The organism is Parapedobacter sp. ISTM3 (assembly GCF_016533505.1).
In the GTDB taxonomy this organism is placed as follows: Bacteria; Bacteroidota; Bacteroidia; order Sphingobacteriales; family Sphingobacteriaceae; genus Parapedobacter; species Parapedobacter luteus.
In genome coordinates, this window is sequence record NZ_JAENGN010000015.1 from 57,672 (window position 1) to 115,342 (window position 57,671).

The window sequence follows — 57,671 nt, forward strand, 5'->3', positions numbered from 1 at the left end:
GCGCTTGCCTGCTTACTTTGAGGCAAGCAACGAAGACAAGCCCTAACTCCGTGTTACAGACTCGATGATAGCATTGAGCGTAGCGCTCGGCCGCATCGCTTTGCCGGCCAATGCATCATCCGGGAAATAATACCCACCGACATCCTGTGGCTTTCCCTGGGCAGCGATCAATTCTTCATTGATGACACGTTCGTCCGCGGCCAGTCTTTCTGCTACCGGCGCAAACACCGATCGGAGGTCTGCATCCTTATCCTGGGCAGCCAATGCCTGCGCCCAATACAACGCTAAATAAAAGTGCGAACCGCGATTATCTATTTGACCGACCTTACGGGCCGGTGACTTATCATTTTCCAGGAACTTTTCGGTAGCTGTATCCAGCGCCTCTGCCAATACCAGTGCCTTGGCATTTCCTTGGGTCTGCCCGACATGCTCCAGGGAAACCGCCAATGCGAGGAATTCGCCCAAGGAATCCCAGCGCAAGTAGCCCTCCTGGAGAAACTGCTCCACATGCTTTGGCGCCGAACCGCCAGCACCCGTTTCAAACAGCCCCCCGCCGTTCATCAACGGGACGATAGACAGCATCTTGGCAGACGTGCCCAGCTCAAGAATAGGAAACAGATCGGTCAGGTAATCCCGCAGTACATTGCCCGTGACGGAGATGGTGTCCTCGCCCCTACGGATACGTTCCAAAGAGAATTTCGTTGCTTCCACCGGACTTAATATACGGATATCCAACCCGGTCAAGTCATGGTCCTGCAAATACGCATTTACCTTTTCAATAATCTGCCTGTCATGAGCACGGTTTTCGTCAAGCCAGAATACAGCCGGCGTATTGGATAGGCGAGCGCGGTTTACGGCCAGTTTAACCCAATCGCGGATTGGCGCGTCCTTAGTCTGGCACATCCGGAAGATATCACCGGCTTCCACGTCTTGCTTCATCAAGACATTGCCCTCACCATCGGATACCTGAATAACACCTTTAGCAGCAGCTTGGAACGTTTTGTCATGCGATCCATATTCTTCGGCTTTCTGAGCCATTAGTCCCACATTTGACACCGAACCCATTGTCGATGGATCAAACGCACCGTGCTGCTTACAGTTGTCGATCGTAGCGACATATACACCTGCATAAGAGCGGTCCGGGATAAGGGCTATCGTATCCTGCAATTCACCGTTTTTATTCCACATTTTACCGGAGCTGCGGATCATAGCCGGCATGGAAGCGTCTACAATCACATCAGAAGGCACATGTAAGTTGGTGATGCCCTTATCGGAGTTGACCATCGCCAGATCCGGCCCATTTTCCATGGCCTGCGCCAGGGCAGTCTTTATTTCGGCCTCCTGGGGGTGCCCAGCGATTTTTGCATAAACATCACCCAAGCCGTTGCGCGTATCCACTCCCAGTTCGGCAAACAACGCGGCATATTTGGTGAATACATCAGCAAAATACACTTCGACAATTGCTCCGAAGATAATCGGATCGGACACCTTCATCATGGTGGCTTTTAAATGTGCCGACAGCAGTACCCCCGCTTCGCGGGCAGTCTTGATTTCCCTGGCGACAAAATCCTTCAACGCCCGGACACTGAGCCGTGAACAGTCGATGACCTCGCCAGCCAACAGTTTTGTTGGTGCTTTCAGTTGCGTTTTTGTTCCGTCCTCAGCAATGAATTCAATGACAAAAGTCGTATCATTCGGTATGGTGACTGACTGTTCGCTACCATAAAAGTCGCCATCAGCCATGGAAGCTACGCGGGTTTTGGAATCAGCTGTCCAAGCACCCATGGAATGCGGATGTTGCTTGGCATAATTCTTTACGGCCCGTGGTGCCCGGCGGTCCGAGTTCCCTTCACGCAAGACCGGGTTGACGGCCGATCCAAGCACTTTGGCGTATTGGGCCTTGATCGCCTTCTCCTCTTCGGTCTTGGGATCTTCCGGATAATTGGGCACCGCATATCCTTTAGACTGCAATTCAGCGATCGCTGCCTTCAATTGGGGAATTGAGGCGGAAATATTCGGCAGTTTGATAATATTCGCTTCCGGCGTGGTCGCCAACTGGCCGAGTTCAGCCAAGGCGTCACCCGTTTTTTGTTCGTCCTGAAGGTAGTCCGGAAAATTCGCTATGATCCGTCCAGCCAACGAAATATCTTTCTCGACGACCGATATGCCAGCCGTGGCGGTAAAAGCTTTAACAATGGGCAACAATGAATACGTGGCCAACAATGGGGCCTCATCTGTTTTGGTGTAGTGAATTTTGGCGTTTTCAGACATATTATGTACGATCAAAAGTTATTGACGCGAAAGGTTATTTGTTCATGAATGGCAACAAACTTAACTAAAATGCTTTGCATTCGCGAACACCTTGTTCAAAAAAACAACCGACGCCCCACTCAACCCAAATAATACTTATCACCGTTGACTTTCAGCGTCCCCTCATCCAACCGTTTACGAATAAACGCCAACCGGGTAGCCTCGCTGCCCGTCTGCATGCTCGTCACAAGTTGATCGATGGTCATGGCGCCATCAGCCAGTACATCAACGAGTTCGGCCATCAGCCGCTGTTCCGCGTCGACTTCCCGTCTGTCGTTCACGCAGCGGTCGCAGCTGCCGCAAGGTGCCGAATTTTGCTCACCAAAATAAGCCAATAACTGCATACTGCGGCAGTTTTTCTCATCCAGGTAGCGAAAAACGGCGTCCAGTTGTTCCTGTTTCGTTGCCTTGCGATCACGCAGATACTGGCTATCAACATACAAACGATTATTATCCATCCGGGGCCGCAAAAATTGCAACTGGGGCCCGTCGGTTTGCTGGAGGTAAGTGAGGATCCCAACCTTTTGAAGGTATTCCAGCATTTCGGTGATAGCCTTGACACTTTTACCCATCCTGCGTGCCAGCTCATGTTCACGGATGGGGACAAAATAATCAAATGCGCCTCCGTAACTCCGCAAGATAGTTTTGATGAATCCGTCGTATGCCGCGTTTTCCACCTGGAATCTGTACAAGTCCTGCTGACTGGTCTCTAATTTAACCCGGGAGGGCAGGTATACGTTTTCGCTTACGCTAATCCAGCCATCGCGCTCAAGAAATTTCAAGGCATTGAGCGTCATGATGACATCCAATTTATACCGGCGGCAAAAATCAGCCACATCGAAGTCCAGCATAATTCCTTCTCCCGCTCCATAGGCTAATTGGTAATAATTGCCCAGCTGCTGGTAGACTTGCTTGATAAAATCAATAGCCGGGAAGCTCAGTTCGAAATGCTTACGGAGGCGGTCGCGATCACTTTCATGATGCAGCAACACCGCATACGCCTTCTTCCCATCGCGGCCAGCACGGCCAGCCTCCTGAAAATAAGCCTCCAGTGAATCCGGTATATCCAGGTGGATGACAAAACGCACGTCGGGCTTGTCAATGCCCATACCGAAGGCGTTGGTAGCGACGATGACCCGCGTGGTGTTATTTTTCCATGCTTCCTGCTTGCGCGCACGTTCTTGCGTTTCCAGGCCGGCATGGTAAAAGTCGGCAGACACGCCCTCATGCAGCAAAATACGCGTCACTTCTTGCGTCTCCCGCCGGTTGCGTACGTACACGATACCACTCCCCCCGAGCTTACGGATCACCCGCAACATCCGTCCGATTTTGTCTTCCGCCTCCAGGACCATGTAGGCAAGGTTGTCCCGCAAAAAACTTTTCTTCAGCACATTGCGGGCAGTAAACCCCAGTTTCTCCTGGATGTCATCCACGACCCTGGCGGTAGCGGTGGCCGTCAGCGCAAGAAAGGGTACACCCGGATGCAATGACCGCAGCACGGCGATGTTGAGGTAAGCCGGTCTGAAGTCGTAGCCCCACTGCGAGATGCAATGCGCCTCATCTACCGCAAAAAGAACGACGTTCATGTACCGGATTCGCTCCTGCACCAGTTCGCTCGCAAGCCGCTCGGGAGACAGGTAAAGAAATTTGATACGGCCATAGATACAATTATCAAGCGCGATGTCCACCTCCCGTTTCGTCATGCCGGAAAAGATCGCTATGGCTTCAATCCCCTTGGCTTTCAGGTTTTCCACCTGATCTTTCATCAATGCGATAAGTGGCGTAACGACAATACATATGCCCGGTTTGACCATTGCAGGCACCTGGAAACAAATCGATTTGCCACCACCGGTAGGCATTAACGCCAAGGTGTCACGGCCATCCAGTACAGAACGGATAATCTCTTCCTGTAACGGCCGAAAAGATTCATGTTTCCAGTATCTGCGCAGGATTTCTACACTGTTCATGGCCAATGGGCTTCAACCTCCCAAACATACAAAAATATCCCCAGCTACACATACATGGCAGACACAACACCTGGCGATCACGCGTACTCCGGCAGTCAAATCCAGCGCTCAGCGTTAAGAAAGTGTATTTTTAAAGCGAATTTTTAAGCAAAAGGTGATACCTTCGCCGAGATAAAAGCGTATTCTACATCCCTTGTATATGCCATCACACTCATCGGCTCTATATCGAATCCATCGTCATTGTCCTTTCTCCCGGTTGCCAAGCATGCTGGCAATAGCCTTCGCTTGTGTCCTTTGGCTAGCGCCGAAGTTTGTGCTATCACAGGCTGTCCCCAGGTATGGCCAAACCAACGGATCGTCTTCCGCCGGGGCCACCGAGGCCCGACTATCGAATATCCTAATCCAATTGGAAGTGGAAAACGGCGGGATGTTGTATAAAAATGATCGCATCCGAGAAGAACTCGGCGACATCTATTACAACGGGGTCAATCTTAAAATCGGCTGGCAAACCGAGCGGGGCTCGGACGCATATCATCAATTGTATAACTATCCGGTGTACGGTATCGGATTATATTCCAGCACGTTCCGGAAGTCCGAAATCGGCACGCCGAATGCACTGTATGGCTTTGTTGCGATCCCCATAAAACCCGACCGGTTCAGCCGGTGGGATTTCAACTACCGGATATCCTTGGGCTTGGCCAGTAATTTCGAACCTTATGATGAAGATAACAATCCATTCAACGAACTCCTGGGCACACATAGGAATGTATTTATCGATCTCGGCGTCCAGGCTAACTACAAATTAAGCAGCCGTTTTCAAATCGGGGCGGGATTTGCCTTCCATCATTTTTCAAACGGTTCCATAAAAAAACCAAACTCCGGAATAAACTTAGTCCCGCTTACGGTAGCGCTGACTTACCTGCCAGCGCAGACACAGTTTGATTTCAGCAAAGATTCCGTGCTCGCGCTTGAAACATCAGACGGATTTGACTTTTATTACGCCGCCGGAATCAAGCAACTCGACCAGGGCAGCCGGCGATACTTCAAATCGACGTTGGGATTATTCTGGACCCACCCATTACATTATAAATGGCGGTTGGGCCTGGGTGCCAATATCTTTTACTCGGATTCCGGACGAGACCTTGAAAAAGCAGGAGCCGATGCTTCCACGTTCGGTGCATTGTTTTCGGGTGGTCCGGCCGTTAGTATTGACCACCTGCTTACCAGCAGGCTCTATCTCAACGGCAATGTTGGTTGGTACGTGCACCGCAATCGATTTAACGGCGAAACGGACCCGTTTTTTTTACGGATCGGCGTACGTTATAAGGTACTTGGCAATTCCTACATGGGTGTCGCCATCAAGGCACACAAAGGTGTGGCCGACTTCGTGGAATGGACCATTGGCTACACATTGCCACGCAAAAAATAACGAAGCCTGGTTGTCATCCCTCGCCATCGCGTTGGGTATACGCAAAATTATTTTTCAATACGTACACGGGGATACCTACTTTTTCGGCGGCTCCCTTCAGGCGCCTAATGGTCGAGTCGCTATTGGATCCGTCCAACAGCAATCGCTTACAGCTGACAATTTCCGTTAGTTTTTCCCATGCGATTCGCGGATTGTTTCGCAAAAGCAGTATATCAACGTGTACATGGCCCGTATACCGTTCGCTACCATCGTATACCATGAGCCTTAAATTGCCAAATTGAATAATCGATTCCTTTATGTATAGTTGTTGACCACGATAGCTACTGCCCTGCGGTACAAAGCCGATGGCCGGCATAGGCACATGTGCTTCCAGTTTTGGCAGCGCCGAATAACGGATCTTCCGATCATCCATCGCCGGTCGATCGCTGTATATCCACGCTTCTCCCTTGCTGACCAAGCCGATGACCATATCCCGCCCGACGTTGAAAATGGTCACTTCCCTCCCATGCGACCCTTGGATGATCGCCGAAAATGCGGAAAACGCCAGAAGCAGACAGCAAGCCAACATCCCATAGACCAGGCGCTTACTCCGCATCACGAAGGCAAGGACTGCGGTAAGCAGGGAGAAATAAATCAAGAGGCTTTGCCACCACGTCATCCAGATCCCACGTATACTGGCCATCGGCAACGACTCGATATCGCTGAGCAAACGATTGACCATTAAGATTAGCGTTTCCAACACTGCGCCGGTCCATGCGGCCAACGGCCCCGCCGGCAACAACAGGAGAGCGAACCCTAAATACATAATCCCGCTTGCCGGCAATACAACGAGCAGATTTGCAGGCAGAAAATAAAGCGGAAACTGATGAAAGTAATAGGTAGCCAGGGGCCCGGCACCTGTTTGGGCAGCGATCGATAGCCACGTATAACTCAGCACCGGCCTTGCAAAACGATTGGCCACGGGGAACGCCGCTTGCAGAACGGGGTACAGGAAAACAATACCCAGCACCGCCAGATACGAAAGTTGGAAGCCAACGTCCGCAATAAACTTAGGATGGTATAGCAATAGAAAAAACGCCGAAGCGGCGATGCTGTTATACACACGGTTTCGCTGCCCCAAGGCCATGGCAGCCATGACAAAACTTGTCATCATGGCGGCCCGTAATACAGACGGCGAAAACCCGGTAAGCAATGCATATCCCCATATTGCCGTCAACAACAGCATAAACTTAGCGATTCGAAGGCCTTTGTTGCGATTCATCCACCAAAACAGCTTAGAAAACAGCCAGAACACAATGACCACATGCATGCCCGATACGCTCAGGACATGGATAGTGCCCGTGTTGGAGAACGCCTGGAGCAACGTTTCGCTCAAATCCGCGCGGTATCCCAAAATCAACGTAGACGCTACAGACAACGCATCTTCATGGGCGATATGCCGGGAAAACTTGCCGACCATGCGCTGCCGTACAGCGAGCGCTTGAGCCACGAGGGGATTCCCCTTGTCTGTCCCGATTTTTTTTGTCTCATCCGCTTGCAGGTAAGCCTGATGCCATATGTCCTTATTTGCCAAATATCGCTGATAATTCAATTCGCCGGGATTGTAAGGCGGTGGCACTTCGCGGTACACCGCGGGGATGACCAGTTCATCACCATATCGAAGCATCGGTACGGATAAGGTATCCTGTATACGTATCGTCAGCATCAGTTTTCCGGAAACATCCACCAGCCCATCCCCGCCATATACCTGGGTAACTGCAAGCGGAACGCGCAAATGCTCACCCCGCATGAGCGGCTCATCCGCTATATAGCCGACCAGTGCCTTCGATTCATAACGACTAAAATGCGACCGATCGATTTCAGGGTCGGAATGCCAAGATTGAATCAAACCAATCACCGCCAAGGCCGACAACGCCAAACAGCCCATTGTGGCATAATGACCGTATTGCCGCAGCTTGGTAAAGCACATGAAGCAGACGAAACTTGCCGCCAGGATCACTAACATCATCCATGCGGCGATATACAGCGGTTGTTGTGGTGTAATCGCGTATCCGACTGCGATGCCTGCCAGCAATGCCAGCAAAAAACGCACAAAAGGGATATGGCCCCGATATATCCGGCTTAGTTGTTTCATGGCGTCGGCTGTTTCCGTCGGCGCTAATTTAAAAATTATCCCGGTATACTGTCATTTAGCGTTGAGCGCTGACAGGAGGTTCCCGATTTGCAAGGCTACCCGTTCAAGGTTTTCGGCGGTCGCCTGCAATGCATTTTCCAATGGCATCGGTCCGTTTCCGATGGCCAATATCAAGTCAAAATAATCCTCTAGCCCCGTCAGCCGATCCATAGGAACCTTTCCGGCAAGGCCGATAACCGGCTTTTTCATTTCCTTTGCCTGCAATGCAACCCCGTACGGACCTTTTCCGTATAATGTTTGCCCATCAAGGCTCCCTTCGCCCGTAATCACTAAATCACTCTCCTCCAAAGACTTTAAGAAATCTGTGAGTTGAAGAAAATAATCGATACCATTCACCAGACGAGCATCCAATAAACCAAACAGCCCCGCACTTGCACCACCCGCTACCCCCCCGGAGGTAATGGAGGTGATATCGCGCCCGGATTGGTCCAGTACCACCTGCGCATAATGCGCTAAAATCTCCTCCAATTGTGCTACGTCGGCGGGTGAAGCACCTTTCTGCGGCCCGAAAACATGCGCAGCGCCATCTCGCCCAAGCAATGGATTTGCGACATCGCAAAGAATATCAATCGTACACGAAGCCAGCCGTTTGTCCAATCCCGAAGCGTCTATGGCATGTAGATGCGCCAAGCCCGACGGGAGCGCCGTGATTTCTTTTCCCTGCCGGTCCAAAAACCGGACGCCAAGGGCAGACAGGATGCCGCTGCCTCCATCAACCGTCGCAGACCCGCCCATGCCAAGGATGATTTTTTTTACCCCTTTCGCCAACGCGGCAGTCATGAGTTGGCCCGTGCCATAGGAACTTGCCCGGAGCGGCGCCAACTCTTCCGGCTTGAGCAGATGTAATCCCGAAGAATCCGCCATTTCTATTACTGCCGTTTGCCTGTCATGTATCAGGCCATAGCTTGCTTCGACTGGTCGGCCCAATGGATCAGCAACCCGGGTTTTGACCACCTCACCATGTAGTTTATCGATAATCAACCGGCAAGTCCCATTCCCCCCATCACCAATCGGAAAACACTCACATGTACAGGAGAGCCTGCTCGCCAACAGGCCGCTCCGAATGCATGCCGCGGCTTTAGGAGCGTCGAGGGCATGTTTAAACGCATTTGGTGCGATCAGAATATGCATTTCTATCAATCTGTTATTCCAGCGAGCCGCTCCGTCAACAGCGCAAGCGCACTGTGGTCTAAATCACCTCCGCCCGCAGCAATTGCTGCATCCATATAAGCTGCTACTTGGGAAGCTCCATATAACGGCGTAGCCAGCTCCTTTCCCGTTTGTAAAACAATATCCATGTCCTTCCGGTGTAACCGAAGCCTGAATCCAGCTTCAAAAGTACGATTTTACGAATTAAAATTGCCACCGCACCTGTATACGCACGTCCGAACGCTGGTTGCCTTCGATCAGGTCCAGTCCGCTGCCTATTTCTTCAATGCCGCGATAGATGAATGTGGCATACCGCAGCCATACGTCGGTTTTCCGTCCGAAGCGATATCGGAGGTTGACATAGGTCCGCAAGCCGTTGTTGTGGTAAAGTGGAAACGAATAGGCATACAAGACGTCATTTTCAAACGCATAAATGCGCGAATTATAACCGGGAGTGCCAAACAGGGCAATGCGTGCGTTGCCGCTCAACCTGCCACTCATCGGCTTAAAAATGAGATCGTGGTAAACCATCCAGCCCAACTCCGAAGCTTCTCCTTCCTTCGCGTAATGCGCCAGCTCCACGCGGGCACGCGTCGTCCAGGAATCGTTTAGTTTATATTGACCACCTATGCGCACTTGCTGCCGCAGCACGTCTACAATAGCATTGTGGGGCAGCTCCAACGAAGCGTTTTCCGCTCGTTGCCGATAACGGTAGCGAACTGCTATGTTCGCTTTTTTATACCATGTGTAGGTGAGCTGAGAGAGTACATCGACCCCCTGGGACGGCGCGTCTACCCGATACCGCAACCAGGGAAAACGAAAAAAGTCGGCGTACAACACCCATTCAACCGCCCGGCTCGGATGATACACCAACCCTGAATAAAACCCCTGTTCATTGGTTGCGCTGCTTCCTTCAGCAACACCTTGATTAAAGAACGAATGGTAATCGCGTTGGTAATTGCGATAATGCAACGCCAATGACACATGGGGGTGCAGCGAGGCGATGAGCCCATTAACGAATGCGAAGCCGCTCCCCAAGCTATGGGCTGCCTCGCCAAACAGATATACCCCCCGCCACGAGTAATTATAATAGACGCTGGTGTTCGAAAGGCTTCGCCCACGAAACGCATATTGGTTGCGCAGCACGTCCTGCGGCTGAATCGGCTTGTCAACATGGGTGCGATAGGCCATCGCCCCCAGCCGAAAGCGCCGGTATTCATACTGCATATTCATACCATACACCCGTTGCAATACCGCGCCGCGGTTGGCCACTTCCGTAGGGGTGCGATGAAGCCCGGTTTGACCGATAGCACTTACCGCGGGTTCACCGTCCGCGGTATAAGTCCTGGAGCCGTCCAGACTGCGCTGGGAGAAAAAAGGCGTAATCAATAAGCGCCCAAACGCAACTGTGGCGGCACCGCCCCGCAAAAAAAGCACCTCATTGGACGAAGTATAGGGGCGCAAACCGGTGGCCTGTTTGATCATACCTTGTACCATAGCGCCCTTGCCAAACCCTAAGCCATTCCACATCGCTAACCCCTGCCCAAATTGCAATGCATAATCCCCTATGACGGCATCTTTCAGCCGGCCTTGATTGCGCACATAAATGCTACCGGAGTAAAAGTCAAAACCGTACCGTTGCGCCCCGCTGAAAAACCCTTCACCCGCGTCTTTCTTCATATTGAGCGCAAGCTGCAAATCAGGTCCAAAATGATACCGGTAGCGCGCGAATAGTTGATTGGGGCTGCCGAGGTAGCGCGACCGGGTGGTATCCGTAATCCGATATCCCTGCCGTTGCTGCACCGTACGCCCATACCTGACCATCAAATCATGGGTTCCTTCATTCAATAGCCGACGCGCGTTTACCCCGGATAGGGAGCGGGAAACATCTACCGTGACATAGGGCAACAGCATCCGAAGCACGTCAATATCCAGTCCCTCAATGGCCTGTAGCTCCAATGTGGCGATAAATTTTCCTGAACGTTCACGGTGTTCCAACACATTATCGATAAATAATTGCGGGACGAATTGAAGCTCCCGTAATTCCCTGCCATCGGTATGGTTGAGGTCAATGGGATGCCGTTCGTAAAATTCAAGCCGCTCAGCCAGTTCCGAAAAATCAAAATCTTCGGCCAATTCCTCAGCGATAAGTTCTGTCAGCCGTTCGATAAGCAAATCCGTTCCGGACTGGGCATTGAGGCCGCGAGCGGCCAATAATGCAAACACAAACAGGATATACCGGCTAAAACACATAACTCAAGCCTATCTGGGGTGATGTACCTAAACGAGGGTGGAACGTGGCTGCCGCATCAAGCGTAAACTGCTGCCAATCCACGCCAAAGCCTGCATGCTGTTGCAACGGATTGGTTGATAATCCGCCACGTAAGCATACAATGTCACCGATGTGGTATTCGACACCGAAACTCCCTCCCAGCGTACCTTCCAGGGGGTATACAGCATCCACAGAAACCAGTACCCCGGCCAATGGGTGGCTGGCACCCAGCCGTATGAAAGCGGGGATAGTGCCATAGACATCCTGCCCATACCGGGCGTTATTGGGGTTACTGAAATGCAGCCCAATGATTGTCCCCTGGCCGCAATGGTATTGTCCGCCTACGTCTACCGACAGGGAAAATGTACTGAGGTAATTGGGTATAAAGAGCTGGTGGTAATTGGTGGATAACCCAATGGAAAATTGCGTCCCAAACTGTTTGGCAAAAGAAAAGCTCACCTTCGTAGCGTCATATGCCTCCTTTAGTCCATAACGATTCGCAGCGAGGCCGAACGCGCCCAAACGGGTAGGTATAGCCAATAACGCCGCCTGCGTGGTGATGTCCGCCGTAAAAAAATGATGCTGGTAGCTCACGCTGGCTGTGAGGCGTTCCACTCCCACCAGACCGGCCGGATTAGCCGTCAAACTGTAAATCCCCTGGAGGGCGGTGCCCGTAAAACCCATGGCTTGGTAGTTTGGGCCGACGTAGGTTTGGGCGAGGCTTTCATAGGAGATTAGGAGGAGTATGAGACACCTTCCAATCATGGAGGTGAAGATAGCAAAAAAATGCCATCAAACAAAAAACACGGATAATACCTTTCACGCAAATGCAGGCATTATCCGTGCTAATACGGCTGGTTACACTTGGTAATACTGCTCCCAGCCCTTACGTGGCGGAGGCCCTACCAAGAGTTGATTGGCCAGTTCGTTATTGGTAATGACCTTTTTCTTCCGGTCAAACTCCAATTTGGTATTCAGTTTCTGCGCCAATACACCAAGCGAGAAGACCTGGCTCAGGGGTCCCGCCACCGAAAACGGCGAGCGCGTCTCTTCTTCGCCTTTGCAGGCTTTTAAGAAATTAGCGAAGTGATTGGAAGGGCTTTGCGGCACCTCAGGCAGTTGTGACGCCATTTCTTTCGCTTTCTCTTCCGGGATAATGGAAAGTGTACTGCCATGTGACCCACCTTTAAAGGTCAATTCCTTACCATAAATGATTTTGCCCGGATTTAGTTTTACCGGTTCGAGTTCGCCGGTGCTTGGCGGGGGGATATTGGGGTCCAGCCCCGAGACGCCGTAGCCTTCCGGGATAGGTGGCAGGTTGTCAAGGCCATCGTACCATGTGATGTCAAGTGCAGGCATCCGTTTGCGCTTCGGAAACTTGAATACAATCGTCGACGACATCGGGAAGAAAAAGTCGTTATGGCCCGTGGCCTTCGTGCACTCGACTTCGTAAGGCAATCCCAAATCCAGAAACTGATGAGCCGTATCGATAATGTGTGCACCCCAATCGCCCAATGCCCCCATGCCGAAGTCGTACCAACAACGCCATTGGCCATTTATGAAATCTTTGTTGTAATCGTGCTGGTCGGCTATGGCGGAATGCCACAAATCCCAATCCAATGTATCAGGAATGGGCTCTGCCGGTGGGAATGACTTGATATTGGGATCCCATCCATGCCAACGCCGCGGAGAGTTCATGTGTGCCGTAATGGTCGTGACATCTTTGATAATACCCGCATCTACCCAAGCTTTGAACTGAAAATAATTCGCTTCCGAATGCCCTTGGTTGCCCATTTGCGTGACAACCTTATTGTACTTTTCGGCGGCCTTCATCATCAGTTCTACCTCGTTAAATGTGCGCGCCATCGGTTTTTCCACATATACGTGTTTACCAAGGGCCATGGCATGCATGGTGATGGGGAAATGAGAATGATCCGGCACACCGATGGAAACCGCATCAATTTCATTCCCCATTTTGTCAAATAGTTGCCTGAAGTCCTGGAACCGCGGCACATTAGGAAACTGCTTCAGCACATTTTGCGTATGCGGCGCACCCATATCGACATCACACAGTGCTACAATGTTAGCGAGTCCGGTTGCGTAGAGATCGCGGATGATTTCGCCACCCCGATTGCCAATACCGATACAAGCCAGGTTAACCCGTTCATTGGCGGCAGCAAATCTGGGCCTCGCCATCAATAAATTAGGGGCCACGGCAGCGGCAGCGGACGCCAACATGGCCTGCTTGAGAAATCGCCTTCTTGAATTATTCATTTATAATTGATTTTAATGGATATAACGTTATTGAAACAAAAATAAACAACATTTTTTATGCAGAGGCATCCAATACACCTCTGAAGTATCCCGCACTTTCCGCCAATCCGGCCAAGGGGTCTTTCATGTCTTTTTCAAACTCTAAGCTGCATTTTCCATCATATCCCACTTTGCGTAGCATCTTGACAAATTCGGGGATATTAATGACTCCTCTTCCCAGTTCGCAGGTCTTCCCGTCTTTGGTCGCAGCGGTAACATTTTTGAGATGGATATCAAAGATCCGACGGTGATACCGTTTGAGATCCCCGATAGGGTCTTGCCCGTCCCGCATATTGTGGCCCATATCGAAGCAAAGGCCCATTCGTTCATCCAGATTTTTCACCAAATCGAAAATACTGGTTGCATTGGGATATAGTTTGTCTTCCGGCCCATGGTTATGGATCGCATAACGAATATCGTATGCTTTGGCCTTGTCAGCGATGTATGCCAGATCTTCTTTGTTGGGTATGCCCACGATGAGTTTGACGCCTACCCGCTTTGCGTATTCAAACGCATTATCAATTTCGGTCTTAGACTTCGTCATGTAGATTGGGCCTACCGCATAGCCGGTCACCCCCGATGCCGCCAGCTTTTCATGAAACGCTTTTATTTCGGCGTCGGTACTGGTCAGCGGCAAATGAAAATCCTTAATGCATAAGTAACGTACATCCATGCGTTTCATCATGGCCAACGACTCGTCTAAACCGAAATGCACAAAGCTGTAACCTGCAATGCCAAGCGCAAACCGATCGTCGCCGCGCATGCTATCAAGCGAATTACCCGGACGCGCCCAAGCTTCGGAGAACCCCATCATTGCTGCTGAAACTCCAAGCAGCCCTTTCTGAATGAACGTTTTTCTTGTTTCCATCAATATGAATTATCTGTTAAATGTAATTGGTTATCGTTTATAAATGCCCCTCACTGGGTGTACCATAATTTACGTTTGCTTGAGCGGTATACTACATGCGGCTTTTTCCCTATATTAGCCCAATGGATCACAAACGGGCTACCATCAAGGATATTGCTGCAACATTAAATATCTCGCCTTCCACGGTTTCCAAAGCATTACGCGATCACCCCAACATCGGTGTGGTCACGAAAGAACGCGTCAAAAAACTTGCCGAACAACTTCATTTTGTTCCCAATCAAACTGCGATCCGGTTCAAGCAACAAAAGTCATTTACGCTTGGCATTGTCATCCCCAACATGCTGGACCATTTTTATGTTGCCGCCGTGGAAGGTTTCGAAAAGTTTGCCTATGACAACGGCTACAACGTGCTCATCAGCCAAAGCCATGAAAGCCTCCAGCGCGAGAAAGAACTCTTGAACACCATGCAAGCAAACCGCGTAGACGGGTTAGTCATTGCCATATCCCGCGAAACGGCAGACACCACACACATCAATGAGTTTGTCTATTCAGGCATACCTATTGTTTATTTTATCCGCAAGCCCATCAATGAAGAATACCATTGCGTATGCAGTGATGTATACAAAGGAGCCATCGATGCCATCGCCTATTTGGTTTCCCGGGGCCATCAGCGAATCGGGTTCATCAACGCCTCGTCATTCTGGACCACCAGTCGCGACCGTTTCCTGGGATACCGCGACGGCCTCATACAGCACCATATTCCGTTTGACAAGTCATTGGTCCAGGAAAGTGACTTTACCCACGAGCACAATTTCCAGGCCATCCGGCGTCTGATGCAGCTCGATAATCCACCGACCGCCATCCTGGCATTTAAAGACCAGGTGATGCTCGATGCGCTGAACTGCCTGCGCAGGGAATTTCCACAAAAAGCGGATGCCATCGAGCTCATAGGCTATGGCGCAAATCCAATGATCCAGTACCTGGAGCGGCCTCCACTTGCTTCCCTCAAAGAACAACCCTATGAAATCGGGCAAAAATCAGGTTTATTGTTGTTGGACTTAATCCGCCACCCAAAAACAGGATACGCCCCCCAACTCATTAAAGTGCCCTGCGAATTGCAGGTGTTCACTATGCAATAGCAAAGGTAAAGAAAGCGTGCTGTCAAACTATTCTTTAACGTAAAACTCCCATGCATCATATGTGTTATGCCAAAAAAAATCGATTTTTTGCGCTTTTCAATCGGTGTACTAGATTTTACCGGCACTTGAAACCAGGAAACATCACCTTTTGCCTACGCCGCTTTCAAAAATCGATTCGTTTTTGCTACCTTTCGCAGGGTAAATAGTTAACAAAGCACTTATTAAATAAAACGACAACGACAGACTGACATGGAAAAAACAAAAATCGTCCACCCCCACCGAGCACAAGGCTTTACTACTGGCGCCTATTCCGATGGCGTGCTTATCGATGGCCTGTTATTTGTAAGCGGCCAAGCCGCTATTGATTTCAAGAAGTCAACGTTTGTTTTAGGCACCATTGAAGAAGAGACGCACCTCACCCTGCAAAACATCAAGGCTATCCTGGAACAGGCGGGAATGACCATGGAAGATGTCGTGAAATGCACGGTCCATTTGAGCGACATTGCCGATTTCCAACGGTTCAACAAGGTATATGCCGAATACTTCACCGGCATCAGGCCTGCGCGAACCACTGTTCAATCCGTATTGGACAACGGAATCAAAGTAGAAATCGACTGCATCGCCAAGAAATAGCCGCGCAATCGCCATGCTTATCATCGACGCACACCTCGATCTGGCGATGAACGCCATGGAGTGGAACCGTGACCTAACGGCCGATATTGATAGCATTCGCGCCCGCGAGTCGGGCATGCAAGACAAACCTGATCGTGGGAACAACGTGGTATCGCTACCTGAACTGAGGAAGGGGCGAATCGGCTTGGTTGTGGCCACGCAAATCGCCCGGGTTACAGAAAATCACCGCATATTGCCAGGCTGGTATTCACCGGAACAAGCCTGGGCGCAGACACAGGGTCAGCTGGCCTGGTACCGGGCCATGATCGATACCGGCGAAATGCAGCAAATCACAGATTTAACTACGTTGGAGCGCCACATTGCCCTATGGGAGGATGAGGGGGTAGCCAACGATACCAAGCCGGTCGGCTTCATGCTCAGCCTGGAGGGCGCCGACTCCCTGATTGACCTTTCTTACCTTGAACGCGCATATGCCTACGGGCTTCGGGCCATCGGACCCGCGCATTACGGCCCCGGACGCTATGCTCCCGGCACGGGCATGGAAGGGCCGTTGACCCCGCTGGGTGTTGAGCTCCTCAAGGAGATGGATCACCTGCACATGGTTTTGGATATCACCCACCTGACCGACGCAGGCTTCTGGCAGGCGATGGCGATATACAAAGGTCCCGTGTGGGCCAGCCATCACAACTGCCGAGCGCTTGTCAACCACCAACGGCAATTGGATGACGACCAACTGGACGCATTGATTGAACGCGGCGCAATCATCGGGAGCGCCCTGGATGCCTGGATGTTAGCACCGAACTGGACCCGGGGCAAGTCAACGCCATCGTTATGTGGCGTAAATCTTGACCGCCTGGCCGACCACATTGACCATATCTGCCAGCTGGCCGGCAACAGCAACCATGCGGCCATCGGCAGCGATCTGGACGGTATGTTTGGCTCCGAACAATGCCCTTATGATTTAAGTACCATTGCCGATCTCCGGAAACTGGAAGGCATATTGGAGAAAAGAGGATACACCGCGTCCGATAGGACCAACATCTTCCATGGCAACTGGCTTCGGTTTATCCGGCGGGCATGGAAAAACAACTAAAAAACATCAATAATGAACGACACTCAATCCTGGTATACCATCGAGGATATCGATCATATCGACTCCCCGGCGCTTGTGGTTTATCCCAAGCGTGTAAGTGAAAATATCCATACACTAAAAAAAATGGTCAATGGGGATACCAGCCGATTACGGCCGCACGTAAAAACCCACAAAACCCAAGAAGCCGCTGCCATGCTGATGGATGCGGGTATCCGCCAATTTAAGTGTGCCACCATCGCCGAGGCCGAGCTATTGGCCATGTCCAACGCACCTGATGTCCTGCTGGCTTACCAGCCGGTTGGCCCTAAAGCACACCGGTATCTGGAACTCATAAAGAAGTATCCCAACACCGCATTTTCTTGCTTGGTTGACCATATGGCCAATGCAGAACGCTTGTCAACCATCGCCTCCGACAACGACCTGACAATCCAAGTGTACATCGATATCAACGTAGGCATGGGCCGAACGGGTATCCCGGCCGGCGATAAGGCCGTACAGCTTTACCATGGCATCCAATTGTTAGACAACATCGAGGTACTGGGCTTACATGCCTATGACGGCCACCTCCGCGATCCGGATGTCAGCCAACGCAGGCAACGCTGTCTGCTCGGCATTGCCCCTGTCTGGGCCATGGTTTCCGAGTTGGAGCGCCAAGGTTATCCCACCCCGGTGGTTGTCGCCGGCGGCTCACCCACGTTTCCCATCCACGCTGCCGATACGCGGGTAGTGTGTAGCCCGGGCACGTTTATTTTCTGGGATAAAGGCTACGGCGATGGCCTGCCTGAACAACATTTCGTGCATGCGGCATTGGTATTGACCCGAGTCATCTCGTTGCCTACGCCTACGACACTGTGCCTCGATTTGGGCCATAAAGCTATTGCCGCGGAAAATCCAATCGATCGCCGGATACACTTGCTCAACGCCCCGGGGCTAAAGCCCATCTCGCAAAGCGAAGAGCACCTCGTTGTGGAAGCTCACGAAGGCCACGGTTGGAAAATTGGCGACGTGTTTTACGGATTGCCCTACCACATCTGCCCCACGGTGGCCCTGTACGAACGGGCCATTGCCATTGCCGAGGGGCAACAAAGCGGTGTGTGGCCGATAAAGGCCCGCGACCGCCAAGTTATCGTATAATGGACACACGGCAGGCCGTATGCTACGTTGTAGCGCTGCGTTCGACAACCATCGTTTCGGGGTTCCAGTGCACGATTTTCCGTTCGAAGTGACTGGTATTGGACAATAGGGCCGGGCCGGCTGCGCGCAAACCGAAGACGGCATCTTCCACGACGCCGGTTTTATTGCGGATAGCGTTGAAGAAATTAGCGAAGTGGTCATAGCTATCGCTATATTCCCTCGGTGCAGTATATTCTTCCTCCTGAGGTCCAATCACTTCGAATTTGGCAGGATATTTCTCATGGTATGTTTTGAGAAATGCCTCTTGCATTGCCTCAGGGAACGTATTAATCGTATATCCGGGGGCCTCCGCCAGCCGTTTCTTCTTGATACTCACCCCCCTGCCGGAGATGATCATCTGTCCTTCGCTGCCAATGAACCTAAACTGTTGCCCTCCCCCTGAACCATCGGCGAAATTAACCCGTAGGGTCAACGTAAATTCAGGGTGCGATTCGGTTTTCGGGTAATCGTAAATCCCAACCATCAGATCAGGTACGTCACGGCCATCTTTCCAGTAACGGAGCCCGCCGCTGGTCATGATCCGGTTTGGCCCCTTGGAATCCAGCACAAAATGTATTCCCGAAAACAAATGGACAAACAAATCCCCGGCCACGCCGGTACCATAGCGTTGGTAATTGCGCCAACGGAAAAAATGAAGCGGATCAAATGGTATTTTCGGTGCCTTGTCACTCAAAAACCGATCCCAGTCAACCGTCTCCGGCGACGCATCCAACGGCAGGGAATACTGCCATGCCCCCTGGGCAGAGTGGCGGTCATAATATGCTTCCACCAGGTTCAGTTCGCCGATTGCGCCTGCCCGAAACAGCTCACGCGCCTTGGCATAGATGATGGAGCTCACGCGCTGGCTACCCACCTGAACCAATTGCTTGGTTTCATGGGCCGCTTTGATCAAGGCATGCCCTTCTTCAATCAGTTTGGTCATGGGCTTTTCGCAATATAATGCCTTACCGGCCTTCAAGGCTTCGATGCCGATTTGTGCGTGGAGATGGTCGGGAACCGCTACAACGACCGCATCAATGTCTGGCCTGTTCAGTATTTCCCGATAGTCTTTTGTCGTTGCCATATCATGGCCATACAATTCCTTTGCCCGCACTAACCGCCCGTCATATAGATCCGCTACAGCCATGAGTTTTACTCCGGGCACCTTTAATGCCGACTCCATATTTGAGGTGCCTTGTATACCTCCACCAATGAGTCCAATTTGAATGTGATCATTAGCGCCGAACGTTTTGCGGTACGCAATCTCCCTGCTCAGCACATTGCCGTTCCGAGGCAACAAAATGGTAGGCGCTACGCTAGCCGCAACCGCAGTGCTGGCCATTTTTTTCAGGAAATTACGTCTGGAATGCTGGTTATCCGTTTTCATCTGTTTGTTTTTTTGTTTTGTATTGTCTGATGGTACCTTTGATGGTCGAAATAACGGAGCATTGCCGTATTCCTGCCATATCGAGCCCATATTTATAATTGATTGATAAAATTCTGCGCAGAAAAAATCAACTGCTGGCCTTTAATGAGCGCTTCGTCTGCATCCATTGTTTTCGCAACCGGCACACCGAGCTCACTTAATGCCCATTCATACAGTGGGTTGTGCTTCGGTCCGCCAACTAAGCAAATCGGCACATCTGCGGATATCCCCCTCAGCTCGGCACCTATCAGCACACCACTTAGGTAATAAAAATTCGCTGCCTTGGGGACATGGCGAAGCACCTCGTTGGTCCGGGTCATGAAGGCGGCATGAAGCAAATCAAAAGATTGACTTGTGCGCACGCCTTCGCGGAAATAGTCGCGGCTCATCGAATCACTGACGTCTGCCCCTACGGTTACCGAAGCCGACAATATACTATGCCGGGTAAGCAACTCGAAAAACTCCCCGGTCATATAGGTTTCAAACGCCATCGCTTGGCCACCCATTACCCAAATATGTTTCGGATGCGTACCCGGGAGAATCAAAAGCTGTTTTTCTTCCCGGCCATCCAAGACCGATGCACATCCCAGCACTTTGGTCTCTTCGCCCCGCATGACATCTCGGTCCGTTTTCACCCCGGATACAAGAATAAGGCGGTGCTCCAACCCTTCGGCATCCATGGTTTCGATGAGCAGATCAGTACCATCCAGCCGAAACGGAAGCATTTTGTAAGGAAGCTCGGCCAGCCCCACCGTCGCGGAAGCCATCCCCGAAAGCACAATGGGAATGCCATCCAGCGTAATGCCCGACTTTTGGCTCAGTTCAGTGACCGCTTCCTTCAATACATTCACATAAAATGCCTTGCGCGACGAGCGTTGTCCCTTTTGTGCCTTCCACGAGTTAAAGGTATCTACGATCCCGCGTCCATGCGTTATTGTAGCCAGCACGCGCAGGTCAGCGACCTGAACCAGCCGAAGCCTGAATCTGCTTGTTCCCCAATCGCAGCTTAAAAACTTTTCCATGAGTTACCATTCCGCTACACTGCCATCGGTATGCCGCCAGACGGGATTTTGCCACTGATGCCCAATGGCGGCCATCTTCCGCACATGCGCTTCGTTTATGACGATACCCAATCCGGGGGCATCCGGGATATTCACATAACCATCTTCGTATTGAAACACGGCGCTGTCCACCAGATAATCCAGCAAGTCGCTGCCCTGGTTGTAGTGTATGCCTAGGCTTTGCTCCTGGATAATAGCGTTGTGGCAGGTGGCGTCTACTTGCAGGCATGCGGCCAGTGCAATAGGCCCTAAGGGGCAGTGCGGAGCCGCCGCAACATCATAGGCCTCCGCCATCGAAATGATCTTCTTGCATTCCGTGATTCCGCCGGCATGAGACACGTCCGGCTGGATGATGTCGGCATAACCGGCGTGCAGTAACGTCTTAAACTGCCACTTAGAAAACATACGCTCCCCGGTAGCGATGGGTATGGCTACGTGGTTGGCTATCTCCCGCAGGTCTTCGTTGTTTTCCGGAAGCACCGGCTCCTCGATGAACATAGGCCGGTACGGCTCCAATGCCTTGGCCAGTATTTTTGCCATGGGCTTATGTACACGGCCGTGGAAATCGATGCCAATGCCGAAGGCGGGCCCCGTGGCCTCCCTTACGGCTGCTATGCGTGCCACAGCCTCATCGATCTTATCGTAGCTATCAATGTATTGCAGTTCTTCGGTGGCATTCATCTTGACGGCTAAAAATCCGTTGTCTGCCATTTTTTTCGCAGCCAGGCCCACGTCAGCCGGCCGGTCGCCGCCAATCCATGAATACACTTTCATTTTGTCCCTCGCCCTGCCGCCAAGCAACTCATGTATGGGCGCATTGTAATATTTGCCTTTGATGTCCCACAGCGCCTGGTCAATGCCGGCTATTGCGCTCATCAAAACCGGACCTCCCCGGTAAAAACCGGCGCGGTACATCACATTCCAGTGATCTTCTATCGGCAGGGGACTTTTACCAATCAAGTAGGTCATCAGTTCGTCAACCGCTACCTTTACGGTGGCTGCCTTCCCTTCAATTACCGGCTCACCCCAGCCCGTGATGCCTTCATCCGTTTCGATTTTCAAGAACAGCCACCTCGGCGGCACCTGGAATAATTCGTAGGATTTGATCTTCATGTATCTGTTTTTTTCTTATCAGCAACGAAGCCGCGGTATCCGCTTTAGTTGGCTGTCAACCAGCGAGAGCCGACACAAATTGACGAGCCTTGTCGGTCAGTTGTTCAAAATATGCGGTTGTTACCGGCTGCCCGGTGTTAATCAGCGTGTTGCCTACACCAAAAGCCACAGCTCCGGCGTCTTTGAAATCCCTGATATTTTGCGGTGTGATACCTCCCGAAGGCAGCAGCGGTATATGCGGAAGCGGCCCGCCGATACTTCGTATGTAGGCAGGAGACATCGCGGGGAATACCTTCACGATGTCGGCGCCGCGCTTATATGCGGCATAGATTTCCGTAGGCGTGAATGCGCCCGGTATACTCACTGCACCAAGACGTTTAGTTGCCTGAATAACATCGGCATCCACCACGGGCGAAAGGATAAACCGTGCTCCCGCCGCTACTGTAGCTTCCACCGTCGGTGTGTCAAGTACCGTGCCGGCTCCGATAACCATCCGGTCACCGATGGTGTTGGCCAGCTGCCGTATGGCCGCCAGCGGCTCTTCGGAATTCATGGTTACTTCTATTATGCGGATGCCACCGGCATATAACGCTTCGGCAACGTCCAGCACATACTCGGGCCGAAGGCCACGGATAATTGCGATGATGCCATTTTCCTTGATTTCTGATAATGTAGACATACAACTTAGGGTTTATAGGGCAGAGACTACCACACAAAGGTAGTGAACTTCCAGCCAAATACGTTAATGCTTTCCAAATAATTCGTACAGTTCATCCTGTGTGAAGGGTTGAGTCCGGCCGCCAAACTTTGACCGAACGGTTCCCAAGTCTTCCGGCACTACCTCATCGCCGGTGTTATTCCCCCAGGCATTCCGGATATAACTCAGTAATTGGGCCAGGTCTGCGTCATCAATAGCCGGATTATGGGCGATGCCCGGCATCTCGCCACTGACTTCCGGAGCCCTATAAGTATGGCCACCCACATCGACCGGCCCGGTAAGGCCATAGAGCACCAAGGCTATCAGTCGTTCTTTATCTCCTTGCACCCATTCTGACCCCGCCAAGGGCGGGGCAATAGACGACACACCACGGCCGTCTTCTCCGTGACAAGGTTGGCAAGCATTCCTGAACAGCGTAATGCCATTGGCATAGTGCTTGGCCAACTGTTCCTGATTGTCGCGGTCTGCCCGCTCGTTGGCCGCATCGACCACGGATAGGAGGCGCTTATGTACTACCATCGACGTATCCGGCACGCGCTTGGCCACCGCCCGCATGAATTGTGCTTCATGCCCCGTCGCTGCACTGATGATGGCATCAGCGACATAACGATTATCCGCGTACTGCGTGGCCCACCGCTCCATGATACGCATGATGGCCGGCTCCCTCACGGTGCCCAACGACGCTACAGCCAGAGCCGCATAGGGCACGAGCAGTGTATCGCCGTTCGCAACGGCCTTTTCGGCTATAGCGACTAAATCATCCTTGGCAGCCATACCAGCCAGCGACGGAAGTGCAGCCAACGCCTGCGCACGTACCTGCCATTGTGGATGAGCCAATACGGTCTGGATATCGCTTGCCGTCAACTGCCCCAGTCCTTCCAGCGTCCATAGGGCGTGGATACATTGCAGCGGCCGAGCAGTACCATGCAGCAGGGCACGCAAGCCAGCTGTCGCATCTACCGCCTGTCTATCTACCAATATACGCTGTGCCTGATCACGGACCCACCCGTTGCCATGCCCCAGCAGCGCAACCAGCGAATCGGTGCGTCGGGGCATGGCAACCCTGTGCCGCTTGCTGTCCTTGGGAAACACACGGTAAATCCTTCCCATGCCGAGCGGACGGGCCAATCCCCGTTTGGTAATCTCATCTTTCAGGTAAGGTGTAAGGTACGTGCTATGCTGGATAATACCCCGGTACATATCCAGGATATAAAGCGCCCCGTCCGGCCCATCAAACAGGTTTACCGGCCGGAACCGTTCGTCATGGCTAGCCAAGAATTCTTTCCCTTCATAAGCCTGCTTCCCCGTCATGCGAAAGCCCTCCTCCGTAAGCACATTCCGTTTGATCAGGTTAGCAGACGGCTCCGCTACGAAAGCGTTCTCCCCGGGTATTAAGCCGCCACGGTAGATCAGCGGCCCACAAGCCGCCGTGAAATTCACCAACCGTCCGGTGGTATCCAAAACCCCTTCCATATATCCCCGGTTTACCCCCGTTGTCGGACGGATGGGATACACGCGCGTGTCAGCCACAATGGTTTGGCCATATCCGGCCACCCGGCGTTGGCCGGAATTGCCGGCACCGAACCCGGGCGGGAAGTAATCACCGTACAGGTTACTCGAATTGTCGTTGTAATACAGCCTTCCCCAGTTGTCCTGGCTGATGCCCCATTGGCCCCTGAAATGTGTTTTTGCTTTTTCCCAGGTCCCGTCGGGCAGCCTTCGATACCGCCAGTCGTATTTGGCGCTATAGATCCAATTATCCAAGCCCCTCAAGAGCCCATTTGGCTGGTGCTCCACATTGCCGCCTTCCGCGTAAGCACTGTCTACCAGCGACCTGCCGACCGGATGTCCGTCGTGGATTTCATAAAACCACAAGTTAGGTGGTTCGGCCATCAGCAGTCCGCCGTTTACCAGACAAAGCGCGCGGGGCATCACCAGCGAGTCAAGGAAAACCGTCCGCTTGTCCATCCGGCCATCGTCATCAGTATCTTCCAGTATGACGATGCGGCCTACAGGAGCATCTTCACCCGTGCCCGCCGTATCAGGCATGTATCCATCCATCTCGGCCACCCATATACGGCCCCGGTCATCGAATGTCATGGCCACCGGGGCCACAACCAAAGGCTCAGCAGCAACCAGGGCCACTTCAAAGCCTTCCTCCAGTTCCATAGCCCTCAACGACGCTTCGGGAGACAGCACGCCGTCGTGTGATGTACTGCGGCATTGCACACACACCCCATAAACAAGCAGCACCAATGCCGTTAAAGGGCAAAAAAAGGTCACGTTTTTTATTTTCACGCACCAAATTTGGGAAAAATTATCTGTTATCCACAGAAACCACATATTTACCCTTTCGGTAAATATACCAGAACGTGTATAAGAGCAATCCCACGCCCACCGCAATGCCGCATGAATACGAAAATCCATGCGGCAACGACAGCCCCTCCGGTGCGATCAAGATGTAGGAGACGACCACGTTGGTCATAAACAGCGCCGGTATCAATGCAATCCAGTAGTTTTTGCCGGCGTTGATTAAGTATGCAGTGACCGTCCACAACACCACTGTGGCCAATGTTTGATTGGTCCAGGCAAAATATCGCCAGATGACACCAAAATCCATCAAACTAATCCCATAGGCTAAACAAAACATCGGTACTGCCAGTAGCAGCCTGTTTTTCAATGCCCGTTGGCCAAGGTTAAAAATATCCGCCAGCAGCAAGCGTGCGCTGCGAAATGCGGTGTCGCCCGAAGTAACGGGGGCCACCACAACACCGATGACAGCCAATATACCACCCAGCCCCCCCAACAGACCCGTACAGATTTCATTGACCGCCATGGCCGCATTGCCCGATCGTTCATCCATGAATACATTTAGTTCCCTGATGCCGCCGAAAAAGCTCATGCTGACGGCAGCCCATATCATGGCCACCACACCTTCGGTCACCATCGTGCCATAGAACACACTCCTACCTTGCCCTTCATGCTGCAGGCAGCGGGCAATCAGTGGCGATTGCGTGGCATGGAAACCGGAAACGGCACCACAAGCAATGGTGATGAACAGCATCGGAAAAGCCGGAAACTTTTCGGGGTGGATGTGTTGGTTGATACCTAGCGTACTTATGGACAACTCCGGCACCGGTAACCCACCGTAAACCATAGCCACCCACAGCGCCACTGTCATCGTTAAAAACACGGCGCCGAATATGGGATAAAATCTTCCGATTACCTTATCGATTGGTAATATCGTAGACAGCAGATAATAGCATAAGATAATAATCGACCAAACGGTTACAGACATCCAGCCTGTACCGGACAGTCCAGCCAGAATCTGGGCGGGCCCGACGAAAAATACGGTTCCTACCATGATCAGCAATACCAGCGTGAGTACACGCATAACCTGCATCAGCGGCCTTCCGAGGTATTTACCCGTGATTTCGGTGAAGCTCTTTCCCTGATTGCGCAGGGAAAGCATGCCCGAAAAATAATCATGTACCCCTCCGGCAATCAGCGTGCCGAGCACGATCCACAGGAAGGCCACCGGCCCCCACATAGCCCCGGCCACGGCTCCGAAGATGGGGCCCAGTCCTGCGATGTTGAGAAATTGGATCAAAAACGACTTCCATCGCGGCAAGGGCACATAATCCACGCCATCAGCCATTTCCATTGCCGGTGTAGGCCGGTTGCGATCGATGCCGAAAATCCGTTCGCAGATAAGCCCGTAGCTGTAATACCCCACGATTAGCACACCCACGCATATAAAAAAAGTGATCATCTTGTTTTAAATTCACCTCTTGCCAGCACCTGCTTTTCTTCCAACAACCGAGCTTGCAGGTCGGCATAAGGTACATCCTGTACTGCCGTGTTGCCATCGATGGCCAAAGCAGCCGCCAGCGCCGCACTTTGCCCCAGGATCATGAACACCGGTTCCATTCGGATGCTACCGAAAGCGATATGCGAACTCGACATGCATACCGGCACCAACAGGTTTGTACATTCGTCCTTTTTAGGCACCAACGAACCATAGGATATCTGGTAAGGGCCTTTTTTCGGTGAAACACCGATATCCCCTTCATTCTGCACAAAACCGTCCGGCTTTACATAGCGCTGCACGTTGTGCGAATCCAGCGTATACGATCCCATTCCTACCGGATCATTGATTTCGCGATCGCTGAATGTGTCATGCTCGGTCATCACATACTGCCCTACCATACGGCGTGCCTCCCTGATGTACAGCTGATGCGGCCAATTACCGTTGTCGGTAAATTCGTCCTTGGCCAGCCCCCATTGCGCCATTTCCGTCCGCACTTCTTCCGGGACCTTCGGGTCATTGGCCAGGAAATACATCAGGCCTTTCTGGTAGTCCTCGTGTGCTTTGATGATTTCACGGCGTCGTTCGTAGCTTGCCTCGGGGTAGTCATAGTTCACGCCAATGAAATCCGTGCTGAACGGGCCGTGGTTGTTCGTATCGGTTTTGCGGTTGGGGATAATATCAAATTTGTCAAATGTTTCCCGCCAGCCAGCCGCAAAGACCCGGGCCAGCAGCTCGTAGTTTTCAGGGTTGTAGTTGTCCGGCTTAGGGAATGCCACCCGGTTGTCAGGGTGGTTGCTCAAGCACATACGGAAACAGTAAGCCTGTAATCGGTTGTCGCCCTCCCCATATTCACCAGGATGATCAGCCGAAACACCGTAAAGCAGTCCACTGGAAGAATCGCCCGGAATGTTATACGGGCTGATGTCTGTCATAAACCAGTGCCGGTGGTGCAATACTCCCACCTGCACGCCATTCCACTGTTCGTTATACACGCTGTTCGCCTCACGGCCCACATGGTAGCTTACACCCGCGGCCGCCATCAAATCGCCCTCATACGTGGCGTCGATAAACATTTTTCCCCGGTAAGTTTTCCCACTCAACGTGGTCAGCGACACGAGCTGCCCATCTACCTTTTCCACACCGGATTCCCTGTCCAGCCATTCGTCGCGGTGCACGTCAAGGCCGTATTCCTTCACATAGCCCTCAAAAACTCCCTCGGCCACATGCGGTTCAAATATCCACATCGTACGCGCATCGCCGTCGATGGCGGGAGTCCCCTGCCCTTTGTTGCCATAGTCCTCGCGCCGTTCCCACCGCCACGCGCCGCTATCGGCATAGTGGAGATATACACGGTGGTAAAAATCGCGGGCAAGACCACCGATGACGGACTTATCTCCCGTATCGGTAAATCCCAGCCCACCGGAGGAAAGGCCGCCCAGGTGGGTGTCCGGCGAAACAACAATGACCGACTTGCCGGATTTCTTGGCCTGTACGGCGGCAATCACCGCCGCTGAAGTACCCCCGTAAACAATAAGATCGGCCTCATAAGTATTTGGATCCGTTGTACTGCACGCCAAGTGGCAGCATAGCAGAAGTAACGACAAAATGGTTCGTATCATAATAAGCTAAACTGGTTAACAAAAACTATTGATCGTCCGAAGGTACAAAAAGTACCGCATTCGCGGCGACTATTCCATCGGCTCCTTTAGTGCTGATGGTTACAAATGGCGGCTTGGTTTTATTGGTCACCGTGTAGCTACCCAAGGATACCCACGTGCTGGAGGTTTGTCCTTTGATTTCAACCCCCGACAAATCCAACACCCGCTCATCCTGATTTTCCCCATCAAATACGACATAAGTCAATTTTCCCGAGCTTTCAGCTGTCTTGGGGAAATAAGTATATACGTCGTAGCTGCCGCTGGTGATGGCCGGCGCCGTGAAGGTAGCCGTGCTTAGCCCGTCGGCACTTTCTGCCTGGTAATAAGTACGTCCGTATCCTTTGGATTTACCCGTGTCCCACTTACCGGTAAAGGCCACCGCATTAGAATCGGTACAATTTACCAGATAATCCGCCTTTCTGAAATCAGCTTTGGGATTGTCCGCCAATATCGACTTGAGTTGTTCGACCCCTACCTGCTGCACATCGATGCGCTGGTCGATGGCGATGCATGCCGCTACGGCCGCAGATTGGCCCAGCACCATAAAGACAGGCTCCATCCGTATCGATCCAAAGGCGATGTGGCTTGCCGATAGGCATACCGGAACCAACAGGTTCGTTACCTGCTCGCGTTTGGGCACGATGGCGCGGTAAGAAATCGGGAAGGGCGGGAAGCCGCCGACTTCCACGTTCCCTTCGTTTTTGGCCATCCCGTTGACCACCAACCGGTCGCAATTATGCGAATCCATCGTATAGGCGGCATACCCTACATCATCCGTGACCACTTCGCGGCCCTGGCAATGATGCTGGGTCATCACGAGCTCTCCTATCATCCGCCGCGCCTCACGGATGTACAACTGTGGGCTCCAATGGCCGTTATTTACGTATTCATCCTTTGGATATCCCCATTGCTGCATCTCCTTGCGTATAAACTCAGGTACCGATGGATCATTACCCACAAAATACAGCAATCCCTTCGTATAATCTTCATGCGCCTTGATGATCTCCTGCCGACGTTGGTAATCCGCTTCGGGGTAGTCCCAGTTCATGCCAATCATATCCGTGGAAAAACCATTCCGGTTGTTGATATCCGTTTTGCCGTTCGGCATCAAGCTCCAGATAAAAACATCATTCAAGCCTTTCCAGGGCTGGATTTCCTTTTGCCGTTTCAGCAGCTCATAGCGAGCAGGGTCATAGTTGTCCGGCTTGGTGATGGGAATCCGGTTTTCAGGCACATTGGACAGCGCAATGCGGTAGTTATACGCCTGCACCTTATTGTCTCCGGTACCGTTCGGCAACAGTTCGCCGTCGCGTATCCCCCAGAGCAGCCCGCTGCTTGGATCGCCCCGCACCACGTAAGGATCGACACCATCCGGAAACTGATGCCCGGTCATCAGTTGTACACCATTCAAGGTCTCGCCATATACCCGGTTGTCTTCCCGCCCTACGTGATAAGAGACCCCGGCTTTGGCCATCAGATCCCCTTCATAGGTACAATCCATATACATCTTGGCTTTCACCGATAGCGAAGGCGTGCCCAGCCGATCGACTGCTTGTAAGACAATCTCTTCGATGGTAGTGGCGGACTTCCTGACATCCAACAGTGCCTGGCCCAAAAGCACTTTGGCATCGCACTGCTCCATATATTGATTGAATAACCGTTCGGCTACGTGAGGCTCGAATATCCACTGCTCGAAAGTGCCGTAGTGTTTCCCCAGCTTGCGGTAAAAATCCAGTGCCAAGCCGGTGACCACGTATTTGTTGCCAATGTCCGTTTGCCCGAGCCCGCCCGCGCTCATGCCGCCGAGCATATGGCTGGGTTCGATAAGGACGACGGACTTTCCGGCTTTCGCTGCCGTATAAGCCGCTATTACGCCCGCCGAAGTGCCGCCATAGATGCATAGGTCGTAGCTGTCTGCGCGCGGCGTGGCTGCGGACGGCAAAACGACAACACTTACGAAGGCATACAATACAACAAAAAACCTGTTCATGAATCGCATAGTCTAATCCTTTTTTTATGTTAATAATTCGGGTTTTGCTCTATTGCCGGGTTTGTCTCCAATTCAAGCCTACGGATGGGCCATACATAGTCCCTGTCCTGCCGGAATTGACGCCGCTCAATCACCCGCATCTGTGCGGCATTCGCTACGTTGTCATAATGCGGCGTGCCGTTTTCGTCTATACGAGGAGCATCGGATAAGAAACTATTCCGGATGCGACCCAATAAATCACCTGGCATCACCTCATGGGCTATATTCCATCGGCGGATATCAAACAGTCGGATACCTTCGCCAGCCAGTTCGTACTTCCGTTCCTTCCGGATGATGGAGCGCAATTCCGCTTGCGTCTTCCCGGGGGTGATCGGTGGCATGTTCACGGACGGGCGTTGCCGCACGGCGTTGATAGCATCGTATACCGACTGGTCGATGGAGCCTTGTTCAATTTTTGCTTCGGCATAGTTCAGTAGCACCTCAGCATAGCGGAACATGATCAGATTCAGGTCACTATTGTCGATATCACCGTAATCTGCCGGGTCGGCATATTTCCGCCATAAGTACCCTGAAAACGTTGCATAAGCGTGCGTAGCTTCCTCATTCTGCACCCTCCGCGGTGGGTCAAAGTTATAGTTCCAAGTCTGCAAGCTGTCAGGATGCGTTTCAAAAACGTAGCCAACAAACACAGACTGCGGCAACACCACAGTGTATCCCAGCCGGGGATCCCGGTTAGCAAAAGGATGCGCGGGATCAAACAGTGGCGATCGGTCGATTGACAATCCGTCGGTGCACTCGTACGAATCAACCAGTGTTTGCACCGGTATCTTATTGGAATGCCCTAAAGCAATCCGCGAGAAAAAATGCCGGGGAGTACTATGTACCATCACGCCTTTCAGGAACTGGATAGACATGATAATTTCGGATGACGTCTGCCCTGCATACGAAAACAGCTCACCGAAATTCTCATGCAGGTGGTATTGGCCTAAGTCCATGACCGCTTGCGCCGCGCTGATAGCTTCCGGCCAACGGCCGGCATACAAGGCTACGCGCGATTTCAGCGCCAAGGCCGCACCCCGCGTCACCCGACCACGATTTGCCGCATCGGTTTGGATGGGCAAGTTGGGCACCGCGGCATCCAATTCAGCCAAGATAAAATCGGTCAGTTCCGCTTTGCTGGAGCGGGGCAGCACAGCCTCCGACAACGGGACAGGCGTGGTCAGCAACGGCACTCCACCATACAATTCATTTAGGTAAAAATAATAGTAAGCCCTCAAAAACCGTATTTCGGCGAGCAGGCGGTTATATTTTTCCGTGGGAACGATTTCCGCCAGCGGTTCAGCTTTGGACAAAATGTAATTTACCCGGCCGATCCCGCGGTACAACGTATTCCAAAAGTTTCCGGTGTACGTATTATCCGGTGTGGCAGCGCCCTGTCCCAGTATCTGCAGATCGCTCACATTACGATCCCAGCCGATATCCGAAGCGCATTCAAGGGTAAGCAGAAACGAGCCGTTATCGATGGGTTTAAACCATAGCGTGTTGTAGCAACCTGTGACCGCCGCTTCAAACTCCGCTTCCGTGCGCAAAAACGTCTCGTCTGAAGGACTATCCAGTGGATAACGATCTAAATAATCGCTGCAAGACACAAGATTGAGGCCGAAGGCCAGTATAATGACATTGAATTTGGTTTTCATCGCTTTCTTTTTTTTAGAACCTTACATCAAGACCAACATTAAACACCTTCATTTGAGGATACCATCCGCCATTGCTGGCCGAATCGTTTCCGAATCCTGGGGCTTCGGGGTCGTATCCTTGCCAAAAGTCCGTCAGGGTGAACAGATTCTGGGCGTTTGCATAGATCCGTAAGCGCTGCAATTTGCCCTTCAGCAATGCCGTGGGCAAAGTGTAGCCGAGCTGTATGTTTTTCAGTCGAAGATATGCAGCACTTCGCAGCCAGAATGTGGAATTCTGTTCGTTGTTGCTCTCGTTGAATGCCAACCGGGGGAAAGCAGCATTGACATTGTCCGGCGTCCACCGATCCTTATGCTGTTCCTGCACGGTTCCGCCTTCAAAAAACGGCATAATACCCTGACCGAACATAAACCCATCAACCTTGCCCACACCCTGGAGGAAGAGCGACAGGTCAAACCCCTTGTAGCCGAGATCAATATTCGCGCTGTAGGTGTAGCGGGGTATCGGACTTCCGATGACCTGTTGGTCAAGCGTGTTGATGACGCCATCGCCATTGACATCTACGTATTTGATATCGCCGGGAGCCACGTTCCCAAACTGTGCTGGATGGTTCGCTATGTCCGCTTCATCCATAAAAAAGCCATCGGCTATATAGCCAAAGAACGAATTAATGGGATATCCCTCACGGCTTACTTGCCGCGCCGTACGCTGGATGCCCCGCATGTCAATCACTTTGTTCTTGACATCCGATAGATTCACCGTGATACCGTAATTCAATTGGCCCCATTGATCCCGGTAACTCAAGGCCAAATCCCATCCCTTATTCTCCACAACCCCGGCGTTTTGATAGGGGGCTGTTAGTCCCAGCATATTGGGGATATCCAATTGGAGCAGTATACCGGTGGTCTTCCGGTAGTACCAGTCATAGGTCAGGTTAAATTTGGACCACAGGTTCAAATCCAGCCCGATATTGGTCATTTCGGTCGTTTCCCACTTGATATCCGGATTGGCCATATCGTTGAGTGCTGCGCCCATACTGATCTGATCGCCGAACGCATAGTTAGGCCCACCTACATTGATGAACGCCGCAAAAGGATAAAGTCCCCCGATATTCTGGTTGCCCAGCGTACCCCAGGACGCCCTAATCTTCGCATCGGTCACGATGTGCATGAGCGAAGCCATGAACGGCTCCTGCCCGATTCGCCAGCCGGCGGATACCGAAGGAAACAAAGCATATTTATTGTTCGAGGCGAACCGCGAGGACCCGTCATAGCGCGCGTTGGCCTCAAAGAGGTACCGTTCTTTGTAATTATAGTTCAGGCGTCCGAAAAACGAGCGAAGCGCCCAATGGTTTGCTGAGCCCCCGGTCCGTTCATTTTCCCGATTTCCGGCATCTATTTGTTGGTATTCCGGAAACAGGAACACTTCGCGGTAAGCCGACAGCCAATCGTTACGCTGGTCTTCTTGCTGGAAACCTGCGAGGAACGTTACCTGGTGTGCTTCGGCGAATAACTTATCAAACGTAGCCGTCAGCCGGAGGTTGTTGTACCACTCGCGGGTAAACTGTTGATTAAGGTTATTCCGCGCCGGGGTGGCAAAGCTGGGCGTAAGGTCCCAACGGTAAGTCTGTACGGTATTGGCGAATACCCTACTATGCGGTTCGTTGTATTTGGGAGCATACATTACTTCTGTCGTCAGCCACTCCGCCGGCTTATAGCGGAGATTGAGGTTGACGAACCCACTTAATGTTTCTTCATTGCGAAGCCCGCCGTCTACCGCTTTTGCAATGGGATTGTCACCGTTCCATCCCTCCCCCCATAGTCCATTGGATAGAATAGCGGCCTGATTGGCAGGAATACGGCGCATCCAATGAAAAACATATCCCGTTCCAGTGGATGGCTCCTTCAAATCCGTACGGCGCAGGAAAATATCAGCCGATGCATTCAGCTTTTCGTTCAGCTTTACATCGGTGTTCAACCGAAGGTTATACCGGTCGAATCCGACATTCGGAACAACTCCACCCTGATCAAGATAACCGAAAGAGCCAAGGATACGCATGCGGTCAGTCCCGCCGCTCATAGCTAAATAATGACTTTGCATGAAGCCGTTTTCCGTCATCGTCACATCCTGCCAATCGGTGTCTGGATAACGATCGCGGTTGGAGGCGCCTTGCGTCTTGTATTCTTCAATGAATTGCTCTGTAAACAAGGGGCTTCGCCCTGTATTGGTATACGCTTCATTGATCAGCTCCATATGGTCAATTGCGTTCACTATTTTAGGCATATCCGTAGGCCGCTGCCATCCAACGTACGAGTTGTAATTGACGGTCAGCCCTTCTCGGCTTCCTCGCTTCGTCGTGATCAGGATCACGCCGTTAGCAGCACGCGAACCGTATATCGATGCAGAGGCGGCATCTTTGAGTACCGTGATGCTTTCGATTTCGTTGGGGTCTACGTTGGCCAAGCTGGATTCCACACCATCCAGCATCACCAAAGGGTTGGAATCGCTCAAGGTGCCAATCCCCCTGAGGCGCACGATGCCTCCATCCCTTCCCGGTTGGCCTGAGCTCTGCACGATCGTCAAACCCGGCACAGCGCCTTGCAGCGCTGCCGTCGTCTGCCCGACAGGGCGCTTGGCCAACTCGGATCCGGATACCGTGGCAACGGACCCTGTGAGATTCACTTTTTTCTGCGTTCCGTATCCCACAACCACGACTTCCTCCAAGTCCGATACAAGCTCCCTGAGTTGGACATTTAGCGTCGCTCCGGCAGATACGGCCCGCTCCTCGGTAGAAAAGCCGATGATGGAAAATACCAGCGTCACGCCTTCTGCCGGCACGTTTATCCTATAATTTCCTTCGGCATCCGTCGTCGTGGCCTGCTGGGTATTTTTAATGACAACCGTTACGCCTTCAAGCGCCTGTCCACGCTCGTCGGTCACCTTACCCGTAACGGTATGCTGCATAAGCAAATCATGAAGCGTACCAGGTGGCGCTTCTTTGCGCGATACCAATACTCGATTTCTCCGGATATTGTAAGTAAGCGGCTGATTGGCAAAACAGTGTTGAAGGATCTCCTCCAACGAAGCTTCATAGAAACTCAGACTTACCGGCTTCGCATCCTTCAGATCATCGGTTAGGTAAAGGAAATGATAACCGGTCTGTTTGCGCAACTCGGTAAATACTTCCCGCAGGGGGACGTTTTTCGCTGTTATGCTAGCCTTTTGGGCGTAAACCGCGGCTCCAGCTTGCGTGATGGCAGCTAACAAAATAGCCAACGTGATCTTAAACATAACCAAAAGCTTAAACAGCGCGCTATTGTTCAATGTGCATGTAGATGCAAAACAAATTTTATACATTTGCATAATCAGGTATTGTTAATGTTGGTTATCTAAGCATTAAATTAAAAAAGCCTGATGGGCACTCGTGCCAGTGAGCCAGGAGTGTTAGCGGCACTTCTGGTTTCTTTTCAGGCTGTTCAATCAGGTAGTCCTTGTCACCACATAATATGAACCTCCTTTCCATTGCGTTCAAGTTTCATTTTTCCAACCAACTCCAAATCGGTCAGTAACTCGTCTAAATCTGCAGATATGGGAAATGTACCACCAAAACGCTTAGCCGGCATCTTCCCTTCGACGGTAATACGGATGTCATACCACCTGGCAACGCTGCGCATCACCGAAACGACGTCCATATCGTCAAATACGAAATAGCCATTTTTCCAAGCCATTACTTGTTCCAGCTTGCCCTGCAATTGTTCTATTTTTTCGCTTTGCACGGACGTTATCGCCTGATACCCCGGCGTAAGCACCACCTCGCGCCGGCCTTTCCGTACATTTAGTCCACCTTCAAAAAGTGTGGTCGTTACCGTGCCATCCGTCGGGTATGCCGAAATGTTGAAATGTGTTCCCGTCACCAAAATCTCAGTCCCATTTGCCATGACTTTAAACGGCTTGGAATTATCTTTCGCCACTTCAAAATAGGCCTCCCCGGTTAGCTCAACACGGCGCTCTTTCCCGACAAATGCAACCGGATAGGTCAACGACGACGCGGTATTCATCCATACGGCCGTTCCATCCGGCAATTTTAGGTTAATCCGTTTTCCATTCGGTGTACGGATATTGTTTTCACCAACGGACCCGGGCTGCATATACCTGTCGTCAACCTCGTATACTAGTCCATCAGCATTCCGACGTATCGTTGTTCCTTCAATTGACGCAATTGTCTCCGGTGACTGTTCATCAAGCTTCACCGTCCTGCCATCGGCCAGTGTTAGCACGATATCACTTGTCGATCCCAGCACCGATTCATTAATGACCAATGGTTGGCGGCTATCGTCAGTATCAGGATAAACAAGACGCCATATAACCCCTGCTCCCAATATCACCAACGATGCCGCCGCTATCCAGCTATACCAGCGGATTTTCATGCGTGCATGCTTTTGTGTAGAACGCCGTCCATCAACTGCTTGCTTAATCCGTATTCCCATCAACACCCGCTCTTCTTCACTGTTCCAATCCCAATCGCCCGCAATCGGATGACGGAGTATAAGGTCTTCCAAAAACCGCTTCTCCTGTGGGGTGCAGTTTCCATTGGCATAGCGACGTAATAAATCTCGCAGTTCGTCCTGTTGCATGTCGACGGTTTATACTTGGTGCTTTGTTAGTAGGAGTACACCAGCGTACGCAAAGTGGTATCCAACAACAAAAAAAATCAACAATTCACTGAAAATCAACCAAAAAAATTTCATGATTCCACCTTTATTAACTACATTAAGGCTATACTGAAACAACATCATTACCTTTGTGTTTAAACAAAAAAAAACCATGGAATTAGGCATCAGCATGTTTGGCGATTTGGGTGCGGACCTTGCAACGGGCAAGTTCCAGCCTACGCAGCAACGGCTTGCGGAAATTATCGAAGAGATTAGATTAATGGACGAAGTAGGATTGGATTACTTTGGCATCGGCGAACACCACCGTCCGGACTACGCGGTACCAAGCCCCGAAATCGTGCTGGCTGCCGCGGCAACGGTGACTAAGCGTATCAAGCTGGGGAGCGCAGTGTCCGTGATCAGCTCATCCGACCCCGTAAAGCTCTATCAAAACTTCGCGATGATCGACCTGCTGTCTGGAGGCCGGGCCGAATTGATGGCCGGCAGGGGTAGCTTCATCGAGTCCTTTCCCCTATTCGGCTACAACCTTCAGGATTATGACGCACTGTTTGCCGAAAAGCTGGATCTACTGCTCACCATCAATAAAAACGAGCGGGTCACCTGGCGAGGTAAATTCAGGGCGCCGCTTGACGATCAGGCAGTCCTGCCCCGGGCGGTGAATGACGAACTCCCCATATGGATAGCCGTTGGCGGCACCCCCCAGTCGGTCGTCCGGGCAGGAAAGCTCGGCCTGCCCTTAATGATTGCCATTATCGGCGGTACGCCCGCACAGTTCCAGCCTCTTTTTGAGTTGTATAAAACTACATACCTTGAACATGGGCATGATCCGGCGAGGTTTCAGGTGGGCATCCATTCGCACGCCCTTTTCGGTGACCATGCTTCTGAGTTGAGCAATACTTATTTCCCCAAGTATGCTGCGCAAATGGACAGGGTGGGAAGATCTCGCGGCTGGCCGCCGTACCAGCGCACGCAGTTTGACTTCGGCATGTCCAAGCACGGGGCCTTGTTCGTGGGCGAGGCCGATGCCATGGCCGACAAAATTCTGCACTACCAAGAATTATTTGGGCTTACGCGTTTTGCAGCGCATATGGACGTGGGTGCCCCCGCGCATCGGGATATCATGAAGTCCATTGAGATCTTCGGTACCAAAATAGCGCCGCAGATCAAAAAGGCCCTCGCAAAGTAGTATAAGCTATAACGCTTCGAACGTCTCGGGAAAGGAAAAGCCAAACCGTTCGGCGGCATCGGGGTTATATACCCGTTTCCTCACCTGAAGCATTTCTACCTGGAGGCTGTCTGTCAACCGGTTTTTTAAGTAAACAGCTGCTTGTGCGCCACTTTGGTACCCCCAGCGGTAAATATCAGCACCAAAAGCAGCTACCGCCCCCCTTGATACCAGTCCGGATTCACTCGTGAACACAGGTACACCTTTGTCATGGCAGTTTTTTAAGATGGTTTCAAACGCTGCAAACACCGTATTGTCCGGATTAGCGAAGAACGCGTCAATCTGGTTTGTCAGCAACGTACGGACAACCAACTGTGCTTCGGCGGAGTTGTTAAGCGGCAGCGCTTCCACATGCACATCCATACTTTCTGCAAGCGATTCAATACGTTTATAAGCCTCCACAGATTGCGGCTCGGATTGATTATAAATCATGCCGACGCGCAGTTGTTCACCCTTCGGCTTTACCATCTGGGTAATGATGGCGAAAGACGTATCGATATAATTCAGGTTTTCACCCGTACCAAACAGCAGGGCGGGTGGCTGCCCATCGGATTCCAGCAGCCCCAGAATCTCGGGCATTGCAGTCACCGTCTGGAAAATCGGGATGTCCTTGCTTCGCTGCACGGCAGCAATTGTAGCCAAGGTGGTGCTGGTGCCAATGAGATCAACCTGCTGGCTGTTGAAATAGCTTATAATTTGATTCAGGGTGGCCGCATCGCCTTGTGCGTTACGACGGACAAATCGTATGGTACCATCGGATTCACTGTAGCCACTGTCACGTAGTGCCGCTTCGAAGCCGTCACGCGCCTGCGCAATTGTCGCATCTTCAAAGGCCTCCACGAAACCAACCACGGGCACTCCTCCCGATTGCTCCGGACGCTGGCAGGAATACCCCAATATACTAACCGTTAATACCAGCAAGGTGATGCGAAGATTCTTCATACCGTCAAATTTAAGGTTTTCGTGTGGTAAATGCGCGTGAGCGCCCGACAAAATTCAGATTTTTGCACAATTCGCGATGTTTACAGCCATGAGATTTTTGGCCTAGGAGCGTGAGCGTAGTGAGCGTTCCAGCTAAAATCTCATGGCTGTAAACAAACGGAAATTTGGCGTACACCCAGATAACATGAAATAGCAAGAATCCGACGAAAAAACCGTAACCTTACCCCATGGCATTCATTTGGAAAAAATTAAAGCGGCGCACTCACAAAGTGGGCCTGGTCCTTTCCGGTGGCGGATTACGTGGCATTGGCCACCTCGGCGCCATCAAGGCCCTGGAAGAACACGGATTGAAGCCTTCCATCGTTTCCGGTTGCAGTGCGGGCGCAATTATCGGTGCGTTCTATGCTGCCGGTCACACGATAGACAAGATGTTGCATATCGTGCAGGAAAACGATCTGTTTCCCGCAACGAGCTTCCGGCTCCGGGCTTCGGGCTTTATCGATACCCGCTTCCTCGCCCGGTTATTCCAGCAGTACGTTCCCGCTAACACGTTCGAGTCGTTAAAGCTTCCCTTGTATGTAGCCGCCACAAACCTCCTATCGGGCAAAACCGAGTATTTTCATACCGGGCCGCTGGGTGAAGCGTTGCTCGCGTCATCCAGTATTCCGCTGATGTTTCCGGCAGTACGGCGCAACAAGGGGGTGTACTACGATGGCGGCATACTTGACAACCTGCCCGTACAGCCGCTGCTCGGCCAATGTGACCTCCTCGTTGGCGTGCATGTCAACGCGCCCGATACCGTTTCACCCGAGCAACTGACGCCCATTAAGACGTTGGACCGCATCACCCACCTGGCCATTAGCCAATCGGTGTTGCACAATGCCAAGAAATGCGACCTGTTCATCGAACCGCCCGACATGCTGCAATTCGGCATGTTTGGAAAAAAAGAATTGATGCGCATTTACGAATATGTGTATGCCTATACTGCTGATCAGTTGGCAAAACGATAATGTCAGCTTTTATCTGTCCACAAAAAAAACCATACCTTTGTCCATATACCCATCGTTTAAATCATGCTTGCTCAATTATCCGGTGCTATGTTCGGGCTAACCGCCGTCATACTCGGTGCCTTCGGCGCCCATGCACTCAAGAAGAAGTTTACGGAAGACCAACACGACAGTTTCGAAACCGGCGTTCGGTATCAATTTTACCATGCACTGGCATTGCTGGCTGCCGGTTTCGCGCAGACCGCCGGGATAATCGAGCCGGGTGCTTACACATGGCTGTTTATCAGTGGCACGGTGCTGTTTTCATTTAGCATATACGGCCTGTGTTTAAGTGCTGCTTTCGGTACAAAATGGCGGTTTCTGGGCCCCGTTACGCCCGTTGGCGGGCTGTTGCTCGTGGCGGGCTGGCTGTCGTTATTGTTTGCTATCCTCCGTTGAGGGCTGTTTCTGCTCCTTACTTGGGCGGAGGATAAGCCGCAATGTCGGGTCATTGGTGACGAATGACCATGCCCAGTTGGTAGCCAGCACCACTTTATTGCGGAAGCTGATGAGGGGAATGATATGTACGAACAGCCAGCTCACCCAGGCGATCCACCCCCTGAGAAAACCTTTGGGCAGGTCTGCCACCGCCCGGTACTTGGAAATAATCGCCATCGTCCCCTTGTCGCGGTACAAGAAAGGCCGCATCGGCTTGCCATCCGCCATACGCGACAAATTTTTACCGAGCAATTTCCCCTGCTGGATGGCCACCTGCGCCACTTGGGGGTGGCCTTCAGGATAATTTTCATCGTCCGTCATTACGCATTGATCGCCCAAGGCGAAAATTGACTCCGTATGTGCTACCCGATTGAATGCGTCCACGCTTATACGCCCGCCGCGGGCAACGGCATCGCCGGGAAGCCCCTCTACGCGGACGGCAACAACGCCGGACGTCCAGATCAGGGTATCCGTCGGTATGGCTTCTCCCGAGCTCAGCATGACATTGCCGGAAGCGTAATCAACCACCTTCGTATTCAGAACAATCTTAGCTCCGAGCTTTTTTAAAACCGTATACGCCTCCCGCTGCGCCTTGGTACTCATCGGCGGCAGCAGTACCGGCGCAGAATTAACAAGGTACAGATGCGCATGGAAATCGGTCAATTCGGGATATTCCTTCGCCACGATCTCCCGCCCCATCTCGGCGAGGATACCCGCCAATTCAACGCCAGTGGGGCCACCGCCGGCAATAACAATATTCAACGCCTTATCCCGCTCGGCAGGGTCTATGGCCCGCACGGCACATTCCATCCGGAGTAAAATGTGATTCCGAAGATTCATTGCATCGTCAAGCGTCTTCATGGGCACGGCAAATTTGGCGATGTTTTCAAAACCGAAGTAATTTGTTCCCGTACCCATGGCAAGCACCAAGTAGTCATATGACAGCGTACCAGTCGTCGTTTCGACCTCCCTTGCCCGGGGATCGATGCGTTTCAGCTCGCCCATGTGGAAACGGATATGTGGCTTTTCCTGAAATAACCGGCGAAACGGATAAGAAATGTTTGACGGCTCGATAAATGCCGCAGCAACCTGGTAAATCAGCGGCGGGAAAAAATGGTAGTTATTCCGGTCAACCAGGGTGATGATAAACCGCTTATCCTTTCCCAGGTGCTTAATTAAATTGATTCCCGCAAATCCTCCTCCGATGACAATGACGTGTTTGGTGTTATCTTTCATGTGTGCCGAGGATAAATCTCACTGTTGAAGAAATTTTCCATGGATTTCAACAAAGTCCAAGTCTTTCATGTGCGCAATTCGCTTACTTCAGCTTCATTTGCGCAAAGTATGGGTGATCAGGATTGACGATCATTTCCTGCCGCAAAGGGTGAATAATGACATCCATGTCTTCCATCGGAATAGCTCCCAAAAGCGGTTCAGCTTCTCCCGGTAAAACCATCGCGTCCACATTACAGCGGCGATTTTCGAAACGTACCTCTATAGGGCCTACCACTTCGTACTCCACAATGCTACCATTTGCCAGCTGGCCTTTCCGCTTTTCGATAACAGGCAATTGAAGTTGCTCCTGTATATTCTCGTTGATACACATATACGCTGAACCCGTATCAACAAGCATCCTGATCGGCATACGTTTAATTTCTTCCTCGCCAATAATATTTCTGCGGGAAAGAACCAAGTCCTCCCCATTAATTAACTCGATATCTGCGTAAATCAATCCCATAAGTATTTCAAAAATACTAATTTTTATTGAACAACCGCTTCCTGCTCCTCAAAATGGTAGTTGACTAATTCCTCCACCGATTTTGAAAACGTTTTTAGGCGATCGTAAACAATATGCAAGGCATAACCGTCCGCTCGATAGCCCGGATTATAGCGGAGCTGATTCAGCGCCTGTGAAAGCTGCACCACCATTTTCCGTTCTTCGGGAATATCCAGACAAAAGTGTTCGCTGGCCAGCGGGGTAATGGATTCCGTCAGCTGTATCAAGTACATCAGGTTAAGAATGTTATCCGGCCTATAGCCCCAAATCGCATGCAGCATTCCCAAACAAAGCTGTTCCATCGCTTGCGCTATGACAACCGAACAACATTCATCGTATCTGGGCTGATCGAGTTGCTCCCTTGCCATCCTCATCATTCCCTCCGCGCTCCAAAGGTAACGCTTCCACTGCCAATCCCGTTTCGCTAAATCAACCGCTTCAGTTGTGCCGCCTTGTGTCAATAGCCCGTTTTTACCGCACCACCTCTCTGCTGTATTCGCTAAAAAATGAAAAAACATATCCCCCTCTTCCAACTTTTTATTGAACGTGCCTAACTTAAAATACAACACCACGACCTCCAACGCCTCCCCCAGCACCTCGTTTATCTGATGTTGTTGCTGCAATGGATGTTCCAGTGTTTCCTCGGTCAGGATAGCCAGGTAATACCGATGGCGCTTTGTTTCCCTTTTGTCCAGTGTGACCAAGGTTACCGACCGTTCTTCCCGCGATTGATGCGCAAAGCAAAACACATGGGTGGGTGTAAAATAACGGCTGATGGCCGCGAGGATACGGTCGCGGTGGTCATCGGTGCCGGGCATTTTTTTGCCCGTTGGTTCGTTGCTTTCCGTTGGCCGACTATCTACATGCGTTGCGACCACGGCTTCTTCGCTCGTTATCGTACCTGCCACCGCCGCAGCCTGTTCTTTTTCGGCTTGCCGTCGTTGGATTTCGTCCAGCAGATCACGGTTAAACGCTGTTAGGTAGGCAAGCAGTTCTTTGGACTTATTACCGGCTATGGCCAAATCTTCTTTCGACACAGAGAAATCATGGTCGTACCGTGCCGAGCTATAGGATTCGTCGAGTTTTCCCAAAATGGACAACTCATGCGGTTTTTCGAATAGTGCCCCCAATTCCGGACAGAACGGCGCGATGTATTCCTGATGGTTGCGCAGTGAATGGCTGATCTTCTCCTTACCCATCACGAGGTTTTCGGCCGCGCGGTACCCTTGCTCGATTACCTGATGAAGCATAAAGGCCGCCTGCCCATAATTCGCTTTATTCAGGTAAAATGCATAACCTTCTGCAAATGCATCGATTTTAGACACTTCTTTATCAAAGTGCACTTTTGCCTGTTCACACCACATTTCGAAATCGACCGCCGGAAGCTGAATGCGTATTCCCACATCGGGATGTTCAAAAACCAACTTATCGGGTTGGCAGATCAACGTGGCCCGCATGTTTCCCTGCTTGATTTTACGGTTCACCTCGTCAGGAAAAGCCACGTGGCACCGGTATTCCGGCTTTTCGGCTACCGCCAGGTTACAAAGCGCCCGCGCAGCTACAATCCCTTGGCCTACGGCGTTGCGCAGCAAGACATATAGCTGGTTGATCCGCTTCCCTTGAATCATAAAGGGGTGCAGGTATATTTGATCAATCAGCAGATTTTCAGTGATACGCTGGATGATGAGCTGCAGCGTAGGGTCTGGGGTTTGGGGCACCGGTTTCATGCTTCTTCGGTTTGATGGTTTTCTTTTTCGACTTGGATTGAGGTGTCAGTTGATGTGCCGCCCATTGCTTCCGGTTCGGTTGACAAAGCCGCCGACTCACCAGCTTCCGCGTCATGTGAATCCCCCGCTTCATCGGACATACCATCCGACAACTCCCCGGTTAAAGATGCTCCATCAGGTTCCCCTGCCACTGCCATCGGGCTCGCGATAAAGTAGGACGGCACCCGAACAAAAATCCCCTCGTTGTCGTAGATATCGTACAACGCCCTGGCCATCCGCAACAATAATTCTCGGATCACAACAACCTTATCCCCAAACCGGTCATCATAGGCATCCGTCGGGTCCGCCAGATACACCATCATATCATCCAAGGTTTTGTACCATTTTTCCAACGATTGGAAGGAAAAGAATTTACTTAATGTATCGGCCGGATTGACGTCCCCATCGAAAGCAGCTTCGCCTTCGATGACGAAAGACCAATAATCTTCCTGGGTCTTAAAAAATCCCAGTGGTCTCCGCTGCTTCTTCAGGTTACATTGCTTGTAAATAACATAGGCTACTTCCACCTGTTCGATTAGCTGCCTGCAATGATACCCGTTTTCTATCACCGGTGGCTTAGCCAGTTCCGAACACACTGCCGCATTGACCAGCAGGTGGATATCCCGTTCCCAGTATTTAATCCTCGTTTGATTGCCGAAAAAATCATTCAAATAAAGCATCGGATTTTTGATGATTCCCTTGGTTACATACCGGAAATTTTCGGCTTTCAGCTTCTTTTGTTTAATTTTCGCCATAATTGTTTCATTAGGATTGAAGAAAAATGGTTTGAAAATAATTATTTCTGACACATCAAATTTAAGAACTATTTTTCTTCAATACAAAATTTTATGAAGAATATTTTTACCAATGGATTCTGTTTTGAAGAGAATTAAAGAAATAGCCAATCAGGAAGGCATCAGCGTAACCGCGCTGGAAGCGTCCATAGGCGCCAGCAAAGGCGTTTTCTCACGGGCTTTGGCCAATGGAACCGATATCCAAAGCAAGTGGCTGGTGAAGTTAGCTGAAAATTATCCCCTCTACTCACCCGAATGGCTGCTCACCGGCGAAGGCGAAATGCGGAAGGCGGATGTGCTCAGGGAATTGGAAGAAAAATATGCCGCGGAGCATCCAACGGACTTGACCAATGAACTGATTCAAACGCTGAAAAAAGTGATTTCGTCGCAGGAAACGACCATTCAGTCGCAAGCCGTAACGATCACCGCGTTGCAGAAGCGGATCAATGAGTTGGAAAACGGGAAATAAGAATCAACGTTGGACAAATTCACATTCCAGCATTTATCTGATATCAGCTTGCCTTAAAATTGCCAAAAAAGTACCTTTCTTCAAATCCTTACCGCCGTGGTATGGCACAATAGCGGTCTTATTGTTGATCGGATTATAATAAACATGGTGGGATCCTTTGGAGCGCTTAAAAACAAAACCATTTCCCTAGTGCCGGTTGGTGAAACACAGCCTGATAAATGTAGCTTATCCTTGGGTCAAAAGCGATCCACGACGTCCTTCAATACCCCTACACATTCTGCCAACGCATCCTCCGTGGATGACGCAAACCCCAGCCGGATGGCGTGCGCATCGTAGGCCGGATAGCGGTGCGCCACCCCGTCCGAAACATATAATCCCTTTTTGCGGGCGTCTGCCGCAAGCCGCGCGAGGTCGATACGCCGGTCGATCCGCGTCCATACCGACAGGCCACCCTCCGGGGTATCGAACGCCATCATACCGGACAGTTCAGCTGCCAGCAAGTCGCAGAAATGATCCCTGCGCTCCCGGTATACGGCCATGGCTTTTCGCAGGCTGCGCTGGATAGTCCCGTCGTCCAACAACTCGGCCATCGCCCGCTCCAGGATATGATCGCCCTGCCTGTCGAGCAAAGTCCTCACCGACGCGAGATGAGCAACAACGTTTTCCGGCGCAACCAGGTATCCCAAACGGAAAGCGGGCGAAAACGTCTTGCTGAACGACCCGCAATAAATGACCAGCCCGCTGTCATCTGCACTGGCCAAAGGAAGCAACGGCTTGTGCCTGTAATGGAAGTCATAATCGTAATCGTCCTCGAAAATGATGAATCCGTATTTGTCCGCCAAACGGAGCAGTTCCAGCCGGCGATCCATCGGCAGGGAAACCGTCGTCGGATAATGGTGGTGCGGAGTCACGTACACCATGCGCACCCTCGTGGTCCGGCACAGCTGCTCCAGCGCATCCACCTGTATCCCCGCTTGGTCTACCGGAATACCCAATAACCGCGCCCGCGTGCTGGAAGTTCGCCTCCGCCCGCCGCCAGCCGGGCACGCCTGCTACGACGACATCGCCACGCTGGATAAGCCCGTTGCAGACCAGGTTGATACCCATGACGGTACCCCGCACGGACAGTATATTCCGCTCGGTGATGTCGAGGCCGCGCGTCAGGTTGAGGTAGCGTGCCAGCGAATCCAGGAACCGCCCGGATCCCTTGGCCTGGCCATAGCTACCGAACCGCCCATATAAATCGCCCCGCTCCAATTGCGCCCGATAAGCCCGGTAAAGCTCCTTCAGCGGGGCCAACGACGGGTCGGGGAAACCGTCGTCCAAATGCAGCCGTGTAGTCACCGGATCGACGCCATGACGCAGGTAAGCCGCACCCCTGATTTCAAAGCCCGCCTCACGCTTCCGGTCTCGTTCCTGCCCGCCCTTGTCCAATCGCATGGGCTGCGATTCAGGCAGACGGGATGCGACGAACGTACCCCTGCCGACGTGGCTTTCCAGCCAACCCTGCATCTCCAATTCCTGAAACGCCCTGGTGATGGTCAGACGGTTCAGCCGAAAGATATCCGCCAATTCCCTCGAACTCGGCAGCCGCCCGCCAGGCGGTATCCTGCCCTGCCTGATGAGCACCATGATGGCCTCGGCCAGCTGCAGATACACGGCTTTGCCCCGCTGTGGCTGCAGCGCAATCTTAGAAAACAATGAACGCAAAATTGGACTATCCATTTTATTGATATTGGATGACAAAAGTAAACCAATCTACCGATAGTTTTGTGCTGCAATACAAAAGTCATGTATATACCCAAAAGCTTTCAATTCAGCGACAAAACGGAAATCGCGGCGTTCATGCGGCGCTATCCGTTTGCCACGGTGGTTACTGCTCATGATGGGGTGCCGCTGGCCACACACCTGCCTTTTGCCGTGGAGGAACACCAGGCAGGGATTACCCTGAGCTCACATTTTGCGGCTGCCAACAATCAGTCACGGTTGATTACGGGATGTACTTCGTTGGTCATTTTCAGCGAACCCCACGCCTATATTTCGCCGCGCCACTATGACAAGCTGGAAAGTGTGCCGACCTGGGACTATATTGCCGTCCACGCCTACGGCACCTGCCGGGTGGTGGAAGACCACAACGCGAAGCTGGCGCTGCTCGAAAAAATGATAGGCTTCTACGAGCCGGAATACCTCAACCAATGGACCTCACTCCCGCTCCGGTTTAAGACCGGCATGATGAGCGGTATCGTGGCGTTTACCATGGATGTGGCCGAACTCCAGGGGCAGCGGAAGCTCAGCCAAAACAAGACGCCCGCCGAGCGCATGCGCATTGTCAAACAATTGGAAACGACGGCTGGCAGCGTTGAACAAGCACTCGCGGATTATATCAGAAAAACGATAACATAAGACCCTAACAATCATTTAATCCCACCAGATCATGGAGATTATCCGCATCAACAACACGCAGGGCGACCTTGTCTTCGCCCTGTTTGACCAATACCGGGTTTTCTACAAACAGCCATCCGATATCGACTTGGCCAGGCGGTTCATACAAGCCCGATTGGACAACAACGAGTCCGTCATCTTTGCCGCTCTGCTCGATGGCGGAGAAACGTGCGCCGGTTTTACGCAGCTCTACCCCAAATATTCCTCCGCCAGGGCCGTGCGGAACTGGATCCTTAATGACCTGTATGTGGATACACCTTACCGTAACCAGGGCATCGGGACCGGGTTGATCACAGCAGCCATCGCTTTCGCGAAGACGCACGGCGCTGCGTTTGTTGAGCTTTCAACAGCGACTGACAACGTCACCGCCCAACGGCTCTACGAGCATATCGGATTCGAAAGGCAGACTCCGGACGTTGATTTTCTCACCTACAGGATTCCCGCTGTTTAATACCGATGAACACTTTTCCGATACCTCCCCTACTGCAAAATGACCGGGCCATCCTGCTGCCGTTGCTGGAGACGGATTTTGAGGTGCTGTATGCACTCGCATCCGACCCCGTCGTGTGGGCGCAGCACCCGCAGCCTGACCGATGGAAAGCAAGTGTCTTCCGCATATTTTTTAATGGAGCCATCAACAGCAAAGGGGCCTTCAAAGTCATCGACAGGAAAACTGGTGCAGTTGCCGGAAGTACCCGTTTTTACGATTACGATGCGCAAAACCGGAGCATCTTTATCGGCTACACCTTCTATGCCGCGCGCTACTGGGGCACGGGACTGAATGCTGTGGTGAAAAAGCTCATGCTTGACTACGCCTTCCGATATGTAGATACGGTATTGCTGCATGTCGGAGCAGCCAATATCCGCTCCCAAAAGGCCGTCGAGAAGCTGGGAGCGCGAAAAATAGCGGAAGTATCGGCAGATTACCATGGAGATGGCCCGAAACCGAATTTCACCTACGAAATCCGGAAAGAAGATTGGCGGGATTAAGCGGCCAGATGCATTTATATTACACTATATTTGTGCCATGGCCATCTTCCCCACCCGCTATTCGCTGCTTTCCGCAACGGCGCTCAACGACTATTTACGGCAATGCTACGCGCTAAGCGACACATCGTGCCGCCTGCTGATCCACAACGTCAGCGATACCTACCTGCTCGAAAGCTCCGGCACGCGGTATATCTTCAAGATTTACCGCGATGCGCACCGGAAAATGGAGGAGATAAACGGCGAAGTCGAATTGCTCAACATCCTGCATACGGGCGGGGCTTCCGTAAGCCGCCCGTTGGCGGATAAGGAAGGCCGTTATTTACAACCCTTTGACGCAGCGGAAGGTATCCGATATGGCGTATTGTTTACCTATGCCGAGGGCGAAGTATACACCGCGATGAGCGACCAACAGTTGCTGGAAGTCGGGCGGGGTATGGCCCGCATCCATCACATCACCGCCGGATTGCAATTGACGCACCACCGCCAACCGCTGGACATGGAAGCACTGGTGGATGCGCCATTGCGCGTCATAAAACCCGCATTCGCTAACGGGCTGGAAGCCGAATACGAATACTTGCACGATACGGCAACCCGCGTGAAGCAGCAATTGTCAGCGTTTGACCTGCCTTCGTTCAGCCACGGGTATTGCCACTACGATTTCCTGCCCAAGAACTTCCACTTTGACTCGGCCGGCAGCGTCACGTTCTTTGACTTCGATTTTGCCGGATCCGGATACCTGATTAATGACCTTGCTTCATTCTATGTCCATTTCTTCCTGGATGTGCTTCACCACAAAATGACGCAGCCGGAAGCAGACCGCCAGTTTGCCGTATTTATACAGGGTTATCGCGCGATCCGGCCATTAAGTGAAGCTGAATTGGCTTCCATCCCCCATTGGGGATACCTTTTCTGGCTGTTCTATTTCCACTTCCATTACGAGAACTTCGAAGACTGGTCCAACTTTTTCTTCCACCCGAGATTCATCCAAGCCCGGGTAGGCTGGATGAAAACGTGGGAAGAATGGTACCTGAAATGATCCTCGCTGAACGGATCCTCATACTTGATTCACCAGCCATGAGACATATTGTGGCAGCATGGTAACCGTATAATATGGCAGGTTTAGCAATATATACGGTTTCTTATTGGGAGTAACCGTGTGCTCTAACTGGAACACTCCTCCATAAATACGGATAGCAAAGGGGTGGTCAGCCACATCAACAAATTGATGCAATGACCTCAAACGACCTGTAGCCCCCGATTTAATTTCGATGGGTATCGCCCATTTTTGGTAAACATAAACCAAATCTACTTCGGCACTTGACTGTGCCTTTTCCCGAACCCAAAAAAATGGTTTACCGTCTGTTTGCTGCTGCAACGAAGTCAGCTCTTGGGTAATCAAATGCGGAATTATGGCACCACGATACGCCGTACTAAGCTCTGTCATCGCCAGCATTTCAGCCTGTATACCGAGCGTATAATTGATGATTCCCGTATCAAGCAATTGTAACCGTGGAGATTTCTTTAAGTCGGCTTTTAGCGGCGGTGCAAGATCGGTTGTAGGATAGAGTAGGCGGATAATTCGGGCCGCATCTAAGGTACGAAAAGCTTCCCCGACTTCCCTTGATCGGTAATTTGAATTACCGAACCCCTGGAACTTTACTCGTTCATCGAGGTATAATGGTGCCGTATCCATCAAATGCTTAATGATTTTACGTTCGGAATCGTTGGAGGTATACTTCTCGACATCATTCTTATAAGTTCCCCAGATACTCTCATATACTGCTACCAAGTCCGAAAGTTGGTGATTGGCGTTATCTACCTTGACCACTTCGGGCATTCCGCCTATGATAGCATATCGGTGGAAAGCTTCCAGCAGTGGTCCATGAGCAGCTGGCCGTACGGGCACCTCCCGGAGCACTTCAAGGAGGCCGGGTTTACCTATTGCCTCCAGATACTCCTGAAAATTTAATGGATGCAAATACAAAAACTCAACCCTTCCTACGGGAAAACTTTGCACGCTGTGCAGGGCAAATTCCAACAGTGAACCCGCACTGATGACATGGAGCTGGGGCAATTCTTCATAAAAATACCGCAGTAATTGAATTGCTTTAGGGCTCTCCTGTATTTCATCAATAAATAGCAATGTGTTATCCATCCCAGACGATGGGATACCGTGTGTCAATAACAGCGACTCCACGATGGTATACACATCTTCAATATCCTCAAAAAAACGACGATCCCCCGGCTTCTCCAAATTGAGATGAATCACATGCGAATAGGTCTTGGCGAAATCTCTAATCAGTGTTGTTTTACCCACCTGCCTCGCACCACGTACGATGAGCGGTTTCCTGTTATCGCTGGATTTCCATCGTAACAATTGGTTCGATATGCTTCTTCTAAAAGCCATTTTTAACTTTTTGTAACAAAATAAAGGCAAATATCAGAATAATTTGTAATAAAATAAAGGTAAATATCCTCATTTCTTGTAATAAATAAAGGATTCAGCCTATATTCTCATAACGGAGCAACGGACGAGAACACCGAGGACTAGCCACAATGACTCAATTGGCTACTTCGTACACCAGCTCCTGGTAACCGATTTCGCCTTCCGACGATATGGCTTCTATGATGACAACCGTTTCACCGGCTGCATCCGAATGATAGTATGATGTCCCGGCCGCCCCACCTTTATCGGTAGCCAACTCGGGCACCCAATGAATCAGCGTGCGCAGGTCCGGCCGCTCCGCGTCGTTTTCAGTGGGCGCCTCGTAACGCGGCGCGTAAAACTCCATAATAGGTGAATACACGGGCACCTTAGCCTGCAAAAGCCCCGTAGGTTTACGGACAGCAAACAAGCCATTCCCTGCATGCGTATAAATGGCGATGACGCTGCCCACTACCGGGATATCCAGCGGAGAGGCCTCCGGATAGGTTTCCCGATACAACGAACTGAAATTTTTGGCAAAACGGATAAGCTCCACACTTTTCACCTCGCTGGGCGGGATGTTGGGAATAAATTCGTAGCTGTGGCCCGGTACGGGGATACCGTCTACGACGACAAGCGTGCTTTCTCCCCCGATGATGCTCGCCCGCAGGTAGCCGCCATTACCTCCAACCCGTTCGATGCGCAAATCGTCCGGAAAATTGAACAGCAACACGCTGTACAACCCGTAGGACCACTTCTCCTCCTTATCCTGAATGGCTTTCCCGGAAATGATGACGTCGGATTCCCCATACCGATCAAGCACGTTTTGCTGCTGCGGACTGAGTGCCCGGCGTTCTACCAACACTTCGTCCAGCAAGATTTCGCCGGCTGAAAGCCGGTATGAATACTCACGCTGTGCACGCTCCCGCCGTTTCTGCACGAGATACGACACGACACTGTCCACCCGTTCGATGGAGCGGCGCTGATCATAGGCAATCTCCGGAGGTTTTCGCTCATCCAATGACAGGGCATAATCCCGGTTTTTTCCGGATTTATTGGCGCTTTGGATCAGTACATCCAAGGAATCGACAAATTCATCCCCTAATTCAAAATAAAAGCGCCCAAGGCTATCCGTATGTTGTGCCGCCACGGACGAGGTCTTGCCGAAGGTCATCAGCGTAAGGCCTATACCTGCCTGCGCTTTCTTGGATAAGACACCGGCGACTTTGCCACTGACGTAGGGCGAAGGCTCGTTTGGTAAAAGGAAGGTGTCCTGCGGCTTATCATAAACGTACCGCCGCCACCCTTGCGTAAGCATCAACGCATCCAAATCGTCAAACGGTGCGTTGTGCTCATCCTGAAAATAGTAGCCGGGGTCTTCGATATCGCCACGAAGCTCCGAAGACAGCAACAACCGTGTAAGCAGGTTATCCCGTGCTGTCTGCGCTTTGCCGATATGATCGGCATTCACCACCGATACCGAGACCTTGGCGTCGGCGGGTTCACCATCGCTGCCGAACACCTGTATGGAGAGATCCACGCTATCCCGTTTCCGGGGTTCGGGGTTGTCCATCGAGACATCGATACGAAGTCGCGCACCCGGCCGTTGGTTAAAGAAAAGCCTTTCGGCCAATGGCTGCATCTGCCTGTCCATCAATGTGAAGGAAATGATACCCTCCGGAAGTGCGGCTGCTGGCAGCGACGTGGTGATATGGCCGTTTTTCAACGATGCTATTATGTGGTAATACAGCACGCCCCGGCAACTCACCTGGACAAATAGGCTGTCGGTCTCCCAGCAATTGGAGGAGAGAGCCAGTTCAATATTGTCCGCTCTTTTTGAGACACCGAGGACACGCCCCTCGATGACAACCTGGGGGAGCGGATAGCGACCCGAGTCCCCTGTGGATAAGGAATCCAATACCGCGTAGTAGGACAAGCCTCTGTCGGCGGTCATCGTGAAGCTTCCCATTCCCAAATGGTTGCACCTGAATGGCGCAACGGTATTTCCGCGGCTATCTCGAATGACACCCGAAACGGCGATGCCTTTGCCTGAGCCATTGAGCACTTTGACACCTACCTTGCTGGTCAACCCGTGTACCAGTTGCCCACTTTCGGCAAAAAACTGAACGTCCGGAGGCCCCTCCTGCAAAGCGATGGTCCTGGTATAGCGGATGCCATGTTGCGTCTCCATATTTACGGTAGCCATCCGCGCACCGTTGGGTAGCGGGTGATCAAGCGGATAATACCCGCTGCGCGCCGCCTTTAGGGAAAGTGTGTCTTTTTCTCCGTCTACCGTTAAATAGACCGTAAGCTGCTTCCGGTGTTCCGGATCAATCAGTTCGGGATTCAGCTGGGCTTGCAGCCAATACATTCCGGGTTCGCGCTCGTTCAAGTGCAGTGCCGTCATGGGATTACGGGCTATTGCTGTTGAAGTGGGAAACACATCGATATAGGTCCGGAAAATAAAGTCTGCACCGAAATTCTTATTCCATTCCGTATAAGCCCGTAGCAAATATGGACCTTGTACATAGCCTTCTTTCAGCTCAAAGCCTCCTGATCCAACGCCATCGGTCAACTTGATGCGCTTGCGATCGGCAACGCGTTCATCCGGTCCGATCAGCTCTACGTGGAGCACGCCGCTCATGGTACTGGGGCGGTGGCTTGCGGACTCCACAACCACGGCCTTAAACCAGATCGGCTGATCAGTCGTATACACATCGGCGTCCAATTGGAGGTAAATCTTTTCGGCAAAGGCCGCATGTGCTACGAAGCGATCGGATTGCGCATAAACGGAGACTGTACACAGCAAAAAAGCGATACCGGCAAGGGTAGCTAAGCTTTTTTTGCTGTACCACACGGTATCGCCTGCGCCAAAATCCATGTCATCCGGCCGCTATATCTACACCAATCACTTCGAAGACATTTCGCCCTTGATCCGATATCGGCACGGGATAACCGCCTAAATTCCTGTAAAAAGAAATTCCAAAGCAGATGATTACCGGGTCAGTCGACGCCTCGGGCAACTCCAGCCGGAAGGCCTGCGCAGGAATGGTCTGCCAATCCATTGGCAGCAGTTCTTGATGCTGCGCGACAACGGGCAACGGCTCCACGCCGGCATTGAACAAGATGGCTCCTACATGAAAACTGCAGCGCTCCGCGCCCTTAGGCGCCGCCATCGCGTTACCGGGAGACAGCGCCGGAAGCGTGACCTCCAGCAGGCCGGTCTCCCGCTGATAGGCACAACGGGGCGGGATAAACAATACATCCTTCAATGCGGCAACCGCATTGAAACTGAATCCATGAAGCAAAGGTAGACTTTCGGGCACTACAGTGCGTTCGCCCCGGCTGTGCGTGGTGTCTGACCGGACGACGCCCGTCATACGTGTCGTCAGCCGATTGACTGCCGTTGGATCTTCAAACAACGTATAACGCTCACCCAGCGCCAGCCTCGTCGCTACGCGGATGAGCCTCCCCGCACTACTGGCACGTCCGAATTCGGTGTTGTTTTCGCGTGTCCTCGCGAAGGAAGGGTCGGTCTTGATACGTTCCTTACTGGCCCCAGTGCGTTGCCGGACAAGTGCCTTACCGTTGCTGTTGTAGAAAGACAAATCCCCGATTTGTCCTTCAAGGGTAATTGAGCTTTTCTGAATGGCCACGGCCTATGTCGTTATGGTACAGTACAAAGATAAGAAAAACTCAGGGGCAATCCAAGGGTTTCCCGGGAGTAATCCGGCTATGAAGCATCTGATAGCGCCATGGGTAAAGGTGAATAATAAGTGGATTATCCGTGGGATATACGTGGCAAATACATGGATCACCGGTGCCTCACACAGGCAGGAAACAGAGACACGACACGAAGCCGGCATCCGGACGGGCTACTTTTTTTATTTTTATCTTGACAATAAAAAAAATTGATGTACATTTGGCTCGTCAAACAACAATGATGTTAACACGGAACAACGCATATTGGTTTTTTGGTTTCTTTTACTTTAGCAGTGAGAGCCGGGATTGATATGCATTGATAACGTTAAAAGATAGAAATGTAGAAAGTCCCGGCAAAAAAGCCGGGACTTTTTTTTGTCCATTTACATAATTTATGAACATAAAAGTAGCGATACAAGGCATCAAAGGGTCATTCCATGAAGAGGCAGCCTACAAATATTTCGGCGATAAAATCGAAACCGTGGAGTGCGAATCGTTTAAAAAAATGTGTGAACTGCTAAAGCAGGGCAAGGTGGATTACATCGTGATGGCCATTGAAAATTCCATCGCCGGCAGCTTGCTTCCCAACTACAACCTGCTTCGCGACTACCGTTTTCCGATCGTGGGCGAAGCGTACCTGCACATCAAACTGCACCTGATGGCCCTGCCCGACGTATCAATCCAGGACATCAAATATGTGGAGTCCCACCCCATCGCGCTGCAACAGTGCAATGACTACCTGGAAGAAAACCCACAGTTTAAGGTGACCGAAGCGGAAGATACCGCGGCAAGTGCAAAGAAAGTGAGCGAATTGCAACTCCGGGATACCGCGGCTATCGCTCCCCAACTGGCGGCAAAATTATATGGCCTGGAAATCCTGGAACGCCGCATTGAAACCAACAAGAAAAATTACACCCGCTTCCTTATCCTGAGCAGCAAGCCTGAAGAACGGGGCAAAGTCAACAAGGCTTCCATATCTTTCCAGACCGGCAATGGCGTAGGTTCGCTATCAACGGTGTTGCAGTGCTTTGCCGAGCAGAACATCAACCTCAGCAAGATACAGTCCATGCCTGTATTGGGCAAGCGCAATGAATACGATTTCTATGTCGATGTGGAATGGAAGGATCAAGCAGATTATGATGCAGCCATCCGCCGCGTGCTCAAGTACACCAGCAATTTCAACATCATGGGGGAATACGTGAAGAATGACAAGGTGTGATCGGATGATCCTTGGCCGGTGAAACGAAAAACAGAAAAACGAAAAAAACAAAATCGCAATACTCAATAAAAATAAAACAATGAAACAGACATTAGACATCGTACCCTTAAAATCATGGCTTGACACCGGCGACGCGCCACTGATCATCGCCGGCCCGTGCAGCGCGGAGACGGAGGAACAGCTCGTCGCCACAGCACACCTGCTGGCCAACACCGGCAAAGTAAACGTATTACGGGCAGGCATCTGGAAGCCCCGCACACGTCCGGGTGAATTTGAAGGCATCGGCAGCATTGGACTGCAATGGTACCGCCGGGCTAAAGATGAAACCGGACTGCCCATCGCGACGGAAGTGGCCACAGCAAAGCACGTGGAAGAAGCGCTGGCAGCAGGCGTGGATATCCTTTGGATAGGCGCCCGATCTACCGCCAACCCGTTTACCGTGCAGGAGATCGCTGATGCGCTGAAAGGTGTAGACGTGCCCGTACTGGTCAAAAACCCCGTCAATCCGGACCTGTCTCTTTGGTTGGGCGCGCTGGAACGCGTAAACCGTGCAGGCATCAAAAAACTGGCAGCTATCCACCGGGGCTTCTCCTCCTACGAAAAAACCGCCTTCCGTAATGAGCCCATGTGGGATATCGCCATCCAATTGAAAACACTTGTGCCTGATCTTCCGGTGATCAACGATCCCAGCCACATCTGCGGAAACAGGGAGTTGATTCCGTACATTGCACAAAAAGCATTCGACATGGACATGCAGGGGCTTATTGTTGAATCGCATATCGACCCATCCGTGGCTTGGACGGACGCCAAACAGCAAGTCACCCCCCAAGCACTTTCTGACATTCTCGCCAACCTTACCTTCCGGCACGCCAAGTCAGATGACCCGGTTTTTGAAGATAAACTGGCACAATTGCGCAAAGATATTGACAAGCTGGATGACCAAATCATCAAAATCCTGAGCGACCGAATGAAGATCGTCGAAAAAATCGGTGAATATAAACGCGACAACAATGTGACCATCCTCCAGGTCAGCCGCTGGGATGAAATCATCCAAAAACGGAGCAACGTGGCCCAGGCACTTAAACTTGACCGCGATTTCACGGTGAAGTTGCTGGAACTGATTCATAACGAATCCATCCGCAAACAGAACGAAATCATGAACACCAAACCGGTAGCAGAGGCATAATGGAAATCAGTGCGTTGAAACTTTCGCATCCAGCGAAATCGCTCAACGGGACCGTACGACTTACGGGTTCGAAAAGCGAGAGTAACCGGGCGTTGATCATACAGGCCCTTGGCGGCGGTAAGGTCCGCATTGAAAACCTGTCTTCTGCCGCTGATACTGTGACCTTACAACAGGCGCTGCGTGCTGCCTCCGGACAACGGGGCGACAGTACGCAGCAGACGGTGATCGATGTCGGTCCCGCTGGCACGGCCATGCGGTTTCTGACCGCTTACCTGGCCATCACCGACGGCCGCTACCTGCTGACAGGGAGTGACCGGATGAAGCAGCGGCCCATCGGTATACTGGTGGACGCGCTGACCACCTTGGGCGCAGATGTCCGGTACGCTGAAACAGCGGGCTATCCTCCACTTGCCATCCAAGGGGGTTTTACGCAGCAAACCGCCCATGTCAGGGTACAAGGTCATGTCAGCAGCCAGTATCTGTCGGCATTACTGTTGGTTGCCTCATCCCTCCCGCAGGGACTAAACCTGCAAATTGAGGGCGAACTGACATCGCGGCCTTACCT

Annotated in this window: 45 protein-coding genes and 3 pseudogenes (1 of these 48 only partly in view); 17 read left to right on the forward strand and 31 right to left on the reverse strand. The window is 51.7% G+C overall.

Going from position 1 to position 57,671, the window contains the following annotated elements; all coding sequences use genetic code 11:
- Positions 1–42: 42 nt before the first annotated feature.
- Together JHJ32_RS17715 and JHJ32_RS17720 are read right to left on the reverse strand one after the other, a co-directional pair.
- Positions 43–2,271, reverse strand: coding sequence for an NADP-dependent isocitrate dehydrogenase (locus JHJ32_RS17715; protein WP_200121868.1), 2,229 nt, complete (start codon positions 2,269–2,271; stop codon positions 43–45).
- A gap of 119 nt (positions 2,272–2,390) precedes the next feature.
- Entirely contained in the window at positions 2,391–4,277 is a 1,887-nt protein-coding gene (locus tag JHJ32_RS17720) for an ATP-dependent DNA helicase RecQ (RefSeq protein ID WP_200121870.1), read from the reverse strand.
- A 313-nt stretch (positions 4,278–4,590) separates the two neighbouring features.
- On the opposite strand from JHJ32_RS17720, the gene JHJ32_RS17725 reads away from it, so the two are divergent.
- Positions 4,591–5,706: an acyloxyacyl hydrolase gene (locus JHJ32_RS17725; protein WP_370584536.1), complete on the forward strand. Its 1,116-nt coding sequence runs from the start codon at positions 4,591–4,593 to the stop codon at positions 5,704–5,706.
- 13 nt (positions 5,707–5,719) lie between these two features.
- Here JHJ32_RS17725 and JHJ32_RS17730 read toward each other — a convergent pair whose 3' ends face one another.
- From JHJ32_RS17730 to JHJ32_RS17760, 7 genes and pseudogenes are all read right to left on the reverse strand, one after another.
- Positions 5,720–7,840 carry a ComEC/Rec2 family competence protein gene (locus JHJ32_RS17730; RefSeq protein ID WP_200121873.1) on the reverse strand — a complete coding sequence of 707 codons (2,121 nt, stop codon included), beginning with the start codon at positions 7,838–7,840 and terminating at the stop codon, positions 5,720–5,722.
- A gap of 51 nt (positions 7,841–7,891) precedes the next feature.
- The gene (locus JHJ32_RS17735; protein WP_079715472.1) at positions 7,892–9,031 is read right to left on the reverse strand and encodes a glycerate kinase; all 1,140 of its coding nucleotides are present in this window, start codon (positions 9,029–9,031) and stop codon (positions 7,892–7,894) included.
- Between the two features lie 5 nt (positions 9,032–9,036).
- Positions 9,037–9,234: pseudogene (locus JHJ32_RS17740) on the reverse strand (NAD-binding protein); the annotation flags it as partial.
- Positions 9,235–9,253: 19 nt separating this feature from the next.
- The gene (locus JHJ32_RS17745; protein ID WP_233632736.1) at positions 9,254–11,275 is read right to left on the reverse strand and encodes a helix-hairpin-helix domain-containing protein; all 2,022 of its coding nucleotides are present in this window, start codon (positions 11,273–11,275) and stop codon (positions 9,254–9,256) included.
- A gap of 16 nt (positions 11,276–11,291) precedes the next feature.
- On the reverse strand, positions 11,292–12,086 hold the full coding sequence (locus JHJ32_RS17750) for a hypothetical protein (protein WP_079715461.1): 795 nt from the start codon (positions 12,084–12,086) through the stop codon (positions 11,292–11,294).
- Between the two features lie 93 nt (positions 12,087–12,179).
- The gene (locus JHJ32_RS17755; RefSeq protein WP_200121877.1) at positions 12,180–13,595 is read right to left on the reverse strand and encodes a Gfo/Idh/MocA family oxidoreductase; all 1,416 of its coding nucleotides are present in this window, start codon (positions 13,593–13,595) and stop codon (positions 12,180–12,182) included.
- A gap of 55 nt (positions 13,596–13,650) precedes the next feature.
- A complete protein-coding gene (locus JHJ32_RS17760; protein ID WP_079715459.1) occupies positions 13,651–14,502 on the reverse strand; it encodes a sugar phosphate isomerase/epimerase in 852 nt (283 codons plus the stop codon).
- A gap of 122 nt (positions 14,503–14,624) precedes the next feature.
- On the opposite strand from JHJ32_RS17760, the gene JHJ32_RS17765 reads away from it, so the two are divergent.
- From JHJ32_RS17765 to JHJ32_RS17780, 4 genes are all read left to right on the forward strand, one after another.
- Positions 14,625–15,641: a LacI family DNA-binding transcriptional regulator gene (locus JHJ32_RS17765; protein WP_176146085.1), complete on the forward strand. Its 1,017-nt coding sequence runs from the start codon at positions 14,625–14,627 to the stop codon at positions 15,639–15,641.
- 249 nt (positions 15,642–15,890) lie between these two features.
- Positions 15,891–16,274: a RidA family protein gene (locus tag JHJ32_RS17770; RefSeq protein WP_079715457.1), complete on the forward strand. Its 384-nt coding sequence runs from the start codon at positions 15,891–15,893 to the stop codon at positions 16,272–16,274.
- 13 nt (positions 16,275–16,287) lie between these two features.
- Entirely contained in the window at positions 16,288–17,367 is a 1,080-nt protein-coding gene (locus JHJ32_RS17775) for a dipeptidase (protein WP_200121879.1), read from the forward strand.
- 12 nt (positions 17,368–17,379) lie between these two features.
- Positions 17,380–18,501, forward strand: coding sequence for a D-TA family PLP-dependent enzyme (locus JHJ32_RS17780; RefSeq protein ID WP_200121881.1), 1,122 nt, complete (start codon positions 17,380–17,382; stop codon positions 18,499–18,501).
- 22 nt (positions 18,502–18,523) lie between these two features.
- Here the strand turns inward: JHJ32_RS17780 and JHJ32_RS17785 are convergent, their stop codons facing one another.
- The 11 genes from JHJ32_RS17785 to JHJ32_RS17835 all read right to left on the reverse strand — a co-directional run bounded on the left by JHJ32_RS17785 (position 18,524) and on the right by JHJ32_RS17835 (position 36,646).
- The gene (locus JHJ32_RS17785; RefSeq protein ID WP_200121883.1) at positions 18,524–19,927 is read right to left on the reverse strand and encodes a Gfo/Idh/MocA family protein; all 1,404 of its coding nucleotides are present in this window, start codon (positions 19,925–19,927) and stop codon (positions 18,524–18,526) included.
- Positions 19,928–20,019: 92 nt separating this feature from the next.
- Entirely contained in the window at positions 20,020–20,988 is a 969-nt protein-coding gene (locus JHJ32_RS17790) for a 2-dehydro-3-deoxygalactonokinase (protein ID WP_200121885.1), read from the reverse strand.
- Positions 20,989–20,991: 3 nt separating this feature from the next.
- Complete coding sequence (gene dgoD / locus JHJ32_RS17795) at positions 20,992–22,140, reverse strand: galactonate dehydratase (protein ID WP_200121887.1); 1,149 nt, start codon at positions 22,138–22,140, stop codon at positions 20,992–20,994.
- 55 nt (positions 22,141–22,195) lie between these two features.
- Positions 22,196–22,819 (reverse strand): bifunctional 4-hydroxy-2-oxoglutarate aldolase/2-dehydro-3-deoxy-phosphogluconate aldolase, encoded by a 624-nt coding sequence (locus tag JHJ32_RS17800; RefSeq protein WP_079715452.1) that lies wholly within the window; start codon positions 22,817–22,819, stop codon positions 22,196–22,198.
- A 63-nt stretch (positions 22,820–22,882) separates the two neighbouring features.
- Positions 22,883–25,156, reverse strand: coding sequence for a c-type cytochrome (locus tag JHJ32_RS23230; protein WP_200121889.1), 2,274 nt, complete (start codon positions 25,154–25,156; stop codon positions 22,883–22,885).
- A 19-nt stretch (positions 25,157–25,175) separates the two neighbouring features.
- Complete coding sequence (locus tag JHJ32_RS17810; RefSeq protein WP_200121891.1) at positions 25,176–26,630, reverse strand: carbon starvation protein A; 1,455 nt, start codon at positions 26,628–26,630, stop codon at positions 25,176–25,178.
- Complete coding sequence (locus tag JHJ32_RS17815) at positions 26,627–28,288, reverse strand: FAD-dependent oxidoreductase (RefSeq protein ID WP_200121893.1); 1,662 nt, start codon at positions 28,286–28,288, stop codon at positions 26,627–26,629. Before JHJ32_RS17815 ends, JHJ32_RS17810 begins: the two co-directional genes overlap by 4 nt.
- A gap of 25 nt (positions 28,289–28,313) precedes the next feature.
- The gene (locus tag JHJ32_RS17820; RefSeq protein WP_233632737.1) at positions 28,314–30,317 is read right to left on the reverse strand and encodes an FAD-dependent oxidoreductase; all 2,004 of its coding nucleotides are present in this window, start codon (positions 30,315–30,317) and stop codon (positions 28,314–28,316) included.
- A 29-nt stretch (positions 30,318–30,346) separates the two neighbouring features.
- Entirely contained in the window at positions 30,347–32,014 is a 1,668-nt protein-coding gene (locus JHJ32_RS17825) for a RagB/SusD family nutrient uptake outer membrane protein (RefSeq protein WP_200121897.1), read from the reverse strand.
- A gap of 13 nt (positions 32,015–32,027) precedes the next feature.
- Complete coding sequence (locus JHJ32_RS17830; RefSeq protein ID WP_200121899.1) at positions 32,028–35,303, reverse strand: TonB-dependent receptor; 3,276 nt, start codon at positions 35,301–35,303, stop codon at positions 32,028–32,030.
- A 203-nt stretch (positions 35,304–35,506) separates the two neighbouring features.
- A complete protein-coding gene (locus JHJ32_RS17835) occupies positions 35,507–36,646 on the reverse strand; it encodes a FecR family protein (protein WP_200121901.1) in 1,140 nt (379 codons plus the stop codon).
- A 190-nt stretch (positions 36,647–36,836) separates the two neighbouring features.
- Between JHJ32_RS17835 and JHJ32_RS17840 the strand changes: the two genes are divergently transcribed.
- Positions 36,837–37,871: an LLM class flavin-dependent oxidoreductase gene (locus JHJ32_RS17840; RefSeq protein WP_079715444.1), complete on the forward strand. Its 1,035-nt coding sequence runs from the start codon at positions 36,837–36,839 to the stop codon at positions 37,869–37,871.
- Between the two features lie 6 nt (positions 37,872–37,877).
- Here JHJ32_RS17840 and JHJ32_RS17845 read toward each other — a convergent pair whose 3' ends face one another.
- Positions 37,878–38,852: an ABC transporter substrate-binding protein gene (locus tag JHJ32_RS17845; protein WP_200121903.1), complete on the reverse strand. Its 975-nt coding sequence runs from the start codon at positions 38,850–38,852 to the stop codon at positions 37,878–37,880.
- Positions 38,853–39,079: 227 nt separating this feature from the next.
- On the opposite strand from JHJ32_RS17845, the gene JHJ32_RS17850 reads away from it, so the two are divergent.
- Both JHJ32_RS17850 and JHJ32_RS17855 read left to right on the forward strand, forming a co-directional pair.
- Positions 39,080–39,862 (forward strand): patatin-like phospholipase family protein, encoded by a 783-nt coding sequence (locus JHJ32_RS17850; protein WP_200121905.1) that lies wholly within the window; start codon positions 39,080–39,082, stop codon positions 39,860–39,862.
- 63 nt (positions 39,863–39,925) lie between these two features.
- Positions 39,926–40,297 (forward strand): DUF423 domain-containing protein, encoded by a 372-nt coding sequence (locus JHJ32_RS17855; protein WP_200121907.1) that lies wholly within the window; start codon positions 39,926–39,928, stop codon positions 40,295–40,297.
- Here the strand turns inward: JHJ32_RS17855 and JHJ32_RS17860 are convergent.
- From JHJ32_RS17860 to JHJ32_RS17875, 4 genes are all read right to left on the reverse strand, one after another.
- A complete protein-coding gene (locus tag JHJ32_RS17860; protein ID WP_200121909.1) occupies positions 40,274–41,572 on the reverse strand; it encodes an NAD(P)/FAD-dependent oxidoreductase in 1,299 nt (432 codons plus the stop codon). The two genes, JHJ32_RS17855 and JHJ32_RS17860, sit on opposite strands and share 24 nt — an antisense overlap.
- An 82-nt stretch (positions 41,573–41,654) precedes the next feature.
- Complete coding sequence (locus JHJ32_RS17865; protein WP_079715438.1) at positions 41,655–42,074, reverse strand: retropepsin-like aspartic protease; 420 nt, start codon at positions 42,072–42,074, stop codon at positions 41,655–41,657.
- Positions 42,075–42,097: 23 nt separating this feature from the next.
- On the reverse strand, positions 42,098–43,840 hold the full coding sequence (locus JHJ32_RS17870; RefSeq protein ID WP_200121912.1) for a hypothetical protein: 1,743 nt from the start codon (positions 43,838–43,840) through the stop codon (positions 42,098–42,100).
- Positions 43,837–44,634: a hypothetical protein gene (locus JHJ32_RS17875; RefSeq protein WP_200121914.1), complete on the reverse strand. Its 798-nt coding sequence runs from the start codon at positions 44,632–44,634 to the stop codon at positions 43,837–43,839. Before JHJ32_RS17875 ends, JHJ32_RS17870 begins: the two co-directional genes overlap by 4 nt.
- Before the next feature lie 124 nt (positions 44,635–44,758).
- Here JHJ32_RS17875 and JHJ32_RS17880 point away from each other — a divergent pair, with 124 nt between their 5' ends.
- The gene (locus tag JHJ32_RS17880; protein WP_139378520.1) at positions 44,759–45,142 is read left to right on the forward strand and encodes a hypothetical protein; all 384 of its coding nucleotides are present in this window, start codon (positions 44,759–44,761) and stop codon (positions 45,140–45,142) included.
- Between the two features lie 33 nt (positions 45,143–45,175).
- Here the strand turns inward: JHJ32_RS17880 and JHJ32_RS23235 are convergent.
- The 3 genes and pseudogenes from JHJ32_RS23235 to JHJ32_RS23240 all read right to left on the reverse strand — a co-directional run.
- Positions 45,176–45,313: pseudogene (locus tag JHJ32_RS23235) on the reverse strand (type II toxin-antitoxin system HicA family toxin); the annotation flags it as partial.
- Between the two features lie 65 nt (positions 45,314–45,378).
- Positions 45,379–46,062, reverse strand: a complete 684-nt coding sequence (locus JHJ32_RS17890; RefSeq protein WP_233632738.1) for a PLP-dependent aminotransferase family protein — start codon at positions 46,060–46,062, stop codon at positions 45,379–45,381.
- Between the two features lie 607 nt (positions 46,063–46,669).
- A pseudogene (locus tag JHJ32_RS23240) lies at positions 46,670–46,867 on the reverse strand (GntR family transcriptional regulator); the annotation flags it as partial.
- Between the two features lie 66 nt (positions 46,868–46,933).
- Between JHJ32_RS23240 and JHJ32_RS17900 the strand changes: the two are divergent.
- From JHJ32_RS17900 to JHJ32_RS17915, 4 genes are read left to right on the forward strand one after another with little or no spacing between them, the layout of a single operon-like run.
- Positions 46,934–47,545, forward strand: coding sequence for an FMN-binding negative transcriptional regulator (locus JHJ32_RS17900; protein WP_200121916.1), 612 nt, complete (start codon positions 46,934–46,936; stop codon positions 47,543–47,545).
- Between the two features lie 31 nt (positions 47,546–47,576).
- A complete protein-coding gene (locus JHJ32_RS17905; protein ID WP_079715432.1) occupies positions 47,577–48,035 on the forward strand; it encodes an N-acetyltransferase in 459 nt (152 codons plus the stop codon).
- A gap of 5 nt (positions 48,036–48,040) precedes the next feature.
- A complete protein-coding gene (locus JHJ32_RS17910; protein ID WP_200121917.1) occupies positions 48,041–48,574 on the forward strand; it encodes a GNAT family N-acetyltransferase in 534 nt (177 codons plus the stop codon).
- 37 nt (positions 48,575–48,611) lie between these two features.
- The gene (locus JHJ32_RS17915) at positions 48,612–49,610 is read left to right on the forward strand and encodes a phosphotransferase enzyme family protein (RefSeq protein ID WP_200121918.1); all 999 of its coding nucleotides are present in this window, start codon (positions 48,612–48,614) and stop codon (positions 49,608–49,610) included.
- An 18-nt stretch (positions 49,611–49,628) separates the two neighbouring features.
- On the opposite strand, the gene JHJ32_RS17920 is transcribed toward JHJ32_RS17915, so the two are convergent.
- From JHJ32_RS17920 to JHJ32_RS17930, 3 genes are all read right to left on the reverse strand, one after another.
- Complete coding sequence (locus JHJ32_RS17920) at positions 49,629–50,981, reverse strand: ATP-binding protein (RefSeq protein ID WP_200121919.1); 1,353 nt, start codon at positions 50,979–50,981, stop codon at positions 49,629–49,631.
- Between the two features lie 154 nt (positions 50,982–51,135).
- On the reverse strand, positions 51,136–53,880 hold the full coding sequence (locus JHJ32_RS17925; RefSeq protein ID WP_200121920.1) for a Plug domain-containing protein: 2,745 nt from the start codon (positions 53,878–53,880) through the stop codon (positions 51,136–51,138).
- Position 53,881: 1 nt separating this feature from the next.
- Positions 53,882–54,655, reverse strand: coding sequence for a hypothetical protein (locus tag JHJ32_RS17930; RefSeq protein WP_200121921.1), 774 nt, complete (start codon positions 54,653–54,655; stop codon positions 53,882–53,884).
- Positions 54,656–54,734: 79 nt separating this feature from the next.
- Between JHJ32_RS17930 and JHJ32_RS22905 the strand changes: the two genes are divergently transcribed.
- The 4 genes from JHJ32_RS22905 to aroA form a co-directional block, all read left to right on the forward strand.
- Positions 54,735–54,914: a hypothetical protein gene (locus JHJ32_RS22905; RefSeq protein ID WP_233632739.1), complete on the forward strand. Its 180-nt coding sequence runs from the start codon at positions 54,735–54,737 to the stop codon at positions 54,912–54,914.
- Between the two features lie 181 nt (positions 54,915–55,095).
- A complete protein-coding gene (locus tag JHJ32_RS17935; RefSeq protein WP_079715426.1) occupies positions 55,096–55,920 on the forward strand; it encodes a prephenate dehydratase in 825 nt (274 codons plus the stop codon).
- A gap of 79 nt (positions 55,921–55,999) precedes the next feature.
- Positions 56,000–57,106 carry a chorismate mutase gene (locus JHJ32_RS17940; RefSeq protein WP_079715425.1) on the forward strand — a complete coding sequence of 369 codons (1,107 nt, stop codon included), beginning with the start codon at positions 56,000–56,002 and terminating at the stop codon, positions 57,104–57,106.
- Positions 57,106–57,671, forward strand: the start of a protein-coding gene (gene aroA / locus JHJ32_RS17945; protein WP_200121922.1) for a 3-phosphoshikimate 1-carboxyvinyltransferase. Its footprint extends 691 nt past the window's final position; only the first 566 of its 1,257 coding nucleotides appear in the window; its start codon is at positions 57,106–57,108; the stop codon falls past the right edge of the window. Before JHJ32_RS17940 ends, aroA begins: the two co-directional genes overlap by 1 nt.

What these genes read in the sequence shown, in the direction of transcription:
- JHJ32_RS17915 (WP_200121918.1), top strand. Translation starts at nt 48,612, where the DNA reads ATGGCCATCTTCCCCACCCGCTATTCGCTGCTTTCCGCAACGGCGCTC.
- JHJ32_RS17875 (WP_200121914.1), bottom strand. Translation starts at nt 44,634, where the DNA reads ATGGCGAAAATTAAACAAAAGAAGCTGAAAGCCGAAAATTTCCGGTAT.
- JHJ32_RS17830 (WP_200121899.1), bottom strand. Translation starts at nt 35,303, where the DNA reads ATGTTTAAGATCACGTTGGCTATTTTGTTAGCTGCCATCACGCAAGCT.
- JHJ32_RS17935 (WP_079715426.1), top strand. Translation starts at nt 55,096, where the DNA reads ATGAACATAAAAGTAGCGATACAAGGCATCAAAGGGTCATTCCATGAA.
- JHJ32_RS17845 (WP_200121903.1), bottom strand. Translation starts at nt 38,852, where the DNA reads ATGAAGAATCTTCGCATCACCTTGCTGGTATTAACGGTTAGTATATTG.
- JHJ32_RS17775 (WP_200121879.1), top strand. Translation starts at nt 16,288, where the DNA reads ATGCTTATCATCGACGCACACCTCGATCTGGCGATGAACGCCATGGAG.
- JHJ32_RS17920 (WP_200121919.1), bottom strand. Translation starts at nt 50,981, where the DNA reads ATGGCTTTTAGAAGAAGCATATCGAACCAATTGTTACGATGGAAATCC.
- JHJ32_RS17785 (WP_200121883.1), bottom strand. Translation starts at nt 19,927, where the DNA reads ATGAAAACGGATAACCAGCATTCCAGACGTAATTTCCTGAAAAAAATG.
- JHJ32_RS17735 (WP_079715472.1), bottom strand. Translation starts at nt 9,031, where the DNA reads ATGCATATTCTGATCGCACCAAATGCGTTTAAACATGCCCTCGACGCT.
- JHJ32_RS17815 (WP_200121893.1), bottom strand. Translation starts at nt 28,288, where the DNA reads ATGATACGAACCATTTTGTCGTTACTTCTGCTATGCTGCCACTTGGCG.
- JHJ32_RS17820 (WP_233632737.1), bottom strand. Translation starts at nt 30,317, where the DNA reads ATGAACAGGTTTTTTGTTGTATTGTATGCCTTCGTAAGTGTTGTCGTT.
- JHJ32_RS17810 (WP_200121891.1), bottom strand. Translation starts at nt 26,630, where the DNA reads ATGATCACTTTTTTTATATGCGTGGGTGTGCTAATCGTGGGGTATTAC.
- JHJ32_RS17870 (WP_200121912.1), bottom strand. Translation starts at nt 43,840, where the DNA reads ATGAAACCGGTGCCCCAAACCCCAGACCCTACGCTGCAGCTCATCATC.
- JHJ32_RS17900 (WP_200121916.1), top strand. Translation starts at nt 46,934, where the DNA reads ATGTATATACCCAAAAGCTTTCAATTCAGCGACAAAACGGAAATCGCG.
- JHJ32_RS17760 (WP_079715459.1), bottom strand. Translation starts at nt 14,502, where the DNA reads ATGGAAACAAGAAAAACGTTCATTCAGAAAGGGCTGCTTGGAGTTTCA.
- JHJ32_RS17835 (WP_200121901.1), bottom strand. Translation starts at nt 36,646, where the DNA reads ATGCAACAGGACGAACTGCGAGATTTATTACGTCGCTATGCCAATGGA.
- JHJ32_RS17855 (WP_200121907.1), top strand. Translation starts at nt 39,926, where the DNA reads ATGCTTGCTCAATTATCCGGTGCTATGTTCGGGCTAACCGCCGTCATA.
- JHJ32_RS17850 (WP_200121905.1), top strand. Translation starts at nt 39,080, where the DNA reads ATGGCATTCATTTGGAAAAAATTAAAGCGGCGCACTCACAAAGTGGGC.
- JHJ32_RS17860 (WP_200121909.1), bottom strand. Translation starts at nt 41,572, where the DNA reads ATGAAAGATAACACCAAACACGTCATTGTCATCGGAGGAGGATTTGCG.
- JHJ32_RS17940 (WP_079715425.1), top strand. Translation starts at nt 56,000, where the DNA reads ATGAAACAGACATTAGACATCGTACCCTTAAAATCATGGCTTGACACC.
- JHJ32_RS17865 (WP_079715438.1), bottom strand. Translation starts at nt 42,074, where the DNA reads ATGGGATTGATTTACGCAGATATCGAGTTAATTAATGGGGAGGACTTG.
- JHJ32_RS17720 (WP_200121870.1), bottom strand. Translation starts at nt 4,277, where the DNA reads ATGAACAGTGTAGAAATCCTGCGCAGATACTGGAAACATGAATCTTTT.
- JHJ32_RS17890 (WP_233632738.1), bottom strand. Translation starts at nt 46,062, where the DNA reads ATGGTGTACGTGACTCCGCACCACCATTATCCGACGACGGTTTCCCTG.
- JHJ32_RS17840 (WP_079715444.1), top strand. Translation starts at nt 36,837, where the DNA reads ATGGAATTAGGCATCAGCATGTTTGGCGATTTGGGTGCGGACCTTGCA.
- JHJ32_RS17780 (WP_200121881.1), top strand. Translation starts at nt 17,380, where the DNA reads ATGAACGACACTCAATCCTGGTATACCATCGAGGATATCGATCATATC.
- JHJ32_RS17770 (WP_079715457.1), top strand. Translation starts at nt 15,891, where the DNA reads ATGGAAAAAACAAAAATCGTCCACCCCCACCGAGCACAAGGCTTTACT.
- JHJ32_RS17925 (WP_200121920.1), bottom strand. Translation starts at nt 53,880, where the DNA reads ATGGATTTTGGCGCAGGCGATACCGTGTGGTACAGCAAAAAAAGCTTA.
- JHJ32_RS17750 (WP_079715461.1), bottom strand. Translation starts at nt 12,086, where the DNA reads ATGATTGGAAGGTGTCTCATACTCCTCCTAATCTCCTATGAAAGCCTC.
- JHJ32_RS22905 (WP_233632739.1), top strand. Translation starts at nt 54,735, where the DNA reads ATGAAGCATCTGATAGCGCCATGGGTAAAGGTGAATAATAAGTGGATT.
- JHJ32_RS17715 (WP_200121868.1), bottom strand. Translation starts at nt 2,271, where the DNA reads ATGTCTGAAAACGCCAAAATTCACTACACCAAAACAGATGAGGCCCCA.
- JHJ32_RS17905 (WP_079715432.1), top strand. Translation starts at nt 47,577, where the DNA reads ATGGAGATTATCCGCATCAACAACACGCAGGGCGACCTTGTCTTCGCC.
- JHJ32_RS17825 (WP_200121897.1), bottom strand. Translation starts at nt 32,014, where the DNA reads ATGAAAACCAAATTCAATGTCATTATACTGGCCTTCGGCCTCAATCTT.
- JHJ32_RS17765 (WP_176146085.1), top strand. Translation starts at nt 14,625, where the DNA reads ATGGATCACAAACGGGCTACCATCAAGGATATTGCTGCAACATTAAAT.
- JHJ32_RS17800 (WP_079715452.1), bottom strand. Translation starts at nt 22,819, where the DNA reads ATGTCTACATTATCAGAAATCAAGGAAAATGGCATCATCGCAATTATC.
- JHJ32_RS17910 (WP_200121917.1), top strand. Translation starts at nt 48,041, where the DNA reads ATGAACACTTTTCCGATACCTCCCCTACTGCAAAATGACCGGGCCATC.
- JHJ32_RS17730 (WP_200121873.1), bottom strand. Translation starts at nt 7,840, where the DNA reads ATGAAACAACTAAGCCGGATATATCGGGGCCATATCCCTTTTGTGCGT.
- JHJ32_RS17755 (WP_200121877.1), bottom strand. Translation starts at nt 13,595, where the DNA reads ATGAATAATTCAAGAAGGCGATTTCTCAAGCAGGCCATGTTGGCGTCC.
- dgoD (WP_200121887.1), bottom strand. Translation starts at nt 22,140, where the DNA reads ATGAAGATCAAATCCTACGAATTATTCCAGGTGCCGCCGAGGTGGCTG.
- JHJ32_RS17790 (WP_200121885.1), bottom strand. Translation starts at nt 20,988, where the DNA reads ATGGAAAAGTTTTTAAGCTGCGATTGGGGAACAAGCAGATTCAGGCTT.